The organism is Allopseudospirillum japonicum, assembly GCF_900108915.1.
Classification (GTDB): domain Bacteria; phylum Pseudomonadota; class Gammaproteobacteria; order Pseudomonadales; family Halomonadaceae; genus Pseudospirillum; species Pseudospirillum japonicum.
Genome location: NZ_FNYH01000003.1, coordinates 115,343 through 173,013 on the forward strand (window position 1 = coordinate 115,343; position 57,671 = coordinate 173,013).

Genomic DNA, 57,671 nt, shown 5'->3' on the forward strand with positions numbered 1-57,671 from the left:
GGGAAACTAACCCCAGCAAAAAAATAGGATGGGTAGCGAGGTTGATAGATGTCACCGCGCTTTACCCATCCTATATGACTTATCCCCTACAACTGAAACTTATTAATCCCTTGATATAAGCGATCTGCCAACTGATGCAACTCTTGGGTACGTTGGCGTCCTTGGCTTGCATCTTGTGCTAATTGATCGGCAAGCTGGCGAATATGGGTGCTGGTCATACTCATTTGTGTGTTGACCTTTTGCTGCTGTTCAGCCGCGACCGAAGTACGATCTGCACCCGCACCGATTTTATCTGTTGTTTGTGCTAGCTCGAGCAAAAGTTGATACGCTTGCTCCACACTTTGCACACTGTGCTCCGCCTCACACTGGCTTTTTTGCATCCGTTGTACTGCTTCTTGTGAGGACACTTGTAACTGGCTTAACATACGCTGAATTTCTTCAGTGGCCGCTTGCGTACGCTGTGATAAGACACGCACCTCATCGGCAACGACAGCAAACCCCCGACCTTGTTCACCAGCGCGCGCGGCTTCAATGGCGGCGTTAAGTGCCAGTAGATTCGTTTGCTCAGCAATATCTTGGATTTTCGTTAAAATCCCTGTAATCCCTTGCGTATCCAAACTTAATCTATCAATCACTTGAGCTGCGGCTTGAATTTCTTGGGTTAAGGTGTGCATTGCCTGACGATTATGCGTAACCTGTGCCTGCCCTTCCTGATTGGCTTGTGTACCTGCATTGGCCGCTGCTGAGGTTTCTTGCGCACATAAAGCAATATCTTGGGTGGCCAGTTCAAGCTCTGACATCGCATGCGCTACCGCAGCGACTTCATGCAGTTGCTGTTGTACTTGCACATCAGTGCGCTCTGTAGCGGCTAAACCTGAGTCTGCAAGCTCACGTAAGTTGCCACTTAGACGCTGCACATCTTGTAAGGTCACTTGCAAGCTACCGACAAAGGTATTGAAGTTACGTGCCAAGTTCCCCACTTCATCTTGCGTTTTGACTTGCAAACGCTGCGTCAAATTCGCATTCCCTTGGGCGATTTCATGCATGGCTTGTGCGATTTGAGTAAGAGGTGCCAGCAAACGCTGTAAAATCCATAACAGGATAGGAAAGGCAACGAGGATCAGCGCCGCTGCAGTTAAAACATGTTCAAGTAATAAAGATTGTAAAGGCGCTTGCACCACAGCATCTGGCATGATCAGTAGCAGATAAAACCTGTGTCCTGCCACTTCCTGTACCTGTACCCAAGCAGGAGCTTGACCCTGTAAAATCTGCAAGCTTAGATCGCTATCACTGGCCAGTTGTTGCAATGCTTGTTCGTTGTCCACAGCTAACCCAAGGCGACTTAAGGGCGCCATACTTAAACTTGGATCAGGGTGCGCCAAAATCACCCCGCTAGCATCTGTGAGCACTAAAGTCCCTTGCCCTTGCAAAGTAGCATTCATTTTTTGAATGCTGGCGATCAGATGGCTTAAGCTCAAATCAGCTGCGGTGACTGCATACATGCTGCCATTGACATAAGCACTATGAGCAATCGAAAGCACCAAAAGCCCTGAAGTTGCATCAATATAGGGCGCAGTGACTATTGGTGTGCGCGCCTTTTTAGCTTCTTGATACCAGGGGCGTACCCTAGGATCATAGTTGCCTTTATCTTGCAAAATTTGGGTAATTTTGGGATTGGTAAACACATAGCTGCCATCGGCCTCATAAGCAATATAAGTCAGATCAAACTGGCCGCTGGTGTTGGTATGGTGCATCACATCGAGAGGATCTTGTTGCGGGTACTTTTGAATATAAGTGGTCAAGCCTTCTAGGGTATCTAGCTTACCTTGCACCCACTGGCCCACCATAAGTTCGGCACTAGTGAGCAAACTATCGGCTTGTATTTCTAGATGGCTTAATCCTTGTGCTTTCAGTTCACGATAGCTGCTATAAGTTAAGAGTGCGCTAATTAGCAACAAAGCCAAGAGTAAATTTAGGAAGATTTTGTGTTTCAAGCTCATCAGAAAAGATCCCGCAATCAAAGGCTTGGGCATCCTAGCAGGTTAAACTTCTCCTTAATCCATTATCTATTAGCAAAAACAGTTCCATAATGAATAAAATTAACACAGGTTAAAATTTTGTCTGCACTTTTTACAAAAAAATTTCATTAAAATACATGTTTATATATTTAACCGCTTTAAATGACATTTTTATGACTCTTGCCACCTTTCATCTCAATAAAAAAAATGCCAGTGATTTCACTGGCATTTTCATATTTAACTGTACAAAGATGGTTTATACAGAGTAGTACATATCAAACTCAACAGGGTGTGTTGTTTGCTCGACACGCTCAACTTCTTCCATCTTCAAGGCAATAAAGCCATCGATCATATCGTTAGTAAATACATTACCCGCAGTGAGGAACTCACGGTCTTTATCCAGAGCTTCCAAAGCTTCACGCAAAGTACCACACACTTGCGGCACTTGGCTGGCTTCTTCTGCAGGTAGGTCATACAAGTTCTTATCCATCGCATCGCCAGGATGGATCTTATTGATGATACCGTCTAAACCAGCCATCAAGAGTGCAGAGAAGCACAAGTAAGGGTTAGCCGATGGATCAGGGAAACGGGTTTCAATACGCTTAGCTTTCGCGCTAGACACGTAAGGAATACGAATCGACGCAGAGCGGTTACGCGCAGAGTAAGCCAGCATTACAGGCGCTTCAAAGCCAGGAACCAAACGCTTATAAGCATTCGTTGAGCTGTTACAGAACGCATTTAAGGCTTTTGCGTGCTTGATGATACCGCCGATGTAGTACAGTGCCATTTCAGACAGGCCACCATAGGAATCACCAGCAAATAAGTTGACGCCATCTTTGCTAATAGACTGGTGGACGTGCATCCCAGAACCATTATCGCCAACCAAAGGCTTAGGCATAAAGGTTGCTGTTTTGCCGTAAGCATGCGCCACGTTGTGGACACAATACTTCAGGATTTGCACTTCGTCAGCTTTCTTCACTAGGGTGTTAGGACCCACACCGATTTCACACTGGTTCGCCGTAGCCACTTCATGGTGGTGTACTTCGATATCCAGACCCATAGCTTCCATAGCATTACACATGGCCGCACGTAGATCGTGAGAAGAATCTACAGGAGGAACAGGGAAGTAACCGCCTTTTACACGTGGACGGTGACCCAAGTTGCCGCCTTCAATCGTGGCATCAGAAGACCATGCCGCTTCTTCTGAATCGATTTGGTACATACAACCTGAAATGTCTTGCTTCCATTTCACGTCGTCAAAAATGAAAAATTCTGGCTCAGGACCAAAGAGTGCACGATCCCCAATGCCAGTTGACTGGAGGTAAGCTTCCGCACGACGTGCCACAGAACGCGGGTCACGCTCATAACCTTGCATAGTAGAAGGTTCGATAATGTCGCAACGTAGATTGATGGTCGCTTCTTCTGTAAAAGGATCTAATACCGCGCTTTCGTCGTCTGGCATCATGATCATGTCGGATTCATTGATACCTTTCCAACCGCCGATGGATGAACCATCAAACATCTGACCTGACTCGAAAAACTCTTCGTCAACTGTACGCGCAGGAATGGTGACGTGCTGCTCTTTACCACGGGTATCCGTGAAACGCAAGTCGATCCATTTTGCATTATGTTCTTTGATCAGGCCCAGAGTTTTCTCAGACATATCATCCTCCAATGGAGCTTTTTAGGTGCGTACACTTGCAAGTGGCGCTTATTGCTATCTTAGGGACCAACACTAAATAGTGCGGCCCTTTTTCTTGCCCTAATCTAAAGCAAGGGGTATGCCAATAGTGCAAATCAACCAAAAAAAATGCACATTTTGCTGCTTAAGGTGAACAAGACGTGCTCACTATAGCGGAAATCCAAAGTTTTAGGCAGAGACTTCCTTGTGCAAGCGCACAAAAAAGCGCCCTTTTATCTCTTTGTATTCAGTTCACCGCAATACACAAGACAAAAAGTGCGCTATTTTGGTGATGCATACAAAAAAACGCACCACATTAGAACATTAAAATCAAAAATCTTAATAATTCAGGCAATTAAGGAAGCACTTGACGAAAGGGTTTCACCGTAACCTTGGCATAAACTTTGGCTTGCTGATAAGGATCGGCTGCGGCCCAAGCTTTTGCTTCTTCCCAAGTGGGAAACTCAGCAACCACCAAGCTCCCACTGAAACCGGCCTCGCCTGGATCTTCACTAGCAATCGCTGGATGCGGGCCTGCTAATACCAAGCGCCCTTGCGCTTGCAAAGCTTGTAAGCGCTCTAGGTGGGCTGGGCGTGCTGCTAAACGCGCTTGCAAGGTATTGGGGGCATCTTCACTGATAATGGCAAATAGCATCTTCTTTGTTCCTTTTATTTGGCTGGATCAGGCAGGCTCAAGGTTTCATCTTGGCGCAAGGTCAGCACTTCACACCCCGTCGAGGTCACCAACAAAGTATGTTCCCATTGGGCAGATAAACTATGATCCTTGGTGACCACAGTCCAACCATCTTTTAACAACTTACAATGACGATTTCCTGTATTAATCATGGGCTCAATGGTGAAGGTCATGCCTTCTTGCAAAACGCAATCCGTGTGCTTGGTATAGCCACGATAGTGCAGCACTTGCGGATCTTCATGGAAGCCTGCGCCTATCCCATGTCCGCAGTATTCACGCACTACACTAAAGCGTTCTTTTTCTGCGATATCCTGGATTAAAGCACCGATCTCAGATAAGCGTGTTCCAGGTTTCACCAGAGCAATCGCGGCATATAAGCTTTGTTGAGTCACTTCCACTAAACGTTTTGCCAAGATGGAAGGCTCGCCCACGCAAAACATGGCGCTAGTATCTCCATGATACCCATCCTTAATTACAGTGATATCAATATTAATAATATCGCCTTTTTTCAAACGCTTACTTTCACTGGGGATCCCGTGACAAATCACATGATTGACTGAAGTACAAATCGACTTTGGAAAGCCATGATAATTTAAGGGTGCAGGAATAGCTTGCTGCTGATTGACAATATAGTCATGGCACTTTTGATTAAGCGCTTCTGTGCTGACCCCAACTTGTACATCAGGTGCGATCATCTCCAGCACTTCCGCGGCTAAGCGACCTGCGGTGCGCATTTTCTCGATTTCTTCTGGGGTTTTAATCAGTATATTCATTGAAAAATTTCCATAAATTCAGCTAGCAAGCCTATTTAAATATACTTACTTAGCTTAAGTATTTGGTTCACTTTGAGGTTTGCACAGCAGAGAGAACCCGAAGAAGGGGGTTCCGTTGGTCGGAGCTTTATGATATAAAGGCGCGCGCTTATTAGCTGGGTTGACCAGAGTAAGACAAGTCTCGCGGAAAGGCAACCTAAGTCTATCCATGTTCCTAGCTTATCTTCAATAAGCGTTTTCCCAAAAAGTCACACATATACCGACACATGATTCGGGGTGCCCTCGGGTTGGATCATGGGGTATATGGAGGCCTAACCCAAGATAAATATTGAGGAGTTATCATGTCTCAGATCACCATGCGTGACCTATTGCAAGCAGGCGCACACTTTGGCCACCAAACACGTTACTGGAACCCAAAAATGGGCAAGTACATTTTTGGTGCGCGCAACAAGATCCATATCATCAACTTAGAAAAGACACTGCCAGCTTTGCATGAAGCAGTAGCCTTTACTGAGAAGCTAGCGACCAACAAAAACAAAGTCTTGTTTGTTGGTACTAAGCGCGCTGCCAGCAAGGTGATCAAAGAAGAAGCCAACCGCGTTGGTATGCCTTTTGTTAACCACCGTTGGTTGGGCGGTATGCTCACCAACTATAAAACGATTCGTCAGTCAATCCGTCGTTTGCGTGAGCTTGAGACCATGCAAGAAGATGGTACTTTCGAGAAGCTGACGAAAAAAGAAGTGCTTATGGCGCATCGTGAAATGGCGAAGCTTGAGCGTTCTATCGGTGGTATCAAGGATATGGGCGGTTTGCCAGACGCTATTTTCGTGATCGACGTAGATCATGAGCGTCTTGCTGTGAATGAAGCCAACAAACTAGGTATCCCTGTGATTGGGGTTGTTGATACTAACAGCAATCCAGATGGTGTTGATTTCATCATCCCAGGTAACGATGACGCCATCCGTTCCGTTCACCTGTATGTGAAAGCCATTGCTGATGCTTGTAACCAAGCGAAAGATGCCACACCTAGCGAGTTTGTCGAAGTTGCTGCAGACGAAGCCAGCGAATCTGCTGCAGAGTAAGCAGGTTTCAAGACTGTCAATCCCTTGTCATGCGGGCAAGGCAAGCTATAGTATGGCGATTGTGAACATACGATTGGCAGCCGCCTAAGGTCAGCTTACACGCGGATCTTAAGACGACACGAACATGAGCTCTAACGAGCTTTAGGGGGCTTAGGCCCCCTTTTTTAAACTGGATTTTACTCCTTTTTGATTCAATTCACTCCTTGCAAAGAGGTAGACAGAGCATGTCAGCAATTAGCGCAAAGCTGGTGAAAGAACTGCGTGAGCGTACAGGCTTGGGCATGATGGAATGTAAAAAAGCCCTTGTGGAAGCCGAAGGCGATATCGAGTTAGCGATTGAAAACCTGCGTAAATCTTCAGGAATGAAAGCGGCTAAAAAAGCCTCTCGCGTTGCTGCTGAAGGTGCCATCCTCACTCGCGTAGCTGAAGATGCTAGCTATGGTGTGGTGCTAGAAATCAACTCAGAAACAGATTTCGTTGCCCGCGATGATAACTTCAAAGCCTTCTGTAACACGGTTTTAGATAAAGTATTTACCGACAAGCAAACTGATATCAGCGCTTTGATGGCTGAAGGTCTTGAAGAAACACGCCAAGCCTTAGTACAAAAAATCGGTGAAAATATCAGTGTGCGTCGTGCAACCCTAGTGGAAGCTGGTGAAGGCCAATTGGTTGGTGAATATGTTCACGGTGGCCGTATTGGTGTGTTGACCTTGCTCGCTGGTGGCAATTCTGAAGTGGCAAAAGACGTGGCCATGCACGTTGCTGCGGTGAATCCACAAGTGGCTAAGCCAAGCGATATGCCTCAAGAAGTGCTGGATAAAGAGAAAGAAATTATCCTTGCACAACCTGATATGGCGGGCAAACCTGCCGAAATCGCTGAAAAAATGGTTGGCGGCCGTCTGAAAAAATTCTTGGCAGAAAACAGCTTGACCGAACAAGCCTTTATCAAAAACCCAGATCAAACTGTAGGGGCTTTTGTTAAAGCAGCCGGCGGCGAAGTCGTTGCTTTCGTACGCTTTGAAGTAGGCGAAGGTATCGAGAAGCAAGAAGTTGATTTTGCTGAAGAAGTACGTCAGCAAGCCGCACAAGCGAACAAATAAGCCTTGCGTGTTCCCATTTGGGATCAAGCCAACTTGTCTCTAGCCTAGAGGCTTTCTCTAGGCTAATTTGTATCTCGATAATGATCATCGCCCCTCTCAGGTTAAGCTAAAAGCATCTAGCAAGCCTAACTGAGCCTTACCTAGTTAGTGGAGAATCCTATGCCTACATCAGAAAATAACGCTAAGTACAAACGTATTTTACTGAAGCTCAGCGGGGAAGCCCTTATGGGTGATCAAGATTTTGGCATTGATCCCAAAGTGCTTGATCGTATGGCATTGGAAATCGGCCAATTAGTGGGGATCGGCGTGCAAGTTGGCTTGGTGATCGGTGGAGGTAACCTCTTTCGAGGTGCTGCTTTAAGCGCTGCCGGTATGGAACGTGTGACAGGTGATCATATGGGCATGTTAGCCACTGTGATGAATGGTCTGGCGATGCGTGATGCACTTGAGCGTACCAATATTCGTACCCGAGTGATGTCAGCTATTCCTATGAGTGGTGTTGTCGAACATTATGACCGCCGTACTGCGATTCGTTATCTTACTTCCGGAGATGTGGTAATCTTTACTGCAGGGACGGGTAATCCGTTTTTCACTACAGATTCAGCTGCTTGCTTACGAGGCATTGAAATTGATGCAGATGTTGTCGTCAAAGCAACCAAGGTGGATGGTGTCTATGATAAAGACCCAGTGAAATATCCGGATGCCGTAAAGTATTCTCGTCTCACCTATGACGATGCCCTAGACAAAAAGTTAGAAGTTATGGATCTTACCGCCATCTGCCTAGTACGGGATCATGCTATGCCAGTGCGTGTTTTTAATATGAATAAGTCAGGGGCTTTGCTGAACGTCGTGGTAGGTGGTAGAGAAGGTACCTTGATCGATAGAGGCGAATAAGCATGATCAATCAAATCAAACAAGACGCTGACGCTCGCATGAGCAAAAGTATTGAGGCACTGCATACGGCCTTAAATAAAATTCGTACAGGGCGTGCGCACCCGAGCATTTTAGACGCGGTGAAAGTCAGCTACTATGGTAGTGATGTCCCTTTAAATCAAGTAGCCAATATCAATGTGGAAGATGCGCGCACCTTGTCTGTATCTCCTTGGGAAAAAAATCTGGTACCCACGATTGAAAAAGCCATTCTCACCTCAGATTTAGGCTTAAACCCAAGCACTTCGGGTGGCTTAATTCGCGTGCCCATGCCAGCACTTACGGAAGAAACCCGTAAAAATTATATCAAGCAAGCCAAAGCAGAAGCCGAACATGGCCGTGTCGCCATTCGTAACATTCGTCGCGATGCTAACAATGACTTGAAAGCCTTATTAAAAGATAAGGAAATTACTGAAGACGAAGAGCGCCGTGCGCAAGACGACATCCAAAAACTGACGGATAAATATATCGCGGAAGTGGAGAAAGTCCTTCAGCTTAAAGAAGAAGACCTGATGCAAATTTAAGCCTTCAGGCTGTAAATTGGCCTCCTGTTGAGGAGGCTTACTTAGGATCTTAGATTGCGGCTGCTTTTCCATGTCGGATTCACGCGCTTTATCTTCCGCCAGTTTCTCCTCTACAGACACTGGATCTTACAACCTCCTTGTGCCTAAACACGTTGCCATCATTATGGACGGCAATAATCGTTGGGCCAAAGCACGCAAAAGCCCAGGTATCGCCGGCCATCAAGCCGGTGTAAAGTCTGTGCGTGCTGTGGTTGAGGCCGCCTTGCAACAAGGGGTGCAAGTGCTCACCTTGTTTGCCTTCTCAAGCGAGAATTGGCAACGTCCCAAAAAAGAAGTCTCCGCATTAATGGAGTTGTTTTTGCTGGCATTACGGCGTGAAGTCAAACGCTTGCATAAACATCACATCCGTTTACATGTCATCGGTGAGCGCAGTGCCTTTTCCTCGGAAATCCAACAAGCGATTCAAGAGGCGGAACACCTCACCGCGACCAATCAAGATTTGCATCTGGTGATTGCAGCTAACTATGGCGGGCGCTGGGATATTGCGCAAGCTGCGCGCCAACTCGCGCAAGCTGCCGTTGATGGCCAGATTCAAGCACAGCATATTCAAGCACAAGATTTCGCACCTTACTTAAGCCTGAGCCAGTTTCCTGAGCCAGATTTGTGTATCCGTACCGGCGGCGAACAACGCATCAGTAACTTTTTACTCTGGCAATTTGCCTATACAGAGTTTTACTTTTCGCCTTTATTCTGGCCTGATTTTGACCAAGCCGCCTTTCATGCCGCCATTGCAGATTATCAACAACGCCAGCGGCGATTTGGGCGCACTTGTGAACAAGTTGTCAGCCCAGATGAGCAAACGCATGGATCTTAAGCTCAAGTTAGGCTAATTTGGCGGCTTTGTGCTTTTACTTTTCCTTAGGATCTTAACCCGTGCTCAGCCAACGTATTCTTACTTCTATATTTCTCGTACCCCTTGCTTTATGGGGGTTATTGCTCTTGGATGGCACTCCTTTTGCCTTATTTTGTGGCCTGATTGCGACCTTGGCTGCTTGGGAATGGGCTGATCTATCCGGTATTTCCTCACAAGGGCGCCTTGTTTATGCTGCCAGCTTTGCCATAGGTGCAGGGCTTTGGTGGAGCAGCCATTGGTCATTAGAAAGCCTGCTTTGGCTGGCGGGTTTCTTCTGGCCGGTGGCCCTATTTTGGGTGATGACCTATCCCCAACTCAGTCGACACTGGTACGGGCGTAAGCGACGTTTATTGATGGGGTATGCGGTTTTATTACCCTGTTGGGCAGGTTTGATTTTATTGCATCATCAAGCCGGTTTAGCTTGGTTGCTGTATTTATTATTACTGGTCTGGATTGCAGATATTGCAGCCTATTTTAGCGGTAGACGTTATGGCAAAGCCAAACTTGCTCCCTATGTCAGTCCGGGGAAATCTTGGGCAGGTGTGTGGGGAGCTTTGGTGGCAACGTCTCTTTTAGCTTGGCTTGCCGTCCCTGCGATGGATTTAAATGCACATCAAGGCATGGCTTTATGGTTAATCACAGCCTTAACGACAGCGGCTTCCGTTTTAGGCGATTTACTAGAAAGTATGCTCAAACGCTATCGCGGCTTAAAAGACAGCAGCCGTTTATTACCTGGTCATGGCGGTATTTTAGATCGTATTGACAGCCTCACTGCTGCAGCTCCTATTTTTATGTTGCTTTACACCCTCAGCAGTTTGTAAGTGAGATTTGCCTTATGCCACAAAATATCACCCTGCTCGGAGCGACAGGTTCCATAGGTCACAGCACCTTACAGGTCATCGCCAAGCATCCGCAAAATTACCGTATTTTTGCCCTGAGTGCATACCGTCAAGCCGATAAGCTCATTGCGCTATGCCAACAATACCGTCCCCAATATGCAGTCTTGGTTGCCGCCGATGCCAGTCAACGGCAAGCGTTACAAGCGCAAATCCCAGAAACTCAGCTTTTAATCGGCGAGCAAGCCCTGGTTGAGATTGCGCAAGCGCCCGAAGTGGATACTGTGATGGCAGCGATTGTCGGTGCTGCAGGTTTAGTGCCCACACTTGCAGCAGCACAAGCCGGCAAGCGCGTATTATTGGCCAATAAAGAAGCCTTAGTGATGGCAGGCGAGCTTTTTATGCACACCTGCCAACAACACCAAGCGCAACTTTTGCCGATAGATTCCGAGCATAATGCGATTTTTCAATGCTTACCGCCAAATTATCAAGCCCATACCTTACAGGATTTGGGTATAGAGAAAATTCTCCTCACAGCATCAGGCGGTCCTTTCCGTACTTATAGTGCACAAGCGTTATTAGAAGTCACCCCAGAACAAGCTCTCGCGCACCCGAATTGGTCGATGGGACCAAAAATTTCTATTGATTCAGCGACCCTTATGAATAAGGGCTTAGAGCTGATCGAGGCCTGTTGGTTATTTACAACCACCCCAGAATACATTCAGGTGGTGATTCACCCACAAAGTGTGATCCATTCAATGGTGGCTTATCGAGATGGTTCTGTACTAGCCCAGCTGGGGCAAGCGGATATGCGTACCCCTATCGCCCATGCACTGGCTTGGCCAAAGCGTATTGATGCGGGTGTAAAAGCGCTTGATTGGTGGCAGATGGGCGCTTTGGAATTTGCTGCGCCTGATACAGAACGTTTTCCTTGTTTAGCCCTCGCGCAGGCTGCTTTTCAAGCTGGTGGCTGCCATCCTGCACACCTCAATGCAGCCAATGAGGAAGCAGTCAGTGCCTTTTTACAAGGCCAAATCGGTTTTACCCAGATTGCGCAAACGGTGGATGCTGTCTTGCAGCAAATACCCAATACAGGTGCGCACACCTTAGAAACTATTTTGGCACAAGATCAACAAGCACGTCGCTACGCTCGACAAGTGATAGCCAAATGGTAATTTTTGCTGACAAGCATCCATACGCGATTGATTAAGAGGGCTGGTGTATATGCAAACACAACCCAGTTTCACCTTGGGCGCTATTGCAAAGATGTTAGGCGCCACCTTGTATGGGGATCCGGAGATCCTCATTCATGGATTAGGGACCTTAGAAGCTGCGACAGCGGATGAAGTCGCTTTTCTTGCCAACCCCCATTACCAGCACCAACTGGCTAGCACACAAGCGGCCGCTGTGATTGTACGCGAATCTGCACGTACAGCTTGTCCAAGCGCAGCCTTAGTGGTAGACAATCCTTATTTAAGTTACGCACGCTTATCCCAGGCTTTTGCACCTCAGCCACAAACACAAGGCGCAATTCATCCAAGTGCCGTGATTGATCCCAGTGCGCAGATCCACCCTAGCGCTCGAATTGAAGCTGGGGTGGTGATTGAAGCCGATGCCATCATAGAAGAACACGTCTATATAGGCGCACACTCTGTGATCGGTGCACACGTTGTGATCGGTGCGCAATCACGCTTATATCCGCATGTGACCTTATATCATCAAGTCCGTGTGGGGCCGCGCTGCATTATCCATAGTGGTGCGGTCATTGGTGCAGATGGGTTTGGTTTTGCCCATGATGGTCAAAAGTGGCACAAGATCGCTCAACTTGGCGCTGTAGTTTTAGAGGCGGAGGTTGAAGTGGGTGCTTGTACCAGTATTGATCGCGGTGCTTTAGAAGATACTTACATAGGTACAGGGGTCAAGATCGACAGCCAAGTGCAAATTGCCCATAACGTCCATATAGGGGCACATTCTATGCTCGCTGGCTGTGTCGGCATTGCAGGTTCGACCCAAGTGGGTTCCCATTGTTTGCTTGGAGGCGGCGTTGGTTTAGCAGGTCATTTACGTTTAGCCGATGGCGTACAAGTAACAGGCATGTCTTTGGTGACCAACCACATTGAACAAGCGGGTGTTTACTCTTCGGGAACCTCCGCCATGCCCAATGCTTTGTGGCGTAAAAACGCGGTACGTTTTAAACAATTAGATACTCTAGCGCGACGGGTACAGACCTTAGAACGTTTATTGACGCAGACACAAGATGCACACAAGAAGTAAAGCCTTCAAAAGGCTTCTATGGTACAGTTGCGGCCCTTAAGGTCTGTAAATATTGATTTGACTGTCGGCTTTCTCACAGGCAAAAGCATAAAGAGAGCTGCTTGATGATGCAGAGGTTTCCTGAAACAATGGTCATGGACATTAATGAGATTCGTGAATATCTACCTCACCGCTATCCTTTCCTACTCGTTGACCGTGTGGTAGAACTGAGTCTCGGTGAGTCGATTGTGGCATATAAAAATGTGACGATTAATGAGCCTTTTTTTAATGGCCATTTTCCGCATCATCCGATTATGCCCGGCGTGCTGGTTTTGGAAGCTATGGCACAAGCTGCAGGGATCTTAGGATTCAAAACCGTCAATAAGTTGCCGCGTGATGGCCATATCTACTATTTCGTAGGCAGTGACCAAGTCCGCTTTAAACGTCCGGTATTACCTGGAGATCAATTGCGCCTTGAAGCGCGCGTATTACGCGAGAAGCGCGGTATCTGGAAATTTGCCTGTCGTGCGCTTGTCGATGGTGAAGTGGCTTGTGAAGCCGAAATTTTATGTGCGGAGCGTAAAGTTTGAGTTTAATTCATCCGACAGCCTTAATTGACCCAAGCGCTCAATTAGGCGAAGGCGTCCACATCGGCCCCTACACTTGTATTGGACCTGAGGTCGTTATTGGGGATCACACCCATATTGCCTCCCATGTGGTCATTCAAAAAAATACCCGTTTAGGTAAGGATAACCGTATTTTCCAATTCGCAAGTATTGGAGAAGACCCGCAGGATAAAAAATATGCGGGAGAAGCCACCTACCTAGAAATTGGCGATGCCAATGTGATCCGTGAAGGGGTCACCCTCAACCGAGGTACTTTGCAAGATGCAGGCACCACACGAATTGGCCATCGTAATTTATTTATGGCTTATGCGCATGTCGGCCATGATTGCCAAATTGGTAATGACTGTATTTTGGCCAATCAAGCCACTTTAGGTGGTCATGTACACTTAGATGATTTCGCTATTCTTGGTGGTTTGTCTGCGGTACACCAGTTTTGCCGGATTGGCGCGCATTCTATGTGTGGCGGTGGTTCGATTATCACCAAGGATATCCCAGCTTATGTGTTGGTCAGTGGCCACCCAGCAGAACCTCACGGCATTAATTTAGTGGGCTTAAAACGCCGAGGTTTTAGCCGTGAAGCCATTCATTTGCTCAGTCAAGCCTATAAAATCGTCTATCGCCAAGGCTTTACCGTGCAACAAGCATTAGAACAATTGATGGCGATTCAAGCAGAAGAAACCAGCCCTGAATTGGCCTGTTTTATTCGCTCTTTGCAAGATTCCACCCGAGGCGTGGTGCGTTAGCCAGTATTTGGGAGTAGGTGTGAAAATCTTTGTCGTTGCTGGTGAGCTTTCAGGTGATTTGTTAGGTGCAAGCCTCTTACGTGCATTAAAACAGGTCTACCCACAAGCAGAATTTCAAGGGATTGGCGGCAGCCAAATGCAAGCGGCGGGGCTGCAATCTCTATTCCCGCTAGAAAGCTTATCAGTAATGGGATTAGTTGAGGTTCTAAAGCACTTACCGCGTTTGATGCATATACGCCGCCACCTGATTCGTGCTGCTTTAACTTGGCGTGCGGATTTGGTCATTGGCATTGATGCGCCAGATTTTAATCTTGGTCTAGAAAAGCGCCTTAAAGCCGCCGGCATCCCCAGTGTGCATTATGTCAGCCCATCTGTATGGGCTTGGCGACAAGGGCGTATTCACACGATTAAACAAAGTGTGGATTTAATGCTGACGCTCTTGCCTTTCGAAGCGGATTTTTACCGCCAACATCAGCAAGCTGTATGCTTTGTTGGCCACCCACAGGCGGATGCTTTACCCCTATATCCAGACCAAGCACAAGCACGCCGAGATTTAAATCAACTAGCTCCCTTTGCACAGCGTCCTTTACCTGAGCCTGCGCCTTTAGATCAAGTATTTCAGCTACAAGACCGCCCGGTGATTGCACTTTTGCCTGGATCGCGTCAAGGTGAAATAGCCCGCTTGGGCAGTTTATTTTTACGCACCGCACAACGCTTAAGCCATCTTTATCCCCATGCACACTTTGTTTTAGTCGCAGCATCACCAGAAAGGGCACAAGAGTTAGCCATCTTATGTCGCTTATTTTATTTGCCGCGTTTACATGTAATTGAAGGCCATGCAACGCAAGTGCTCACCGCAGCGGATGTCGCTTTATTGGCATCAGGCACAGTGACTTTGGAAGCTAGTTTATGTCATACCCCTTCTGTGGTCGCGTATCAGCTTGCCCCTTTAACTTGGCAACTGGCAAAACGTTTAGTCAAAATCCCTTATGTCAGTTTACCTAATTTACTTGCACAAGCCCCTTTAATCCCAGAACGTTTGCAAGATGCCGCAACGCCCAAACATTTAGCTCAAGATTTATTACAGTGGCTCGTCCATCCTGAGCAGCGTGCCCACTGGCGTGAACAGTGCGCACAGATTCAACAAAGACTCCGACAAGATGCCAGTGCTACCGCGGCCGCTGCGATTGCAGAATTGATGGATTAAAGAACATGCCCTATGCACATTTCCCTGCAGTCAATTTAAGTTTCCCCGGTCAATACCTTGCAGGTGTTGATGAGGTGGGGCGTGGCCCTTTGGTAGGATCTGTGGTTGCAGCCGCAGTGATTTTGGACCCACAACGCCCGATTGCAGGGCTTAAAGACTCAAAAAAACTCAGTGAAAAAAAACGCGATGCGTTATTTACTGTGATTCGGCAACAAGCATTGGCCTATGGTATTGCAGAAGCTAGTGCAACTGAGATTGATCAAATCAATATTTTGCAGGCTAGCTTTTTAGCGATGCGGCGCGCGTTACTACAGCTGAAGCCAGCGGCAGATTTTGCGTTGATTGATGGTAATCGTGTTCCCCCGCAATGTCCTTGTGCGGCTCAAGCCTTGGTGAAAGGGGATAGCCAACATCCGGCGATTGCTGCCGCTTCGATTTTGGCGAAGGTCACTCGAGATCAAGCCATGTATGCCTTAGCCAAGCAGCACCCTGAATATGGCTTCGAACGCCATAAGGGATATCCAACTAAAGAACATTTAGCAGCCTTACAAACTTATGGTGCTTTGGCACAACATAGACGCTCTTTTGCACCTGTTGCCCGTGTGTTAACAGGCTCTGTGGGATAAACGTCTCACTCAGCCAACAGTGAGGAAATTTACAGTGGTGAGGACATCAAGGCTAACAACTTCCAAACTTTGGCTTTGCGCAGCAGTGATCACCAGTACTTTGGTGAGTGGTTGTGCACAACAAGCATATAATTATGCGCCTGTCGCCGATCTCAGTGACCCTTACGGTTATGTGGACAAGTCTGTGCATATCGTGCAAAAAGGCGATACCTTGTATTCGATTGCTTGGGGATACGGACGTGATTATCGTGATATCGCCGCTTATAATGGGATTAGCGCACCTTACACGATTTATCCTGGACAAGCCTTACGTTTGAATCCGCGTGCTTTATCAGCGAATACATCTCACCAAACAGCATCACCTCAACCTGTAGCACCGCCATCGACAAGCATACAGCAACCCGAAGTGGCACCGGCAAGCTCCCCCACACAAACGTATCCACTCACAGAGACCAATACGCCTACTTATCCTTTATCTGAACCCGAAACTCTGCCACCAAGTCCGCAACCAGCAACAAAAGCACCCGCTCCCCTGCCGCCAACACCTGAGGTAAACACACCGCCTCAACCACAAGTGACACCGCCCCCAACCAAGGTGGAAGTCAGCCCTCCTAAGCCCACTGCAACAGAGACAAGCAGCAAAACTCAGACACCGGCTGCCGAGCCAGCAAGCCCGCCTGTGGTGAAAGGTTTACAAGAAAATTTTGCTTGGGCATGGCCAACACAAGGTAAGGTGATTAGTGGTTTTGATTTAAAAAATAGCCTCAACCGAGGGATTGATATTAGCGGGAAGCTAGGGCAAGCTGTCAAAGCAGCAGGGCCGGGGATCGTGGTATATGCAGGTAGTGGCGTACGTGGATATGGTAATCTTGTCATTCTCAAACATAATGACCGCTACTTTAGCGCCTATGGACATAATAGCGAACTTTTAGTGCAGGAAGGTCAAGAAGTCGCTAAGGGAGAAGTCATTGCGCGCATGGGGGCAACGAGTGCGGATCAAATCAAGCTCCATTTTGAAATCCGTGAAAATGGTAACCCCATAGATCCGTTGAAACTTCTGCCAAAATCCTAGTCTATCACTTAACGCCTAGGGCACTCCTAGGCGGGACTACCTGGGCTTTTTAATAATAACAACAAAAATTTATCGAAACGTATCAACAGGGTACGGAATAGAGTTTCATTTCTAGGTACAAAGGGGATTAGACATGAGTTCGCGGCAAGCCAAACATGCAAGCATTTCCTCTCATCCAGATCATACGCCACCTCATCCAGCCAAGGATGCTTATGTTGATGAGGAAGCGTTTAATCTAGAAGATGATTTAATTGATCTTGAACAGGAAGAAGCCAGCAGCCAAGACAGTGACGAATTTGAGCAAGCCCTGAGCCGAGAAAACGAATGGCAAAAAGGCTTTGATGCAACCCAAATGTATTTGAACGAAATTGGCTTTTCGCCTTTGTTAAGTGCAGAGGAAGAAGTCTATTACGGACGTTTAGCGCGTCAAGGGGATGCAGATAGCCGGCGACGTATGATTGAAAGTAACTTGCGTCTGGTCGTAAAAATTGCAAGGCGCTACAACAACCGCGGGCTGTCTTTGCTGGATTTGATTGAAGAAGGGAACTTAGGACTAATTCGCGCGGTAGAAAAATTTGATCCTGAACGTGGCTTTCGTTTTTCCACTTATGCCACTTGGTGGATACGCCAGACCATTGAACGCGCTTTGATGAACCAAACCCGTACCATTCGCTTACCTATCCATGTAGTGAAAGAGCTCAATCAGTATTTGCGCATTGCTCGCGAATTAAGCCAAGCGTTAGACCATGAGGCCACCGCAGAGGAAATTGCCGAATACTTAGATAAACCCGTCGCTACAGTAAAAAAGATGTTGGTTTATAATGAGCGGGTCAGCTCAGTTGATACCCCTGTCAGTAATGGGCAAGATAAACCTCTGATCAGCACCTTAAGTGATTCTGAAGAACATGATCCGGAAAATTCGCTTCAAGAAGAATACGTTAAAGGTTATGTCCACTTATGGCTAAGCGAACTACCTGCCAAACAAAGGGAAGTGGTCGTGCGCCGTTTTGGCTTACAAGGCCATGAACCTGCAACCTTGGAAGAAGTTGGCGCAGAAATTGGTTTAACTCGTGAACGTGTGCGTCAAATTCAAGTGGAAGCTTTGCGACGCTTACGACGCCTTGTGGAAAAACACGGCTTATCTGAGGATGCTGTCCTATCTTAATCTGACATCTTCCCCGCCCTAAAGGACGGGGATTTTTAGTTGTCGCCTTCCAAGTTCCTGCTTTATAGCCGACAGAGGCTAACCTAAACGCCACAGACTTCACTTCCCGCGTGCCCCGCGTGGCTTTCTCGTGCTCTCGCAGCTTGAGTGACACCACACACACTACAGGTCCACACTCTTCTTCCAAGCCCTGCGATACTTCTTGGCCTCGAATCCGGCAAAGCGCTGCAACTCGAACAGGTTGGGGAGTGATTGATCAAAACTCCCAACCACTGGCTGGAAGTTTTTTTATCTGTCGTGTACGAAAAATATTATATTTTAGGTACTCGACATTGAGGTTTTAACCCTTGCAGCTGCGCTTGCTGATACAGGGCTTGTGCTTGCGTTTGCGCTTTTGTCAGCTTGTGAATCCGAGTGTCATGGCTTGGGTGTGTTGACATAAATTCTAAGGGCGCGCCTTCGGCAGCCGCTGCCATATTATGCCAAAGCTGGATCGCCGCTTGTGGTTGAAAACCTGCACTAGCCATCAAATCTAAACCCATGGCATCGGCTTCGCTTTCATGGGTGCGACTGTAAGGCAAGACTAGGCCAAATTGTAAACCTAACCCCAAAGCGCCCAAGATTAACTGACGATCCGTGCTCGATTGGTTAGCACCGATGGCTAAAGTGACCCCAGCCATAGCAGCTTGCCCAGCAACTTGCATAGACATACGCTCATTGCTGTGCTCTGCAAGGACATGCGCCACCTCATGACCAATCACAGCAGCTAACTGATCTTGATTTTTAGCCACTTTCAGCAAACCCGTATACACGCCAATTTTGCCGCCTGGGACTGCAAACGCATTAATATCCTCACTCTCAAACACGACCACTTCCCAAGTTTGCTCTTGGTATTGTGCTGGCAACTGAGCCGTGATCGCATTAGCAACACAAGCCACATAAGCATTCACTTTTTTATCTGTGTTCACAGGGGTTTGTGTTTTCAACTGTGCAAAAGAATCTGCACCCAGAGTCGCCATTTGATCACTAGGAAAAAACTTAAGTTGTGAGCGCCCCGTCGGGGAAGTCGCACACCCACCCAGCAAGGTGAGACTTGCGATCAAAGCCAGCATTTTTACTGTTGGATTGCGCATCGGCTTAGGCCTCTTCTAACCAATAATCCAAATCAAGTGCAGGTGGAAGCGGCCATGTTTGCCAACTGGTTAAAATCCAGCGTTGGCGCTGCTCGCTGGTGGCAATTTGTGCCAGCTGTTGCGGCAGTTGATCTAAGTAAGCCTCGACTTCTGTTTGGCTAAACATCCTGCATACCCATTGCCAATAAGTATGTTGTCTTAAATGGTGCGGCTGATGTACTAACATGGGCAACAACCAATGCAACAAGCTGATCAACCAGTGCCATTCAACTTCCGTCAATTATTGCGGATTGTCTGGAAGATCAATACCTACACTGGCCTGTGTTGACTGATATAAACCGCTTTCTAAACGATCTGTGACTTTATCGTCTTCTGCATCTATGAAAGGTTCGGGAGCAGCTAAGCCAAGCACTTCATCTAATTGGTTGAGGACTTCTTCCAATTGATGATACAGCTGGGTACATTGATGTCGATCTGCTTGGCCTTCACGACGCAGCTGGGTTTCAATTTCTGCCGCTAATGTACGCACCTGTTCTGCACCAATAGTGGCTGCAGTCCCTTTGAGTGTATGCACCAAGCGCGTTGCTAACTCAGTTTGTTCTGCATCAAGGGCAATACTCATTTGCTGAGGAAAGTCATAACTTGCATTGACAAAATCTTCCAGCAACAACTTATATAAATCTTGATTTTCGCCTAGACGTCGCAAAGCACCCTGTGTATCCAGCAGCTGCAAGGCTTCAACCCAGGTTTTGGCAGCAGCTTGCAAGTCACTTGCTTGGTGACGTGTATGGGTGCGGATGCGAATATCATTCCCTATTTGGATTTCTTCTTCAGCTTCCTGTGTTTGATGCACTTGCGGCACTTGCACCTGCTCCCACACCATTTCTGCTTCTTCTAGATGCTGTGCATCTAATGCCGGCGTATCAATAGCGATTTCCTGTAAGGCTGCATCTAAGTTAGGGAGTTCATGTTCTGCAGGTGCTGCCACAATATCCGCTTTCGCCACGGACACATCAGTTAATAAGAAGGAGGCATCCATATCCGGTACATTAAACCAAGTTTGCTCGGCACTAGAGGCACTTTTTTCAGGTTTTTCAACTGGCATATAGACTCCTTGCGATCAAAATTAGGCTTCCTAGTAGGTCCCCCGATAAAGTGTGCACTCTTGCTAGGTCATAAAATAGGGGGCTAAATGCTGTAACACTTGTTCGGCCTGTTCAAATTCAAATTGACGCAATTTGCGTTCCACATGCTGTAAAGTGTCCATTACTTCAAGCGGTAAATAACCACGACATGCCACTTGTAAGGCTTGCAAGCTTTCTTCTGCCTGCATATCACCTTCTTGAATATGAGTATAGAGCGCCTGATACAGAGGTGCTAATTCAGGCGCTTGTGGGGTATTTGCTTCTGGTGAAGCTTGTTCTGCAGACAAGTTTTTAGTTGGAACCTGCTGCGCTTTTGCCGTGGGTGTATCCACTGTATGCATCCAAGCTTTCGCTTCCTCTAATAAAGATAAACGTCTTGCTAAGCTCGGTGTTACCGCCTGATGACTGGCTTGCAAAGGTGCAAAGGCTTTTTCTAACGCTTGATAAGTTTCCTGAATTTGCGCATCTTGCACAGGCGCTTTAATTGGATGCGCCTCAATTTTATGGCGCAAGCTCACATGCTGCTTTGGCACATTTTCTTTCGTCGTAAGCTGGGTGCTACTAGCGTCTTGTACGTCTGCAACAGGGGTTTTCACAGACAAATACTTATGCAAAATTAGGTTGAGCGATTGCACATCAATTGGTTTGGCTAAGTAGTCATTCATCCCAGCATCAAGACAGCGTTCCCGATCACCCTGTAATGAGTTAGCCGTCAACGCAATAATGGGGAGCTCAGTTAAAGCTAATTGGGTACGAATACGTCGAGTTGCTGTAATACCATCCATCACCGGCATTTGCATATCCATAAAGACCAGATCAAAGTCTTGGCTTTGGTGTAAGCGTCCTAAGGCTTCTTGGCCGTTATTACTGACTTCGACGGTCACACCTTTCAGCTCAAGTAGCTCACGAATCACCCTTTGATTGACTTGATTATCTTCAACTAGTAACACATGACCGTCTAACTTCATCTCTGCTGTCGCAGGTGCTGCTGGTGCCTTCGGCGTATCGCCCGCTTTAAGTACCTTATAACAAAGCACATTCACTAAAGTATCGTATAAGGTGGAAGGCGTCACCGGCTTGGTGAGGGTTGCAGCAAGCTGCAAATCTTGAGTAAATTCATGCAGTTGGTCGCGGCCAAACGCTGTCATCATCACCACTTTAGGCGCATGAGGCAATTGCAAGATAGCACGCGCGGTGGCAATACCATCCATCCCTAGCAAACGCCAATCCAATAGGACCAACTCATAATCATGGCCACTTTGTAGGCGCGCGATTGCATCTTCACCACTCACTAAAGCATCCGCACGCAACTGCCATGCATGCAATTGATGCATCAATACTTCACGCGCAGTGGCATTATCATCCACGATTAGCACACGTCTATCATATAAACGGCCATCGATTTCTCTTTGCTGAGGCGCACCCGTTGCCAAGGCTAAAGGGAGCTCCAATATAAAACTAGACCCTTCTCCCTCAGCACTGCGCACACTAATATCACCGTGCATTAAGCGTGCAAGTTGTCGGCTAATTGCTAACCCTAAACCTGTGCCGCCAAAACGTCGCGTCGTGGATGAGTCTGCTTGACTAAAAGATTGGAATAAACGCTGTATTTGCGCTTCTGTCATCCCAATGCCGGTATCTTGAACTTCACAACGTAAATGTACTTGCTGATCATGATACCCAGGCAAGTGCGTAATCCTTAAGGTGACTTCCCCTTCAGTAGTAAATTTAATGGCATTACTAATTAAATTTGTCAGAATTTGCCCTAAACGTAAAGGATCGCCACGAAAACGCCGAGGTAAAGCATCTTCGGTCACTACATTAAATTCGAGATTTTTTTCCTCTGCACGCAATGCATTGACGGCTAAAATCTGCTCGATCACATCATCTAAACGAAATTCAATTTCCTCTATTGCCATTTGTCCTGCTTCGATTTTAGAGAAATCGAGAATATCATTAATAATACTGAGCAGAGCGCGTGAGGAACTTTGTATTTTTTCTAAATAATCCTGGACTCGAGTTTCCGTCGCATATTCTTGCGCTAAATGCGTTAAACCAATAATTGCATTCATAGGGGTACGAATTTCATGGCTCATATTAGCAAGAAAACGGCTTTTCGCTTGATTCGCCGACTCAGCCATATTTTTAGCCACTTCTAATTCTTCTCGGGTGGCTAAACGCTCTGTAATATCCTCAAAAACAGCCACAGAGCCAATAATTTGGTTGTGTTTATATAGAGGCACAGCAATTAAAGAAACAGGAAAACTTGTTTGATCTTTGCGTTCAAAAATTTCTTGCTCTGAGCGGTAACTTGCCCCTTGAGTCAAGGATAAATAGACAGGGCAATTTTGTAAGGTATTGTTTTCACCCTCACTCGTATGAGGATGGCGATGAATCAGTGAATGCAATTCACGCCCTAATAATTCAGACCGCGTCCAACCAAGTAAACGCTCCGCTTCTCGATTTAAAAAAGTACAAATCCCTTGTGAGTTAAGTGCATACACTCCTTGCCCCATAGAATCCGTGATACTACTAAGGAAATGGCTATTTCTTGCTAATTCATCTTCCATCTGTTTGCGATAGGTGATATCTGTGCGAATCGCAATTAACTGGTATTTATTTTCATCCTTACTATCAGGTAAAGGCACAAAAGTTGCGTATTCCCAATAAATATCTTGGTTAATTTTACGATTTTTAATTACACCATGCCAAACCTTACCTTCGCGCAAGTGTTTATGAACCTCTTGATACCTTTCTTTAGATTCATCACACACTAAACTATAAGGCTGGCCCAATAAATCTTCTTGTTTATAGCCACTGATGGCACAGAATAATTCATTTGCATAAGTAATTTTCCCTTCACTATCACTCATACTCACAATCGCATGCTGGTCTAAAGCAAACTGGCGATAGTGTAACTCTTGCACTGCTTGGCGCAAGCGTGCAGAAACACGGCTTAAATGTAAAACAACAAAAATAACGATCACTAATAACGCAGCTGCCACGGCAAATAAACTTGTACGCGCAAACTCGACTTTCTTTTCTTGTTGCTGGTAATAATGTAAATATTGACGCGCCATATCATTTAACGCATCTTTTAAAGGGGTTTTATACGCCTGTAATAAACGTTCATCTATGATCAGAATATTTGCTAGACGCTGCTTTGCTGCCTGTTCGATTTCTTGTACTTGAGATTGTAAATTTTGCGGTGCTTGTTCACGCAAAGTCCGCCAAGCGGCTAGATTTAAACTTGCTTCTAATTGTGCTTTTGTTAAGTGTTGATCGGCTGGCAAAATAACGGCACTTTGGATTTCACCTAAGGCTGCTAATAATGGCGGGTTTTGCTGTGCAAGGCTCAAACGTAAACGATATAATAAATGTTGAAAGGTTTGACTGGACTCACGCTGTCTTAAAGTGCGTACAATTAAATCTTCTAACAAAGCATCTTTTTGGGCCAGCAGCATCTTATAATGCTGCCATTGGGTTTCAATGGCCTTTTGCGTCGCAGGCGTTAACGCAGAGACAAAAGCCTCACCGGCTTGGCGCAGCTCGTCTCTTACGTCATTAAATTCTGCTTCTTTAATTAACATCCCAAAGCGAAATTCTATTGCTTCTTCATTGACTTCAGTAATTAGCTCACTAATCAAAGAGATTTGCTTTAAGGTAAAAATATGCTCTTGTGCATTAGATTGGCGACTCATCCATAACAAGCCTGCAAGAATGGCTAAAATCAGCAGAGCAACCAAAATAAGACTGGAGGTTTTAAGGCGTTGCCACCCTCCATTATGGATTGTATTAGGCATGGTCTGCATTTTACTTGTCGTTGCCACATCTATACCTCATCAAGCCAGCTTTGTGGATACACAATATCACAATTCAAGGGCATTAAAGCATAACCGCAAACAAATTAAGCACAACTTCCCCAGGAGTCTCCTTGATAAAACCAACACACGCAAAAAAGCCCCACGCATTTGCATGGGGCTTTTTTATCAAACTTGGCGCGCTCGGGAGGATTCGAACCTCCGACCGCCTGGTTCGTAGCCAGGTACTCTATCCAGCTGAGCTACGAGCGCGTACCGGGTGTTGCTTAATTGTCAATCAAAGATGCAGAGTAGGCATCTTCTGCTTAAGTGGCGCGCTCGGGAGGATTCGAACCTCCGACCGCCTGGTTCGTAGCCAGGTACTCTATCCAGCTGAGCTACGAGCGCACACTCAAGGGTGTGGCGGAGAGAGAGGGATTCGAACCCTCGATAGGGGTATAAGCCCTATACTCCCTTAGCAGGGGAGCGCCTTCAGCCACTCGGCCACCTCTCCTCGACACGGCGCATACTATAGCATAAAAAATTCTAATGTCCACAGGGGGAACTAGATTTTTTTACAAGAAGCTCGCTTAATAATCTGATTTAGCTTCTTGTGCCGCGAGATTAGCCTCTTTCTCCCTTTGAATACGCTGATAAATTTCTTCCCTATGCACGGCAACTTCCTTCGGGGCGTTCACACCAATACGTACTTGGTTACCTTTTACACCAAGGACAGTGACGGTTACATCATCACCGACCATCAAGGTTTCGCCCACGCGGCGCGTCAAAATTAGCATGCTTTGTGCTCCTTTTTGTCTAACACACTACTGCAGATCACAGTAGCAGAGGTACAGATTTATATCCATGATAAGGTTATCGACATCCAGAGGATTCGCTTCACTTATATCTTGTTTTCCATGCTTTTAATTTGCGTTAGCGCAATAAAAACCGGATGTTACTGAAAATCCTAGCACAAGGCTTAAGTATAAATACAGACATTTAACACAAGATAGTGCAGCTTAAACGCAACAAAGTCTAGGATCTGCCTAGACTTTGTTTAAGCAATAAGGCAAGGGTTAGCACCTTATTATCGGCTTTAGCAACCCAGATAGAGGTAGGCTAAAGGAATCAAGCGATTGTGTCTCAAGATGCTTAGCCGTAAACCTCTTCAATCGAGGTAAGCGGATAATGCTGTGGATAAGGTAAACGCGCAACACCTGAATCCACCGCAGCTTGAGCGACTGCTGCAGAGATAGCGCCAAGCAAACGCGGATCTGTTGGCTTAGGAATAATATACTCACGGCCGAACTCGAGCGCTTCTAACTCATACGCGGTGAGTACTTCTGCAGGGACAGGCTGTTTTGCCAAATCTTTTAATGCATTTACCGCAGCAACCTTCATTTCTTCGTTAATACGCTTAGCACGTACGTCTAAGGCACCACGGAAAATAAAGGGGAAGCCAAGCACGTTATTGACTTGATTTGGATAATCCGAACGACCTGTCGCCATAATCACATCGGAACGGGTTTCGCGTGCCAAAGCAGGGGAAATTTCGGGATCAGGGTTAGAGCAAGCAAATACGACCGGATTCGCCGCCATTTTCTTTAATTGCTCAGCACTGAGAAGATTTGGCCCAGACAAACCAATAAAGACATCCGCACCTTCAACCGCATCATCCAAAGTACGCTTGTTAGTCTCATTAGCGAACATGGCTTTGTATTGGTTGAGGTCCTCGCGACCTGTATGGATCACGCCTTTACGATCTAGCATATAGATGTTTTCGGTTTTCGCACCACAAGCAACCAAAAGCTTCATACAAGCAATCGCCGCAGCACCTGCACCTAGACAAACGATTTTTGCGTCCTGAATTTGCTTCTGTGCTAATTCAAGCGCATTAATCAGGCCCGCTGCAGTCACAATCGCAGTGCCGTGTTGATCATCATGGAAAATTGGAATATCGCACTGTTCAATTAAGATGCGCTCGATTTCAAAACATTCAGGCGCTTTAATATCTTCCAGATTGATGCCACCAAAGGTGTCTGCGATACGTGCTACTGTATCAATAAAGGCTTGTGGGCTTTCTGCATTCACTTCTAAATCGACCGAGTTAATTCCAGCAAAACGCTTGAATAACAAGCTTTTACCTTCCATAACAGGCTTAGAAGCCAAGGGGCCTAAGTTACCTAGACCTAGGATGGCAGACCCATCAGAAATCACCGCAACCAGATTGCCCTTTCCTGTGTATTTGTAGGCATTTTCTGGGTCTTTAGCGATTTCACGTACAGGTTCAGCAACCCCTGGGCTATAAGCTAAGGCAAGATGCTTGGCCGTTTCCGCAGGTTTAGAAATTTCAATGCTCAATTTACCTGGAATTGGCAGGGCGTGATAATCCAAAGCAGCCTGTTTCATATCATTTGACATTATTTATATTCCACTAAAAATGAGTGACTCGGTCCACACAGAATAACCTTTAGACTATTCTGGCTCTACCTCTAAATTTGCCCGTATTCAATGCGGTTAACCTATCAGGCATAACGCGCTCCGATAGCTGACTCAATGCATAATACCCGGCCCAAAGCGTCTCTTGGCCACAAAAAATTAACCTTTTTAAGGTGTTTTTTACAAGATAGTGACGGGCCGATAAAGGCTTTGCGCTTTTAGATCATATCACGTCTACCGATGAAGGTCTTATACTTAAGGCGAATGCCAAGTCACAAAACATAAGAAAAAATCCCTTATATCTACCGTCAAGGCGGATATTTTCTATGTAAAAAAGCAACAGACACAAAAAAACCGCAGTGATTAAACTGCGGTTTCTGCCAAGCCAACAAAGAGACTTATTTGTTGATACGGCTGCCAAAGCGCTTAGTGAAGCGCTCAATACGGCCACCTGTGGTCGCTTGCTTTTGCTTACCTGTATAGAAAGGGTGGCAGCTTGAACAGACGTCAACAGTGAATTCTTTGTTCAAAGTCGAACCAATAGTGAATTCTGCGCCACAGCTGCAAGTGACTTTAACGCGGCTGTAATCTGGGTGGATACCTTGTTTCATGAGCTAAGCCTCTTTGCATAAGATGCCGCCACTTAAGCCGACCTGGACTCTAAATCTTTTCAGAATCACAGCGTTAAGCACCGCACCTATGACATGGATGAATTAGGGGGAGCAAACTAGCTTATAATGAAGCTAATTAATAGGGTTGCAGATCATACCAGAGCTTGTTATAGACGCAAGCATTCACAGAAGATTTCACGTAACTTTCAAGCTGCGGGCGCAGGAAATTTGTTTATGCCATTGATTTTAGAGGTTGCGTTGCCAGTCCCTCTTGATGCAATTTTTGATTACTTGCCACATCCGCATACAGCGCATTTTCGGCAGGCGCTTGGCTGTCGTGTGCAAGTGAGTTTTGGTCAACGCAAGCTCATCGGGGTCATTGTTGGCCATAAGCAAGCTTCTGATATCTCTCCTGCAAAGATCAAACCTATTGAACACCTCTTAGATCTAGATCCCATCCTAGACCCAGGATGGTTGGCGAAAATCCGTTGGTGTGCACGTTATTACCATCACCCGCTAGGTGACACCCTCTTTAGTTGCTTGCCTACTTTATTAAAAAAGGGCGAGCCGGCGGATGCTTTACAAGATCAAATTTGGTTTACCACCTATCTAGGGCAGCAAATAGAAGCCATGCCTAAAACACCGGCGCAATGGCGTTTATTACAAATGTTACGCCAACATCCGCACGGCTTAGAGGTGAGCGCTATTAGTGCGCAAGGCTTTCAATCGACACAATTACACAAATTGCGCGATAAAGGCTTAATTGATTACAGACAAGAACCCAAATTAACTGCCCAAGTTTCCGGCCCTTTACTAGCAGAAGCAGAACTGGTCTTAACACCAGAGCAGACCTCAGCGGTGCAACACATCCAGCAAGCGCAAGGCTTCCACGTCTTTTTACTCGAAGGGGTGACCGGCAGTGGTAAAACAGAAGTCTATTTACAAGCTCTGCGGCCTGTCCTTGCACGCGGTCAGCAAGTGTTAGTGTTAGTCCCAGAAATTAGTTTAACGCCACAAACTTTACACAGATTTCGTCGTCGTTTTGCTTGTTCTCTTGTCGCTTTGCATTCTGGCTTATCTGAGCGTGAGCGTTTAGAGGCTTGGTTAGCGGCTAAGCGAGGGGCTGCTGCCATTGTCATAGGCACACGTTCAGCAGTTTTTACCCCTTTCGCTAATTTGGGGATGGTGATTATTGATGAAGAACAAGATGCGTCTTTTAAACAAATGGAAGGGCTGCGCTACCATGCCCGTGATCTCGCCTTAAAATATGCACAAGAAGCGCAAGTCCCCGTAATTTTAGGCTCAGCTACGCCTTCTTTAGAAAGCTTGCGCCATGCTTTAGCACAGCATTATCAGCATTTACAACTCACCCAAAGGCCACAAACAAACAAGCCAACGCCGCCCCCACTACAATTATTAGATATTCGCAGCCTCAAACTCCAAGAAGGCTTTTCTTTGCCTCTACTCAAGCGTTTAGATACGCACTTGCAAGCAGGCAATCAAGTGTTGATCTTTATTAATCGGCGCGGCTTTGCCCCAGCGCTGACTTGTTATACTTGTGGTTGGCTGGCGGAATGCCCGCAATGTGATGCGCGCATGACATGGCATAAAGAACCACCACGTTTACATTGCCATCATTGTGATACACAACAAGCGGTAATGCTGACCTGTCCTCATTGCCAAAGCGAGGACTTACATCCTTTAGGCTGGGGAACCCAACGTAGTGAAGCCTTTCTACAGCAAAGGTATCCAGAGATTCCTTTGGTACGTTTAGATAGAGATGCTGTTTCCACTCATAAACGTTTACAGACCAGCTTGCAGCAAATCCAGCAGATGCAAGCAGGTATTTTGCTCGGAACCCAAATGCTTGCTAAAGGCCATCATTTTCCTAGAGTGACGTTAGTCGCCGTACTCGATGCAGATACAGGTCTTTACAGTAGTGATTTTCGCGCGCTTGAACATAGTGGGCAATTGTTAACCCAGGTGGCAGGAAGAGCAGGACGTGCACATCAGGCAGGGGAAGTCATTTTACAAACACGACATCCTGATGATACCAATTTGTTGGAGTTGTGCCAGCACGGTTACAGCTACTTTGCACGGCGCTTATTAGAAGAGCGGGAACAACTTAGCCTACCACCGTATGAATATTTGGCTATTTTGCATGCTTCCGGCAAAACACGCGAACAAGTACACCAAGTACTCACTGAGATGGCTGCACATCTACATCCATATATACAAGCAACCAGAGGTGTTGAAGAGGCCGATTCACTTATCCAAGCGCAAGGGCTCAATGCCATAGGGCCTTTTCCTGCCCCGATGGAAAGGCGAAAAAACCGTTATCATATGCAGTTTTGGTTACAAGCAGCTCAGCGTGCACCTTTACATGAGACCATCGCTGCAAGCTTGCGTTATTTACGCCAACATAAGCAGGCACGCACGATACGCTATGCTTGGGATATAGATCCTTGGGATACTTTAGGTTAGCCGACTGAGAGGGCGCAAAGACGCCCCTTAATTCTCTAGCGCAAACGCGCGATAATCTGTTGAAACGCACTATGCTGTTCTGGTGGAATCTCATGAAACTGCAAACGCAAAAGTGCACGATTGCAATCAATATTTTTTTCCATCAACTGCAACATGTTGACAAAAGCACCCACCTGCGCTTGGATAGGATGGTTTTGGCTATCTGTTGCCACTAAGATCACACGAACATCTTCAGATAATCCAGGCAAGCCGCCTTCTGTTGAGCTAATCACTAAACATTCTGTGGTATTAATTTCACGAATCAGCACCTCTAGTTTACGACCAATATTTAAAGCCACTAAAGCCTTGCCTTTAATCCGACTTTGCGGATGCGCACGACGATTTGAGTTCACTACATTCGCTGTCGGTGAGACTTTATTGGCCGTTAATAAAGAAGCACTATCGAAACCACCACTTTGAATCCGTTCTTTAGGCGCCATACGCTGTAAATCTTCCTTAGTGACACTGCCATGTTTAATCAGTTGACGTGAGATTTTGGTCACCAACTGATCGCTAGAAAAAGGTTTGCTGATATAGTCGTTCACGCCTGCTTGCACAGCTTGGATGACATTGTCTTTCTCACCCAAACTGGTCACCATAATGAAAGGTAGCTCATGGTAACTTTCTTGCTCACGTAACCAAGTGAGCAATTCCAAGCCATTCATTTCTGGCATTTCCCAATCACACAACACAAGGTCATAGGTATTTTTGGCAAGCATTGCTTGTGCCTTACGACCGTCGGCAGCCTCCTCCACCAGCATTTCTGGGTAACTGGTGCGTATGGTTTTGATCACTAAGTCCCGCATAAACTTAGCATCATCAATGACTAACAATCGAAGCGTTTTCATCTCTTATGATCTTGCGCGAGAAACCTTGCCCGTTGTGCTTGATGGGGCAAGGAGGGATAGCCTGTCAGCCTTAGCTGACCCTGTTCCCGCGACCTCCTAGTCAGTTTGCTATCTTTGGTTGTTTATGATTAAGCGCACTCGGCCACGCAAGCCTAGATAATCTTTACTTTTATAACCCTGTTTGCTCTGGTGATTTTTCATACTCATCCTAGCTAGCAGCCGATGTAAAGACCTGATCAGATCAAGGTGTTTGCTGCGGTCGTCAGCAGATGTAAAAATGCTTAGCTTGGATTAGCTGATGAGGAAAACTCCTGTACCCACATTTGCGTTGCACCTGCTACCGCTGCCGGCATCAGCACAAGATTGATCAAAGGTAAAGGCGTTAACACAGAAACACAGGCACCAAATGAGAGGGATTGTACACGCTTTTGCGCTAGCTGAGTGCGCATTGCGTCAAAGCTAATACGGTGATTATCCATAGGGTAATCAAGATATTGAATCGCAAGCATCCATGCATTGAACATGAACCAGAGTAAAGGTGCGATAAGATTGACCACAGGAATAAAGCTCAGTATCACAAGTCCCAAAAGACGCGGTAACATATAAGCTATTTTGGTCCATTCTCGTGCAAAAGTGCGCTGTATCATAGGCCATAAGGGCTCGTCTGTCATAGGGCGAACCCCTGTCAGGTGTTCTTCGACTTTCTCCGCAAGTAATCCCATAAAAGGGGCTGAAATCAAGTGTACAATTAAGGTAAAGCCAAATACTAGCCCCAGTAAAATCCCTAAAATAAACACAGGCCATAACAACCACTCAAGCCAAGCGAGCCAATCCGGAATTTGTTGGCTCATCCATAAGCTCCAGTCGCTAAAGGCTTGCCACGCCCAATAAAATAAACCTGCAAACACCCCGATATTGATCAATACGGGAAGATAGACGAAGCGGCGTAACTTAGGCTTTAAAATTAACAAAAAGCCCGCGCCAAGATGGGCTGCAGCACGTTGAGAGCCGAATAACATACAGATGCAAACTCCTTTAATTGCCATAAAGAATAAAAACTGGATCAAACCATTTATTTTGCCCATAAGGGCTAAAATAACCCACTAGATAGCATTTTTACTTGGTGAGTAAGCCTAATGACATCTCGACATCAAACCGCTCCTGACTTGTTTTCCTATCCTTTATATTGGGCTGAGTGTTACGGCATTGCCCCTTTTCTACCCACAACACGCGCAGAAATGGATGCCTTAGGTTGGGATTCTTGCGACATTATTATCGTGACAGGCGATGCCTATGTAGACCACCCAAGCTTTGGCATGGCCGTTTTGGGCCGCTTGCTAGAGGCCCAAGGCTTTCGTGTGGGTATTTTAGACCAGCCTGATTGGAATAATGCGCAAGATTTCCAGCGTTTAGGTGCACCCAACTTATACTTTGGTGTCACTGCCGGTAATATGGATTCTTTGATCAATCGGTACACAGCAGATTTAAAAGTCCGTAATGACGACGCTTATACACCAGGTGGCTTGGCAGGTAAACGCCCTGACCGTGCCGTCATTGTGTACACGCAAATGTGTAAACGCCTTTATAAGGATATTCCTGTTCTCATCGGCGGTATTGAAGCCAGTTTAAGACGCATTGCCCAATATGACTATTGGAGCGATCAGATACGGCGTTCTGTACTGTTAGATTCAGGTGCAGATATTTTGTTGTATGGCAATGCTGAGCGTGCACTCATTGAGCTTACCCATGCTTTAGCACGCGGACAAAACCTAACCGATCTACAGCAGATACGTGGTACCGCCTTTGTCCGTAAAACGCCGCCAGCTGGTTACACTGAGATAGATTCCACGCGCGTTGATTGGCCAAGCAAAATTGATGCAATTCCCAGCCCTTACGAATACCTTCCCGAAACTGGATGTACTAACACCTCTGAGACTGAGCAAGATGTCATGCCCATTCGGGTGATTCCTGCACCGTTAAAAGGCAAGCAAAGATTACAAGCAGACCAGACTTATATTCGTTTACCTTCATTTGAAAAAGTCAGCAAGGATGCTGTCTTATATGCACATGCTTCTCGGGTATTGCATCTGGAATCGAATCCACATAATGCGCGTGCACTAATTCAAAAGCATGGTACCCAAGAGGTTTGGGTCAATCCGCCACCGATTCCGCTGGAAACCCATGAGATGGATCAGGTCTTTGCTTTGCCTTATCAAAGGGTGCCACACCCTAAATATGAAGGCGCAAAAATCCCTGCCTATGAAATGATACGTTTTTCAATCAATATTATGCGTGGTTGCTTTGGCGGCTGTACTTTTTGCTCTATTACCGAGCATGAAGGACGCATTATTCAAAGCCGCTCGCATGAATCCATCATCAATGAAATTGAGGATATTAAAGCGAAACTACCCAGCTTTACTGGACATATTTCTGATCTGGGTGGGCCGACATCGAATATGTACCACCTCAATTGTAAAGATCCAGAAATCCAAGCGTCTTGCCGTAAACTCTCTTGTGTCTATCCGAGTATTTGCAGTAATTTAACGACAGATCACAGCCCAACAACCCAACTTTACCGCAAAGCACGTGCGGTAGAAGGAGTACATACTGTCTCGATTGCTTCTGGGTTACGTTACGATTTGGCCGTGGAAGATCCAGAATATGTCCGTGAATTAGTGACCCATCATGTCGGGGGCTATTTAAAAATTGCCCCAGAACATTCAGAGCCAGAAACCTTAAATAAAATGATGAAACCTGGCATGGGCACCTATGATCAGTTCAAACGTATGTTTGATAAATATTCCAAGGAAGCAGGCAAGAAACAATATTTGATTCCCTACTTCATCGCAGCGCATCCAGGGAGTAGTGATGAAGACATGTTGAATCTAGCCCTGTGGTTAAAAACCCATGATTTTCGGCCAGATCAAGTACAAACTTTTTATCCCTCGCCAATGTCTTTAGCCACAGCTATGTATCACTCGAATAAAAACCCGCTCAAGCAGGTCACCTATAAAAGTGAAACCTTGTTCACTGCTAAAGATCATGCCCAAAGACGTCTACAAAAAAGCTTTCTCCGTTATCATGATCCGAACAACTGGCCTAAACTGCGCGCGACTTTAACCGCGATGGGACGTGCTGATTTGATTGGTTCAGGTAAACAGCATCTGATTCCTGCAGAGGATATCGATGCAAGAGGTAAAAAAATTAAAACACCTGCGGCTAAAAAAGGGCAAGCGATCGGCGCGGCCCATACTTCTAACCGACCACGCTTAACCAATAAAAAACGGCCTCGCCGTTAGGCATTTCAACCATCAAACCAAGGCGCTGATTCTCCTTTCCAGCGCCTTTTCAACCCTATCCGTTAAATAATTTGTCCGTAATCGGCTTCTAACTGGCTAAAGTTTAAATTACCAATAAAACGGCTAAAACTGAGCCAAGTTGCCAAGCCTTTACAATCTTTTAAGTAAGGTGGAATAAAAGTAGGTGCCACCACAGTCCCTTCTTCAACTAGATCGGCCAAAACACGCATATCTTCCAACACAGTTTTACCTAAAAAGAGTAACGGCAGGCGATCTAATTTGCCTTGGGCAACCGCAATGCGTAAGTAGTTATATGTCAGAATAAAACCCTTGATATAGGTAATATCCTTGGTAAAAGGCGCCCCTGTAGGTGTGCTACCACGAAAAACACGACTGGCCACAATATAGCTTTGCTCTGCATCTAAGTCATGTTCACGTAAATAGTGAAAGACATCACAAAAATTCGCGCCTTGTTCAGCTAAAGTCACCGCACGCACACGGCTAATTAACTTGTGTAAGCGTCGTGGGCCGGATCTTAAGGTGAGAATTTCGGTCAGAACTGCTAAACCTTCTTGGGTAATGGTGGCAGAAGGTGGCCCTTTAGACAAAAAAGTACAATAGGGTTGGGACATGCCATTTAAGGTGGTCCCTAAATGCACCCAGCCTTCATGGACTTCTAGAATTTCTAAATCACGCAGATTAAAAGTCGCACCCTTGCGGATTTTAATATAATCATTGCCCGCCGCAGCATCTGAAGCAATCCCATCATCCAATATAACGCGCACACCCGCATTAGGAAACGCATCTTGCGCACGCGCATTGAGCCAAGCCACAGCATCTGCTGCTTCTATGGTACGAGCGTCTTCCTGCATCGATTGATGTTCTAGCAGGTTACTAAGGGTTTCTTCGACCATTTCCCCAAGTTGTGCAATCGTTGGATCTCCAGCATGGAACACATCGGAAGAGGAACCGTATAACTCTTGCGCATAATCGGCAAAATCTTCCGTACCCCGCTTTTCCAGCATGCGAATCACAGTCTGATATTCACGACACATACGGCGCATAATATTGGCCAGCGGATTAAGCTGCCCAAGGGTGCGAGTAATTTCGCGTTCAATATCATGAAACTCGCGTTTGAGCGGGCTAGGTTCGAAACGTAAGGGGCGTTTTTGATAATAAGCTTGATCAACTGGTGGTAGTTGTTGGCACTGATGGGCAAAAAAGTGCTCTTTAATACTATCATCCCAGTTAATTGCATCCAGAATACGAATGGGCTGCTGCGCTTTTACAATACGATCCGATAAGAGTTTCACCTGATCTAAATAGGCTTGGCGCGCGCTGTCGATAACAGGGAGGGATTCTTCTAATTTTGGCAAGTTGGAGACAGAAGGCGAGGACATAGGTGCATTAGCTCTCCAAAGCAGATAGGGAAGGCAAACAAGGCTATAAAATTTTTATTGCATGATATAGAAGTCGATAAAAATAGATGATGATGGATAGAGTTGAACAACAAGATCAATGTATTTTTATATGTTAAAAATAATTTTTAAATAGGCTGGATATAAGCATTAGAAAATATAAGGATTTTTCTTGTAAGCAATATCCAACCTAAGTACCGGAAAAATCACATGGCTTTCGGTGCCGCCTTAGGTAAAAAGCGTGCAATGATAATTCCAGCCTCAAAAAGTAACCACATAGGAATCGCTAACATACTTTGCGAAAACACATCCGGTGGCGTTAATAACATGCCTACGACAAAGCAAAAAATCACTACATAAGGGCGTTTTTTCGCTAAGTTTTCGACATCTGTCACCCCTAAAAGCACTAAAAGTACAGTGGCCACTGGGATTTCAAATGCCAGCCCAAAAGCAAATAAGAGTTTGAGCACAAAGTTAAGGTAGTGGTTAATGTCTGTCATGACGGCGACATCACCCGGCCCCACACTGGTAAAGAAAGCAAAGATTAACGGGAATACGACATAATAAGCAAAGGACATTCCCAAATAAAAAAGTGCAACTGCAGCCCCTAATAAAGGCAAAGCATAACGTTTTTCATGCTCATATAAACCTGGCGCAATAAACGCCCAAATTTGATACAAAACGACAGGTACCGCAAGAAAAAAAGCGGTCATCATGGCCAGTTTAAAAGGCGCTAGAAAAGGCGAGGCCACTTCAGTGGCAATCATTTGTGAGCCTTCTGGTAATAAGGCGCGTAAGGGTTCCGATAGGGTTTGATATAACTCATTGGCAAAAGGATACAAGCCAATAAAAAGCACTAAAACCGCTAACACTGAATATAATAAGCGAGTGCGTAATTCAATGAGGTGCTCAATGAAGGGAGCATGTCTAGGTTCGGCTTTATCTTGGGTCTCAATCTTGGTTTGGGCATCAGGATCAAGCATCGGAAGCTCCTTTAGGTGTTGGCTTGCCTGAGTCTTGCGCTGCGGAAGGGCTGATATCACTCGCTTGAGTGGTTTCAGCCTCCGGGGTATTCGCTATTTGAGTCGGTGGCGCTTGTACTTGGGCTGCGGCTTGTTCTGCTTTTGCTAAGGTCGCCGCCACCCGAGCTTCCTGCTCTGCCAACCTTTGATGCAAAGCTTCTATCTCTAACTGTTGGTTAATCTCTTGCTGCACACCAGAGAAAGCTTGACGCATCCGCCCAACCCAAAGCCCTGCGGTTCTTGCCGCATGGGGAAGGCGTTCTGGGCCAAGCACTAATAAGCTTACCAACCCAAGGAGCAAAAGTTCAAAAAAGCCAATATCAAACATGGGCGTTAGCTACGTTCTTTTTCTGTATGTACGGTTTTTTGTGCGCTGGCATCAATAATTTTTTCGTCTTCTTGTTTGATTTGCGCAGGCGTGGCTTTGGCTTGATCTGCTGATTCATTTTCCTCAGCTGATTTTTCTTTATTCATTGCTTCTTTAAAACCGCGAACTGCACCGCCTAAATCTGAGCCGACATTACGTAGCTTTTTGGTACCAAAGATTAAAATAATAATCCCGAGGACAATTAATAACTGCCAAATACTAATGCCACCTAACATGGGAAATCTCCAATCAATCAATTGAGAAAATAAAAAACTTTAAACCTATGCCTTAGGCAGGAGTCTAGGAGGTGCGCTGGGCTTTTTCGACTAAGCCAGAAGTGCCTAAACGTCTTTGTAACTCTTGCAAGACCTGTGTGTGATCTGCCCCTAGGTGAGATAACATGACCAAGGAGTGAAACCATAAATCTGCCGTTTCATACACAAGCGCATCAAGCTGTCCTGAGTGTTGCGCGTCTTTAGCTGCTAATAGGGTTTCCGTCGCTTCTTCGCCAACTTTTTCAAGAATTTTATTTAAGCCTTTATGATGCAAACTGGCGACGTAAGATGTATTGGCATCCGCATGGCGGCGTTCCTGTAAAAGGGCATTTAATTGCTCAAGCACATCACACATAATCAAAAAACCTAAGGACAAACATGGGTGAGGTGCAAGGATAGCGCAAGCCACTAGGTTATCGCTACGCTGAAGACAGTTTTTTTCTTATATAAGGATGCAAACCAGAGGAGAGGCCCTCAATGATAAGAATCCATTTACGCTCAGCAGTATTGGCTCTCGGCATGTTTTTGCTCACTTTGGTGTTGAGCGCACCAGCACACGCAGAACGCATGGTGAAACATGGCCAATATCAGATTCATTACAATACAGTCACCACAAGTTTTCTGACACCCGAGGTGGCGCAAGCTTATGGCATTGTACGCAGTGCTTATCAGGCTTTATTAAATATTGCAGTCCTACGTGAAAATCCGGATGGCACGACGACACCAGTACAAGCTTTGGTCACTGGAGAAGTGGGCAACCTTGTTGAGCAAGCGCGTCCTTTAAGTTTCCAGATTGTACGTGAGCAAAACGCGATTTATCAGTTGGCTACTTTTCGTTTTACCCAAGATGACGCCACACGCTTTCGTTTACAAATTCGCGTCGATCCAAATCAACCCCCTTATGAACTGAGTTTTATTGACCGTTTTTATGTAGATCCACCCAAAGGAGGCGCGCAAGTCTCGCCCCTGATTCAATAAGCTTGCTGAGATCAAGCTTGAAATTTGCCTTGATCATAGCCATATCTGCAAAAACTTGTTTTGCCTTTGGTACTGCTCAAGGCATTTTTACTCTAACGACAAAGAACAACCACCAAGAGGCTTATCTAATATGACCACCATAGTATGCGTGCGCCGTGATCAACAAGTGGTACTCGGCGGGGATGGCCAAGTCTCCCTTGGGCAAAGTGTGATGAAAGGCAATGCACGCAAAGTACGGCGCTTGTATCGTGATCAGGTCTTGGCAGGATTTGCCGGTGGTACTGCAGACGCGTTTACCTTGTTTGAACGCTTTGAAACCCAGTTAGAAAAACACCAAGGCCAACTGGTCCGCTCGGCAGTCGAAATGGCTAAAGATTGGCGTACAGATCGTGCTTTGCGTCGTTTAGAAGCTATGCTCGTTGTGGCAGACGCGGATACCACCTTATGCATTTCTGGCAATGGTGATGTCATTGAACCGGAACATGGGGTGCTTGCCATTGGTTCTGGTGGTAATTTTGCTTTGGCTGCGGCCCGTGCTTTACTAGAAAATACTGAGCTGGATGCTTACCAAATTACTGAAAAAAGCTTACAGCTTGCTGCAGATATTTGTGTCTACACTAACCATCAATTGACGTTAGAAGCCTTGCCCAAAAACAGTCACTAGATGCCGCTAGCCTGATTGATTTTCCGATTTCACCTATAGAGATGCCCTATGTCACAGATGACACCTCGCGAAATTGTTCATGAGCTTGATAAATATATTGTTGGTCAACAAGAGGCCAAACGAGCAGTGGCCATTGCCTTGCGCAACCGCTGGCGGCGTATGCAGTTAGAACCTGAGTTACGTGCTGAAGTCACGCCAAAAAATATTTTGATGATAGGCCCTACCGGCGTGGGTAAAACAGAGATAGCACGTCGTTTAGCCCGTTTAGCCAATGCGCCTTTTATTAAAGTCGAAGCGACTAAATTTACCGAAGTTGGTTATGTTGGGCGCGATGTTGAAACCATCATCCGCGATCTGGTGGATATGGCCATTAAGATGTTGCGGGAACAAGCGATGAAGCAGGCACGCCCACGAGCAGAAGATGCCGCGGAAGATCGCATCCTAGATGCCCTGTTGCCGCCTGCCCGTGATGCCTATGACCAACCTTTGGCACGTTCAGATTCTGAATCTGCGACCCGCCAAAGCTTCCGTAAAAAGTTACGCGAAGGTCAATTAGACGATAAAGAGATTGATATTGAAGTTGCCGAACCTCAAGTGGGTATTGAGGTAATGAGCCCACCGGGCATGGAAGAGATGACCGAGCAACTCAAAGGCTTGTTTAGTCGTTTGGGACAAGAACGCAAACGCTCCCGGAAGCTTAAAATTAAAGAAGCTTACCGCCTCTTGTGTGATGAAGAAGCCGAACGCCTTGTTAATGAAGAAGAAATCAAAAGCCGTGCGCTTGAGCTAGTGGAGCAAAACGGGATTGTTTTTATTGATGAAATCGACAAAGTTGCCAAACGCAGTGATCATTCCAGCGCGGATGTGTCTCGTGAAGGGGTACAAAGGGATCTACTGCCTTTAATCGAAGGCTGCACGGTTTCCACTAAATACGGCATGATCAAAACTGATCATATTTTATTTATTGCTTCAGGTGCCTTCCATCTCAGTAAGCCTTCGGATTTGATTCCTGAGTTACAAGGGCGTTTGCCAATCCGTGTTGAACTTAGCGCCTTGACACCGGAAGATTTCCAACGGATTCTCACCGAACCTAGCGCCTCTTTAACACATCAATATCAAGCCTTATTGGCCACAGAAGGCTTAGAATTGAGCTTCACTGCTGAAGGGATTAAGCGTATCGCGCAAATTGCTTTCCAAGTGAACGAGGGTACGGAAAATATTGGCGCACGCCGTTTACATACAGTGATGGAACGCTTACTGGAAGCGGCTTCTTTCGATGCAGGCGAGACAGAGCAAAAACAACTCTGTGTCGACCCTGAATATGTTGACTCGCGTTTAAGCGATTTGGCACGCGACGAAGATTTATCGCGTTATATTCTGTAATCTTGTGCAATTTAGCACCCAAGCCCCTAGCCAACAAGCTAGGGGTTGTTTGATTTTATAACCCAGCAAACCAAGTATTAATATGTGCTTGGGTCGCTGCTTGATATTCTTGTGATTCACTAAAACCTAGTAGCATGTCTTCAGCTTCTAACCCTTGGGCTAGCTGATTTTGCCAATAACTTTGCCCACCTTGATCTGGGGCGCGTCCAAGGACATTTTCGTAGACCAACTCGACAAAACTAGCTGCTTGCAAGTTTACGCCATAAGTTTGGATAAACTCTTGCGATTGCATAAAGGATTCTGCGATATCCTCAAGTTCCATTCCTTGACGCGCGGCTCCTTGCCAAAAATGAAATCCATCCTCATCAGGTAAACGCTGAAAAACGGCTAAATAAAGCCGTGCTAAAGCCGCATCCTCTGCGCTAAGCTGGCTTTCTGGCACATTTGCATAAAGACGCCCATCGGTTGCTGTAGCCTTGGTGCCATTCTCGGCTTGAGAGCCGCTACTTGTGGACGTACCTAGGTATGTATCGTCTTCCACTTCTGCCCAACGGCCATCATTAAGTTGTACGTATTCGTCTCTGTCGTTGTCGTTATCATCGCCAACTTCAACCCAACGACCATCAGTTAATTGCACGTATTCATCGTCACGGTCGTCTTCCACTTCTGCCCAACGGCCATCATTAAGTTGTACGTATTCGTCTCTGTCGTTGTCGTTATCATCGCCAACTTCAACCCAACGACCATCAGTTAATTGCACGTATTCATCGTCACGGTCGTCTTCCACTTCCGCCCAGCGGCCATCATCAAGTTGTACGTATTCGTCTCTGTCGTTGTCGTTATCATCGTCAACTTCAACCCAGCGGCCATCAGTTAATTGCACGTATTCATCGTCGCGGTCGTCTTCCACTTCCGCCCAGCGGCCATCGTCAAGTTGTACGTATTCGTCTCTGTCGTTGTCGTTATCATCGCCAACTTCAACCCAGCGGCCATCAGTTAATTGCACGTATTCATCATCACGGTCGTCTTCCACTTCCGCCCAACGGCCATCATCAAGTTGTACGTATTCGTCTCTGTCATCATCATCGACCTTAACCCAACGGCCATCAATCAGCTGGATAGATTCTTGGTATTTTTTAGACATTTTGCATTCCTCAGTCAGTCGCAATTAAAAATAAGTGAAGCTCAGTTATTGAGGTAGCACTTGCAGGAAGTCCACTTCAATTTCTGGAGACTGTAAAAAGTCTTTTTCTACTTCGCCAATCATCTTAAGATGGGTTTTTTCATCAATTTGCAGACCACGAAAATCTTCTTGATCAATTTCCACCTGAATTTCTTGTTGACCATCCGAAAATAAGTACTTTTCCGCACTGACTTGTTTGATTAAATAACCATGTAAAATAACTTTTTGATCATCCTTCGCTTTTTTTAGAACATCCGCAATAGACTCTAATGTTGGCTGTGCTGAAGGGCCGGTATATTGCGCTTGAGAAACGCCTACATCCGTAAGGGCAAGACTCGCCGCTAAAATCAATAATGCCGATTTCATTGCTAACATGGCTTAACTCCTTGTTAATTTTGGTGATCTTAAAATCCATCAGAATAAGGCATATTTTAATCTGCTTAACTTAAATGAAGCTTAAACTGGCCGTTTAGGTATCCATGCGGGAAAAGTGTTACCTTAAGCCGCATCCTTCGTTGTCAAAATGGATCAAATTATGTCTAGCGTGATCAGCAAATTTGCGGCTGTCCTTGGTGCCAGCGTTTTATTAGGAGGCTGTATGCTGCAAGAAGAAGTGACGTATCCCGCCCTGTCTGTATTTGATGTGGAAGCAGTCAGCGTGAGTGGTATTTCCTCGGGCGGTTATATGGCCAGCCAATTGCATTTCGCGTATCCAGAGATTTATACCGGGGTGGCTATTTTTGCTGCCGGTCCTTATGGATGCGCCGCCCAAGGTGGCGTTTCGCAAGCTTTAACCCAATGTATGCAGGTCCGTGATGGTGCGCCTAAGGTAGAGACCTTAGTGCAACAAGTACGTACTTGGGCTGAGGCAGAAGTGATTGGTGATCCTGAGTTGATGCGTACACAAGCACATAAAGTGTGGATTTATCGTGCGGGCCAAGATGGTGTGTTAGATGAACGTGTCACCCAAACCACGACAGATTTGTATCGTCATTGGGTGGCAGATCAGCATTTAAAAGTCGTGACCTTACCTGAAGCTGCCCATGCGTTACCAACGGCAGATTATGGTGCCGCCTGTGATGTACAAGCACCGCCTTATATCAATCAGTGTGATTATGATGGGGTAGGTGCTGCACTAAAACACTTATACCCTGATTTAAAAGAACCTTTAGATGCCCCAGGTATGCTGATGACTTTTGATCAAAGACCCTTTTTTAAAGCGCAAGGGGCCAAAATCAAAGGGTTATTAGATTATGGTTATCTTTTTGTGCCAAAAACCTGTGAAGAAGGCGCACCTTGTAAGCTACATGTGGCTTTACATGGATGTGAACAAAGTGCGCAAGTGCTCGATGAAACCTTTGTGCGCCATTCTGGGTATCTGCAATGGGCGGCAGCCAATCGCATGTTAGTTCTTTTCCCACAAGCGAAGAAAAATCTTGCTAACCCGATGGGATGTTGGGATTGGTGGGGCTATGAAAGTACCAACTTTTATAGTCGTCAAGGTTCCCAAGTGGCGGCTATTACCCGTATGGTCCAGCATATCAGTGGGCAAATCCCTCCGATTCGCCCTGAATAAACCTAGTTAAAAAACTGGTGTTTAAAATACGCGATGGTCTCTTTAAGGCCGTCGCGTAAACTCACTTGTGGCTGCCAATCCAAAGCCTGCTGCGCTTGACTAATATCCGGTTGGCGTTGTTGTGGATCATCTGCAGGTAAATCACGATAGACCAATTTAGAAGGGCCACCCACAAGGCTTAACACCTCTTCGGCAAGTTCAGCAATGGTAAATTCGTTTGGATTACCCAAATTAATCGGGCCAGCATGGGTGTCTTGCTGCATCAAGCGAATTAAAGCCTCGACTAAATCGTCTACATAGCAAAAAGAGCGGGTTTGTTGACCATCGCCATATAAGGTAATGGGCTCACCTGCTAAAGCTTGCATAATAAAGTTAGACACCACACGCCCATCGTGAGGGTGCATTCTCGGACCATAAGTATTAAAGATACGCGCCACCCGAATATCGACCCCATATTGACGCTGATAATCAAAAAATAGGGTTTCCGCACAGCGCTTACCTTCGTCATAACAAGCACGAATCCCTATGGGGTTGACGTGGCCCCAATAGGTTTCTTTTTGTGGGTGGACGTGCGGATCCCCGTACACTTCACTGGTAGAGGCTTGTAAAATACGTGCTTGCGTGCGTTTCGCTAAGCCCAGCAGGTTCAAAGCGCCCAAGACACTCGTTTTGGTGGTTTGTACCGGGTATTTTTGGTAATGCACAGGAGAAGCTGGACAGGCAAGATTATAAATTTGTTCTACTTCAACCCGTAAAGGCTCAACCACATCATGACGCAAAGCTTCAAAATTGGCTTTATCCAGTAGGTGGCGAATATTTTCACGGCTACCTGTGTAATAATTATCTACAGAAACCACCTGATGTCCGCGTGCTACCAAGGCTTCACATAAATGCGAGCCAATGAAACCTGCACCGCCAGTGACGAGAATACTGGGGGCTAACACAGGGTGAATTTGCGCCTTGGGTGCAGGAAACTGCTTCATAAAATCTCCAGAGAAAATGTATGTTATTACATCCCCATGCCCAAAGAGGCGCCACTGCGGTCTTGTGTTTTTCACCTCATCAGGGGGGCATGGAGCTTGATGCCTGCCATACTGCAGAGCGTTTAAACCAGCACCTCACAACCACTTGGTTAGTGGTACGTGCAGGGACTTTTTTAGAAACTTATGCAAAAGCGCGCCAAGTCCCAGTGATTGCGCTTGATTTTAAATATCACTTTAGCCTACGTGCCATCGCACAAATGCGCCGTTTATGGCAACGCCTTGGGATTTGTAACCTTATTTTTTTTGGTGCTTCTGAGTTAAGGTCGATTCATTTCAGCCTAGATCAACAAACGCCAGTACAACGCTTAATTGTGCGTCATAGTACGACAAAAAGTTCTTCAAAGCGCGATTTATGGCATCGCTGGTTGTACTCAAAAGTCACTGCCCATTGGTGCATTAGCCAACATTTAGCGAATAATGTGCGCCAAATTTTCCCTATCCCAGCCAAGATCCCAGTTTTTATCGCACCGAGTGCCTTGGCAGCGCAGTTGAGCAAAATTCCTACTGCCTTACCTTTACAAGATGCACGAGTCTTTAAAGTCTTGTTTATTGGGCGTTTAATTGAAGGAAAGGGGATTTTTGATGCTTTAGCCGCCGCAGGCTTACTCAAAGCACACGGGGTACCCATTGAATTAACTTACATTGGTACCGGCCCTGATGAGGCGGCCTTACAACAGCAGATTGCCATTTCAGGCGTTAAAGTGCATTTGCTTGGTTATCAACAAGAAGCCCACTTAGCTTTTGCACAACATCACGCCTTTGTCTTTCCAAGTTATGGTGAGGGTTTTGGTAATAGCTTTGTGGAAGCCTTAAGCTCAGGAATGCCTTGTGTCTGTTATCAAAATACCGTATTCCCTGAACTAGCCACTTATGGCTTACATTTTCGTATGGCAGCAGATCGTAATATAGAACAACTGGCACAAAATCTTGCCTATTTTTGGCACATACGCCCAGCAATCAATCAGAAAAATCAACGCCTTAGCCGGGAGCTTTTCAGTTTGCAGCAAGAGCTAGATGCACTCAAGCAGCATCTTGCATAATTCCCCCTTAGGGGGGAAATCTAACGCTATGTCTATCTATTTATTTGCATCTACACAATACGAATTTGTTCTCTTGCCAAGCGTAAAGCATAGCATGCTGGGCGACGACTGACCGTCTGAATCATGACGCTTGTCCCTAAACTCGGGCCAAAGGCTTGATATAAACACCGTCGCAAACTCGCCAAGCGATGATCAAAATAAGCACGATCCATCCCTGATATCAGTGCCTTATGCGGGCGTTTATCCTTACCACCATACAAGGCTTGCACTTGCTCATACTCTTGTAAAAAAGCTTGTGCATAAAACCTATTAGGATATTCCGGTGGGGAGATTCCCTCTGATTTTGCTAAAGCCAAGCGCACAAACCATAAGTAAAAGGCGAAATCCGCACTCGATAAGCGTACGTGAATATGGCCATAAACCAGCCGGCGCTGATTTAAATCCAGTAGCAACTGAGGCTGACTATAAGTTTCTTCCACCAAACGCATCATTTCTGTGAAAGATGCAAGCTTATCTAAAGCTTGCGCAGGCAAGGTGGCACGTAAACGTAAAAAAGGGAGTTGATGTAGGTGTGCCCAAGGATACCAAGGGCAAGGTATTTGCATATCATAAATACAAGCCCCTTGGACTAAATAATTTGGTGATAATAAATAAGAAAGCCTATCTTGCACACGCCCCAAGGCTGAAAGTATATAACTGACATAAATATCGAGTGTTTGTATTTCAGAAGCCAGATGTATATGTAACGCAGTCTGTACTTCTTGCGTCCAAGGCTGAATTAACTTCAAGATTTGATTAGCAATTTCAGGGGCTGCCTTGGCAAGCGCTTGATGATTCAAAGCCCGGCCTTGGGCATCGCGCAATAAATCAATTTGCACTTGGTGGAAGGCTTCCCCTGCCAGACATTGATGTAAACACTGTGCTTCTGGCTGCTGGCTAAAGACGCTTTTTGCCTGGCGCGCGCCCTCTACCGTTGTTAAGACATAAATTTCTGTAGGAATAAAAGCCGCTTCTTGTTGTGCTAGCGTATACAAACTTGCCGCAAGATGTTGAGGATTTTCGGTACTAATTGCCAGTAAAATACGGCGTGCAAATTCCTGAGGCTGAATAGATTCCATGAGTTCCCGTCAAAGCAAAGGGTGAAAACCATCGCCCTAATGTAATGCTGGCTACTTGTTTGCGTATCTATCACTAGTTTATTGCGATATTTCACAAGTTTTCATCTAGCATCTGCTTACATTAAAGCACCGAACCCTTACTTTAACCCCTAGGCTTGACAGGGGGTGTCAACTTAAACCTCAGCGCCCCTAGAGTATGTCTTGATAATGCACCACACAGTTACGACCTTGTGCTTTCGCTTGATATAAGGCTTGATCTGCCGCTTGTAATAAATCCTGTGCTTGCATTTGTGTTTGCCAAGTACCGACACCCAGACTGATGGTTACCGGACGCCTTAATCCTTTAATGTGGCTTACCGCCTCTCTTAGACGCTGTGCACTCGCTATTGCCGCTGGTGCTGAGGTTTCAGCCAGTATCAGGACAAATTCCTCGCCACCATAGCGCGCAAAAAAATCACAGGATCTTTTAGTTTTTTCCAGCGTTTCTGCCACTTTACGTAAGGCAATATCACCGGCAGGATGTCCATAAGTGTCATTATATTGTTTAAAATGGTCTATATCTAAAATCACTAAAGACAAAGATTCCATTTCTTGTTGTTGCATGGCATCTATTTCTTGTCGCAATCGTTTATTAAAGGCTCTGCGATTATAAGCTTTAGTGAGTTCATCCGTTTCCACATCCAGTTTCAAATCAATATTTTCTTTTTCTAGTTGTTGACGAATCTGCACGAGTTGGTGGTTTTCCTGATGTGCTAGATCTAACAGAGTTTGCACTTGCGCTTGTGCTTTTTTGAGTTCAGAAACGTCAATGATCTGGGAAACAAAATATAATACTTTTCCTTGAATATCCCGTACGACAGAGACAACAAGTAAAATATAAACTAAATGACCTTGTTTATGTACATAACGTTTTTCTAGCTGATAATTTTCTAACTCCCCATCAATGACTTGATTTAAAAAATGTAAATCTGCATCTAAGTCATAAGGATAGGTAATATCTTGGAAGGTTAAGGCTAATAACTCCTCTTGTGTATAACCGACAATTTCACATAATTTCGCATTGACTTCCAACCACTGGCCTTGAGGGCTAACAATCGCCATCCCCACTCCAGCATATTTAAAATTATTGTGAAAGGCTTCTTCACTTTGTCTTAGTTGTTCTTGTGCTTGCTTGCGTGCATTAATATTTTGTCGTATTCCATAAATCACCAAAGGATTTCCTTGCAGGTCATATTGAGCAATATAAGCTTTTTCCGCTATCCAAACCCAATGGCCATTTTTATGCTGTACGCGAAATTCGCATTCACAATTGTCTTGTTGGCCAGAAATACAGGCCTGCATTTTAGGCAAAATCGTTTTTAAATCACCTGGATGAATAAAGGCTTGCCAAGTTTCAGTATCCAAGTGCGCAAGGTGTGCCTCCTGCAACCCGAGAATACTTGCCCAATGCTGATTGACACTAAAAGTATCTGATTTTATATCCCATTCCCAAACTCCCAGTTGTGTCCCTTCAATCAAGGAATGGTAACGTGTATTTAAATCTAAGGTTTCTTGGATCGGTAAGCCTTCTGCGAGTAAGAAGATAATATCGTTATTATCATTATAAATCGGTCGCAAGCTCAATAAGATGGTAGTTGTGTTTTTTTCTTGCACACGAATTAAAGATTCATAAGAAACTTCTCCGCCTTTTGCTGCCGTTAAAATGCTGGCTTTTAACTTATTTTGTACTTCTTTAGAAATAGACCACCAGGGGGTATCCCAAAAATACTTTCCTATCACCTGCCATTCATGCAAATCACCCAAAGAAAGTGCTGTCTCATTTGCTTCTAACAGGAGTCCACTTGTAGTTAAAATACCAATAGCACCAAAACTAGAATTAAAAACACTACGGTACTTTTTTTCTTGGTCAATAAGTTTTTGTTGGTAACCTCTTACTTGACTAATATCTTGACAGGTGCCATAAATAATTTCTTTATTAGCTTGATCTTTTGCAATAATCAACTTAACCCACTGGGCTTCACCGGCATTTTTTTTATTGAGTTTTACTTCATGAATTAGATTTTCTTTTATATCGGCAGTTTCAAGCAACGTAAATAAATTACTGCCACCCTCAAAAAAATAAAAGAAATCTTCTTTTTCTAATAAAGTAGATTTAACATCAAGCATTTTCTTTAGCACTGGACTAATAAATACATGGCCTGATACTAAATCCATTTCCCAAAAACCTATATTCGCTGCCTGATTGCAACGCTCTAATAATTCTTCTTTTTGTTTTAGTGCAGTCACATCCTGATGTGCCCCCAGCATACGGATTGCTTTGCCAGTGTGATCACGAATTGCCAACCCACGACAGCGAATCCATACCGTATGACCTTGCGCATGTTGATAACGCACGGTTTGATCATAAGGATATTGAGGATCTTGACAGTGTTGATGAAAATTATGCACAGCAATCGCCAAATCTTCTTCAAAGATCATTGACTGCCAAGCGGCTGCTTTATGGGGCTTGGTTTCTGGATCATACCCTAGGGTTTGCCAGAACTTGGCACTCATCCACTCGTTTTCTGGCTGCTGTAAATCCCAATACCAAATCCCATCTAAGGAAGATTCTTGGATAAAGTCAAAGATCTTAGAATCTTGCTGAATCAGCTGATAAAGCTCTTTTTTTAGATAATGCATAAGCTAAATTCTTTTAATAAAACAAAAATTTAGATTAATAGATAGGTTTATTAAGGTCAAGGGTGAATCTTATGGCATAAACATAAAATTTACCCTTACATAGAAAAATTAACAAACAGAGACAAGTTAAAAGGCAGGATCCGAAATCCCTAAAGAGGCATTCTTTCTAAACCAGCCGGTGATACTTAAGCGTTCACGATAAGTTATACTTACTTCATGGGGCATCATTTCACTGAGAAAACACACAAAAGTACCAGATTCAGGTAAAACCTGTGCGATTTGTTGGTGTTGATCTTGGGGGTTATATAAACACATGGCGCCGCCTTGGTGTGCTTGCCAGTTTTCATTAAGATATAAAATACTGGTTACTACACGATTAGAGCGCCCACGAAAAGCATCTAAATGCGTTGCATAAAAACTCTGTGGGGGGAAGCAAGCATAATGGCTTTCATATTCAAATAAGCCTAAAAATAATTCACGGTTAATTGTATTTTGCAATTGCTGCATTAAATCTAAATAGGCCTTTTGTGTTGGCGTGGTATTTTTTAGCCAATAAGTCAGATCACTGCGAATATTAGGCGCTTGGATATAATCTTGACCACGTCCTATTCCGGCCGGTTGCATAGTTTCTTGCTGATATAATTGCTGGGCTTCTGTGCGCAATGCTTGACATAAGGTGGTGGGGATAAAGTGTTCTGCAATAAAGTAGCCTTGCGCTACCAAGGCATCAATCACAGGATAAAAATCAACCTCTGTAGTCAACGCCGCCTGATTGACAGACGGCGCTAGATCTTGGGTCGTGGCAACTCGCTCTAATATCGCTGCGGATGACTCCATAAGGTACTCCTTTAATTATTTGGCTAATTTGCTTAAGACACGAGATACAGCAACAAAGGCAAAACTGGCGGTGACAAAACTGGCCGCACCAAAACCACTACGACAGTCCAAACGCATTGGCTCATGGGCAGAGGCAGCCGGCCTTTGCTGACAGATCCCACCCTCTGCAGTTGGATATACGGGCGCTTGATCAGAAAACACACATTCCAAATCAAAGCGGCGTTTAGGGTTGCGGCTAAAATGGTATTCGCGTCTGAGGCGGTTACGCACTTTTGCCAACAGAGGGTCTTGATGGACTCGGGTTAAATCCGCGGTTTGAATCCGTGTGGGATCGGTTTGTCCACCAGCACCGCCAATGCAAATCACTTTTTGCTTACGGCGTCGACACCACGCCAACAAAGCCGTTTTTGCGGGCACACTATCAATGGCATCAATCACATAATCAAAGCCATTTCCCAAAAGATCTTGTAAATTTTCTGCGCGAATAAAAGTGTGTTGGCAGTGGACTTGGCAGTCTGGGTTGATTTCTGCAATCCGTTCCGCCATCACTTGGATTTTCGATCGACCGACAGTTGAGCTCAATGCATGGATTTGTCGATTGATATTCGAGGTACATACATCATCCAAATCGATTAGGGTTAAATGTCCAATCCCTGAGCGTGCCAAAGCTTCCGCAGCCCAAGCCCCCACACCGCCAATGCCAATAATGGCAATATGCGCTTGTGCAAATCGCTGCAAACCTGCCTCACCATACAAGCGCCCGATACCACCAAAACGAAATAAATAATCATCATTAAGGGGAGTTACCATATCAATCTCTTTAAAATCAATGAATTAAATCTAAAAGCTACGCCTAAGATCCAAACGCCTTGCTGTAGGCACCTGTGTTAAGATGCCTGCTAGTTTTTTCCATTTTTTGGGCCGCATTTTGCTTGAGGCAACTATACACAAGTTATGCATTTTCCACCTACACAAAGACCGCATCCCCAAAGGCTGACGCCACCTATTTGGCTGCCTCAGGATGCGGTGCCTGTACACCAACAACGCTTGGCCGCTTGGCCTAACTTGCCTTGGGCTCCTTTGGCCACGAAAGGCGCTCTTCCTGCTTTATGGCGGCCTTGGTTAAGTGAACGTGGCTCGCTCACGCTGGCTTTGTCTAGATACCAAGGCACGCAAGTACAAGTGCAAGTGCTGCAAGAAGCTTATACGCGTGCCAGTGCGCACGAGGCGCATGTATTGCGTATCAGACAAGAGACACCCGTATGGGCACGGCATGTCCTGCTGCGTTTGCAGGGGCATGCTTGGGTCTTTGCACGCACGCTCGTCCCCAAACATGCACAAAATTTAATTCAACGTCTGCAACCTTTAGGAAATCAAGCCTTAGGTTCTTGGTTATTCCAACAAAAACACATCCGTCGCCAAGCCTTATGGGTCACCCAAGCGCCTCATCTGCGCCAACAATTGGGTATACATTGGGGACGGGGATCTTGTTTTCTATGGCAGCAACAAGGCATTTGGGTCAGCGAATTTTTTCTTGCACCCATGTATCAGGCTTTGATCCAGCAAGCGGCTTTGAGGAATCAAATATGAGTAATGCAAACGGGTATCTTCCACAACAAAGTTGGCCTTCTTTTTCCGCACTGATCCGTCTAATGCGTTTAGATCGCCCGATTGGCACCTGGCTCTTAATGTGGCCCACGTTATGGGCTCTTTGGTTGGCAGCTCAGGGGATGCCGCAAGTCTCTGTACTGATCATTTTTACTTTAGGGGTGATTTTGATGCGTGCTGCTGGCTGTGTCATCAATGATTATGCAGATCGCCACTTTGACGGGCACGTCAAACGCACCGCGCAACGGCCTTTGGCTCAGGGGGAAGTCAGCGAACAACAAGCCTTAGGCTTATTTGCTGTTTTATGTGTCAGTGCTTTTGGCTTAGTACTTTTTACCAACAGCTTAACCATAGAACTTTCCGTTGGTGGTGTCGCTTTAGCAGCGATTTATCCCTTTATGAAGCGTTACACCCATTGGCCACAAATGGTTTTAGGGGCGGCTTTTTCGTGGGCTATTCCCATGGCTTTTGCTGCCCAAAGTGAGCAAGTCCCCTTGTTGGCTTGGTGTTTATTTTTAGCCAATCTGCTCTGGACTGTTGCCTATGATACCGCGTATGCCATGGTCGATAGAGATGATGATTTAAAAATCGGGATTAAATCCACTGCCGTACTCTTCGGGCGTTATGATGTTAGCATCATTGTGGGTCTACAAATCAGCACCTTAACCATTTTATACCTGATTGGGCATATGGCGGCATTAGGTTGGGCTTATCATCTTGGTTTAGTGGGTGCAGCTGGCTTATTTATTTATCAGTTTACGCTGATTCGTACCCGAGAAAGAGACGCTTGTTTTCGCGCTTTTTTAAATAATCATTATGTCGGTATGCTGATTTTTATTGGTTTACTACTTGATTTGGGAGTTTAACCATGGCTCAAGGAAGATTCCAACAGGACTTTGCCGTCGATTTACCCCTTATCCAAGCTCCTATGGCAGGGGTACAAGATGCAGCGTTAGCCCTCGCGGTCAACCAAGCAGGAGGCTTAGGCTCGCTACCCTGTGCTATGTTGGATCTTGAGACCTTGGTAAGCGAGCTCACCCATCTTAAGGCCCATACCTGTCGGCCGGTTAATTTAAACTTTTTTTGCCATCAAGTCCCTGCGTACGATCCACACCAACAAACACAATGGCGTCAACGATTACAGCCTTACTTTGATGAATTGGGTATCACGTCCAATACCTTGCCTACAGGGGCAAGCCGTATTCCTTTTGATCATCAAGTGGCCAATGCGATCGAACCCTTTCAACCTGCAATCATCAGTTTTCACTTCGGCTTACCTGAACCTAGCTTATTGCAACGGGTAAAAACCTGGGGTACCAAAATCCTAGCTTCTGCCACCACGGTTGCAGAAGCACTTTGGTTAGAATCTCAAGGCGTGGATGCCATTATTGCGCAGGGATTAGAAGCCGGTGGGCACAGAGGCATGTTTCTTTCGACAGATCTCAACACCCAAATGGGACTCTTTGCCCTTTTGCCGCAAATTGTGGCACAAGTGCAAGTACCTGTAATTGCTGCAGGGGGTATTAGCGATGCGCAAGGTGTGCAAGCGGCACTGACTTTAGGAGCGGATGCGGTCCAGGTTGGCAGTGCTTATTTATTGTGTACAGAGGCGAAAACCTCTGCGCTACATAAGGCCGCGATTCAAAGTCCAAGGGCACACAAGACCGCTATTACTTGTATTTTTTCCGGTAAACCTGCGCGCGGTATTGTCAATCGTGCCATGCAGGAAATCGGTACCATGCCGAACCAAGTTCCCGCGTTTCCTTATGCGTCTATTGAAATGGGGGCTTTGCGCAGCCAAGCTGAGACCTTAGGCCTTGATGATTTCACGCCACTTTGGTGCGGACAAAATACTTCAGGTTGTGCGCCAATTTCTGCAACAGAACTCACTTTAAGGCTGGCAGGTTTAGCATAGCGTGAGTGCTCCCCGCTCGATCGGGCGAGGCCTGACACAGGTTTTGCTAATCCAAGCGTACCGCTTTAATCAAGCTGGCTTGTCTGCTAGCGCCTGCTGCTTCTAAGGCTTGCAAATATTTTTGCCAAAGTGCGCTTTGATTTTGCCCCAAATCAAGCAAATAATCCCAAGTGTACAAGCCAGTATCATGACCATCATCAAACACAATTTTTAACGCATAATGTCCTGTTGGCACTAAGGCACTAATTTCTACTTCATTTTTTCCATACTGTAATACCGGTTTGCCGTGACCACGCACTTCTGCAGAAGGCGAATGTACCCGTAAAAATTCTGCAGATAGCCGATAAGTTTGTCCATCAGCATAGGTCAGTTCTAATTCGCGTGTGCGTCTGTGGTAATGAATCCCTGTCGGGATAACCGCTTCTGTAGACATTAGGCTGCACCTCTTGCAGAAAAAGCAAAATTTTTTGACAAAAAAAGCAGGGAATCGCTCCCTGCTTATTGGTTTTCCGACTTTACTGCGGCGTGATTAACGCGATTGGCGTTTACGCTCGTTTTCATTCAGCAGTTTTTTACGCATCCGAATAAAGTTCGGCGTCACTTCCACTAACTCATCGTCGTCGATAAATTCTAACGCTTGCTCCAAAGTGAATTTCACCGGCGGCGTTAAAATAATATTTTCATCTGAACCGGAAGCGCGCATATTATCGAGTTTTTTGGCCTTCGTGGGGTTGACCACCAAATCATTAGCACGCGCATGGATCCCGACAATCATGCCTTCGTAGACTTCAATCCCAGGACTAATACATAAGCGGCCACGGTCTTGCAGGTTAAACAAGGCATACCCCAAGACTTTACCCGCACACATGGAGATTAACACCCCATTAATACGGTGTTCCACACTGCCATCACGGATAGGACCGTAATGATCAAAAATACTGGTTAAGATGCCCGTACCTGAGGTGAGGGTCATAAATTGGTTACGAAAACCAATCAAGCCACGTGAAGGAATGATGTAATCTAAACGAATGCGCCCTTTGCCATCCGGCAGCATATTGCGCAAGTCTCCTTTACGCTTACCCAGCTCTTCCATAATAGAGCCTTGGTGCTGTTCTTCGATATCAACGATCAGCTCCTCGTAAGGTTCCATTTTCTCGCCATCAATTTCTTTGATGATCACTTCAGGACGAGAAACGCCAAGCTCGTATCCTTCACGACGCATGGTTTCAATCAAGACCGATAAGTGCAGTTCACCACGACCAGAAACACGGAATTTATCTGGGCTCTCGGTTTCTTCCACACGCAAGGCTACGTTGTGAATGAGCTCACGTTCTAAACGTTCTTTGATATTACGGCTAGTAATATACTTGCCGTCTTTGCCTGCAAAAGGTGAATCATTGACTTGGAAGGTCATAGTCACCGTCGGCTCATCTACGGTCAACGCAGGCAAGGCTTCTGGCTGGCTTGGATCACACAAGGTATCTGAGATATTGAGTGGATCAACCCCAGTGATACAAATAATATCACCTGCAGTCGCCAATAAGGCATCTTGGCGTTGCAGACCGAGATAAGTCATGACTTGACCGATTTTACCTTTGCGCTCACGCCCTTGGCTATCGACCACAATAATTTGTTGGTTCGTTTTGACTGTACCTCGGGTCACACGTCCAACGCCGATAACCCCAACATAACTGGAGTAATCCAAAGCAGAAATCTGCATTTGGAACGGGCCTTCCGCATCGACTTGCGGTGGAGGTACCAGCTTCACAATCGCTTCAAATAACGGCGTCATATCTTCCGCCATATTTTCAGGATCATTCCCTGCTAAACCATTGAGAGCAGAAGCATAAATCACAGGAAAATCAAGCTGCTCTTCTGTCGCACCTAGATTATCAAACAGATCAAAGACTTGATCCATAACCCAATCAGGGCGAGCGCCTGGGCGATCAATTTTATTAATGACAACAATCGGTTTAAGACCACGCGCAAAGGCTTTTTGGGTCACAAAACGCGTTTGTGGCATAGGGCCATCAACGGCATCAACCAACAAAAGTACAGAATCAACCATAGAAAGCACACGTTCGACTTCGCCACCGAAGTCCGCGTGTCCTGGTGTATCAACGATATTAATGTGGTATTCGTTCCAGTTGATCGCAGTATTTTTCGCCAAAATCGTAATACCGCGTTCGCGTTCTTGGTCGTTGGAATCCATGATGCGCTCAGCATCCGCTTCTTTACGATCTAGAGTACCGGATTGCTTCAACAATTTATCAACCAAGGTGGTTTTACCGTGGTCAACGTGCGCGATGATCGCAATATTACGTAAATTATTGATTTCAGAAGACATAAAAGGTGCTTTACCTGTTTTGATATAGAGGTTTGTACATCAAAATTTGTACGCACCTCAACATGTATTCCCAGCGGAATGGCTAGGAATGAAAAATAAAAGGTGAAAGATTGTACATGGTTTCATCTTGCAGAGATATGAATTTCTTGACAGAAACTTTTCAATTTCTGTCTTCTGCTTGTTCTTATGCTGTCACGACTCAAGGTTAGGCTTGGTAAACATCACAAAAAAGATGTTACTTTTTTTCACATATATAGATATGCTAAGTATTCCCTTGTCTTACCCTTGAGTGCGATCTACCCGCTAAACCCGACGTCAACGTCAAGGAGCTTTTCAGCATGCAATGGATCCTCAATAGCGCCATCGCAACCCGCATTTGGGGCCTGGTGTTACTTTTTGCACTTGGTTTATTAGCAAATGCTTTAGTCGCTTTATACACCTCTAAACACAGTATTACCGAAGGTTATCAACAAGCTGCTTCCAGCATGGTCGAAAGTGCTTGGTCTATTCCGCAGCATTTCTACCAGCAAGTACAAGCAGGCAAACTGAGCGAACAAACAGCTAAAGATTTGGCTTTGGCTGTGATTACGGCACTGCGTTTTGATGGCAATAATTATGTTTTTGTCCACAGCCATGATGGTCATGCGATTTCTATTGCTGGGGCACCTCATTTAAACGGCAAAGATATTAATAACTTACAAGACCCCCAAGGCATTTACATTGTGCGAGAGATTCGCAATAACGCCATGCAAGGCGGCGGTTTTACTCGTTATTTGTGGCCACGCCCTGACAATAAAGAAGTGTTGATGGTCAAAAGCACCTATTCACGCTTTTTCGAACCTTGGCAATGGGTGATAGGTTCAGGCATCAATACCCAAGCGTTAGAAACCAGTATCGCCGCCGCACGCAATCAAATGTTAGTGGCCGTTGGTGCTTGTTTGATCTTGGTGATGATTGCAGCTGTCGGGTTAATTCGTAGTATTTTGCGTCCTTTAGAAGCCACGGTACAGGCCATGCGTGAGCTTGCGCAAGGTGATGGGGATCTCACACGGCGTTTGCCTGAACCACGTCCCAAAGAGTTAAAAGCGCTCACGCATTATTTTAATCTCTTTGCCCATCATATTCATGAAATGGTGCAGTCGATTAGCCAAGCTGGGCAGTCTTTATCCAGTGCGGCACAACAATTAACTTCCAGCGTCAACACCACACACGAAGCTCTGGATCAGCAACATACTGGCGTTTCTCACCTGATGACCAGTGTGCAAGCAGTCGAAACTAATTCGCAGCACATGGCTAGCGCCATTACCCAAATGACTCAAGCGGTGCAAAGCTCCAACCAAGATGCCCAAGAAGGACACCAGCAAGTCAAACACAACCTAGAGGCTATGCAAAAAATTGCCGAAGATGTCCAGCAAATCAGCGGTAGCATTCGCAACCTTGCGCAAGAAGCGGCCAATATAGATACCGTCTTAGAAGTGATTCAAGGTGTAGCAGAGCAAACCAATTTACTCGCTTTAAATGCTGCCATTGAAGCCGCACGGGCGGGCGAACAGGGCCGTGGTTTTGCCGTTGTCGCTGATGAAGTGCGCACCCTGGCACAACGCACCCAAGAATCCACCACGCAAATTCAGCGCATTATTGAAAGTTTGCAAGTCGGTGCAGATCAGGCGGTGGCACATATCGAAACCGGTAGCCAAGAAGTCAATCAAGTCGCCCAACGCGCGCAACAAGCCGGCAACTTATTCGCGCATATTCAACACGCCTTCGCAGAGATGTTAACGGCTAACCGTGCGATTGAAAGTGCTAGCCACAACCAGAACCAAGCCGTATCTGCCTTGCATACTTCGACGCAGTCGATTCGTGATCTTTCAGATCAGGTAGCAGAAGATGCACGTCAATCGCAAGCGGTCGCCGCCAGCATTCAGGCTTTATCCTTACAAATGAATCAGTTGGTTGCACAGTTTAAGCTATAAGCCATCCAATAAGGCCTGCATCTGTGTTTGCAATACTTGTAGGCTACGTATTCTTTGCGCCAAGGCAGCTTGTGTGCTGGCTTGCGTACTGATTTGCTGCGCAAGTTGTAAATGTTTAAATGCTTGTTGCCAACGGCCATGTAATTGAAAGTATTCTGCACGCGCTTGATGCACGCCTAGGGTATCACCGGCTAAACCAGCCGC

At 45.8% G+C, this 57,671-nt stretch carries 53 protein-coding genes and 3 tRNA genes (1 of these 56 cut by a window edge); 25 read left to right on the plus strand and 31 right to left on the minus strand.

Features of this window, described 5'->3' with window-relative positions:
• Nucleotides 1–86: 86 nt before the first annotated feature.
• The 4 genes from BMX05_RS04380 to map all read right to left on the minus strand — a co-directional run bounded on the left by BMX05_RS04380 (nucleotide 87) and on the right by map (nucleotide 5,166).
• The gene (locus BMX05_RS04380) at nucleotides 87–2,000 is read right to left on the minus strand and encodes a methyl-accepting chemotaxis protein (protein ID WP_177166794.1); all 1,914 of its coding nucleotides are present in this window, start codon (nucleotides 1,998–2,000) and stop codon (nucleotides 87–89) included.
• Between the two features lie 274 nt (nucleotides 2,001–2,274).
• Nucleotides 2,275–3,681, minus strand: coding sequence for a glutamate--ammonia ligase (gene glnA / locus BMX05_RS04385; protein WP_093308757.1), 1,407 nt, complete (start codon nucleotides 3,679–3,681; stop codon nucleotides 2,275–2,277).
• Between the two features lie 373 nt (nucleotides 3,682–4,054).
• Nucleotides 4,055–4,354, minus strand: a complete 300-nt coding sequence (locus BMX05_RS04390; protein WP_093308758.1) for a YciI family protein — start codon at nucleotides 4,352–4,354, stop codon at nucleotides 4,055–4,057.
• 14 nt (nucleotides 4,355–4,368) lie between these two features.
• Nucleotides 4,369–5,166 carry a type I methionyl aminopeptidase gene (gene map / locus BMX05_RS04395; RefSeq protein ID WP_093308759.1) on the minus strand — a complete coding sequence of 266 codons (798 nt, stop codon included), beginning with the start codon at nucleotides 5,164–5,166 and terminating at the stop codon, nucleotides 4,369–4,371.
• A 341-nt stretch (nucleotides 5,167–5,507) separates the two neighbouring features.
• Here map and rpsB point away from each other — a divergent pair, with 341 nt between their 5' ends.
• From rpsB to rpoS, 14 genes are all read left to right on the plus strand, one after another.
• Nucleotides 5,508–6,248 (plus strand): 30S ribosomal protein S2, encoded by a 741-nt coding sequence (rpsB, locus tag BMX05_RS04400; RefSeq protein WP_093308760.1) that lies wholly within the window; start codon nucleotides 5,508–5,510, stop codon nucleotides 6,246–6,248.
• A gap of 224 nt (nucleotides 6,249–6,472) precedes the next feature.
• Nucleotides 6,473–7,348 carry a translation elongation factor Ts gene (tsf, locus tag BMX05_RS04405; protein ID WP_093308761.1) on the plus strand — a complete coding sequence of 292 codons (876 nt, stop codon included), beginning with the start codon at nucleotides 6,473–6,475 and terminating at the stop codon, nucleotides 7,346–7,348.
• 159 nt (nucleotides 7,349–7,507) lie between these two features.
• Entirely contained in the window at nucleotides 7,508–8,242 is a 735-nt protein-coding gene (pyrH, locus tag BMX05_RS04410; RefSeq protein WP_093308762.1) for a UMP kinase, read from the plus strand.
• A gap of 2 nt (nucleotides 8,243–8,244) precedes the next feature.
• Nucleotides 8,245–8,802 (plus strand): ribosome recycling factor, encoded by a 558-nt coding sequence (frr, locus tag BMX05_RS04415; protein ID WP_093308763.1) that lies wholly within the window; start codon nucleotides 8,245–8,247, stop codon nucleotides 8,800–8,802.
• Nucleotides 8,803–8,965: 163 nt separating this feature from the next.
• Nucleotides 8,966–9,676, plus strand: a complete 711-nt coding sequence (gene uppS / locus BMX05_RS04420) for a polyprenyl diphosphate synthase (RefSeq protein WP_395855005.1) — start codon at nucleotides 8,966–8,968, stop codon at nucleotides 9,674–9,676.
• A gap of 59 nt (nucleotides 9,677–9,735) precedes the next feature.
• Nucleotides 9,736–10,536 (plus strand): phosphatidate cytidylyltransferase, encoded by an 801-nt coding sequence (locus tag BMX05_RS04425; protein ID WP_093308765.1) that lies wholly within the window; start codon nucleotides 9,736–9,738, stop codon nucleotides 10,534–10,536.
• A gap of 14 nt (nucleotides 10,537–10,550) precedes the next feature.
• Entirely contained in the window at nucleotides 10,551–11,726 is a 1,176-nt protein-coding gene (gene ispC / locus BMX05_RS04430) for a 1-deoxy-D-xylulose-5-phosphate reductoisomerase (protein ID WP_093308766.1), read from the plus strand.
• 49 nt (nucleotides 11,727–11,775) lie between these two features.
• Entirely contained in the window at nucleotides 11,776–12,825 is a 1,050-nt protein-coding gene (gene lpxD, locus BMX05_RS04435) for a UDP-3-O-(3-hydroxymyristoyl)glucosamine N-acyltransferase (protein WP_093308767.1), read from the plus strand.
• A gap of 128 nt (nucleotides 12,826–12,953) precedes the next feature.
• A complete protein-coding gene (gene fabZ, locus BMX05_RS04440) occupies nucleotides 12,954–13,394 on the plus strand; it encodes a 3-hydroxyacyl-ACP dehydratase FabZ (RefSeq protein ID WP_093308881.1) in 441 nt (146 codons plus the stop codon).
• Nucleotides 13,391–14,173: an acyl-ACP--UDP-N-acetylglucosamine O-acyltransferase gene (gene lpxA, locus BMX05_RS04445; RefSeq protein ID WP_093308768.1), complete on the plus strand. Its 783-nt coding sequence runs from the start codon at nucleotides 13,391–13,393 to the stop codon at nucleotides 14,171–14,173. Before fabZ ends, lpxA begins: the two co-directional genes overlap by 4 nt.
• 19 nt (nucleotides 14,174–14,192) lie before the next feature.
• Complete coding sequence (gene lpxB / locus BMX05_RS04450; protein WP_218138980.1) at nucleotides 14,193–15,380, plus strand: lipid-A-disaccharide synthase; 1,188 nt, start codon at nucleotides 14,193–14,195, stop codon at nucleotides 15,378–15,380.
• Nucleotides 15,381–15,385: 5 nt separating this feature from the next.
• A complete protein-coding gene (gene rnhB / locus BMX05_RS04455) occupies nucleotides 15,386–16,006 on the plus strand; it encodes a ribonuclease HII (RefSeq protein ID WP_093308770.1) in 621 nt (206 codons plus the stop codon).
• An 85-nt stretch (nucleotides 16,007–16,091) separates the two neighbouring features.
• On the plus strand, nucleotides 16,092–17,078 hold the full coding sequence (locus tag BMX05_RS12560) for a peptidoglycan DD-metalloendopeptidase family protein (RefSeq protein ID WP_143051941.1): 987 nt from the start codon (nucleotides 16,092–16,094) through the stop codon (nucleotides 17,076–17,078).
• A 133-nt stretch (nucleotides 17,079–17,211) separates the two neighbouring features.
• Nucleotides 17,212–18,243 (plus strand): RNA polymerase sigma factor RpoS, encoded by a 1,032-nt coding sequence (rpoS, locus tag BMX05_RS04465; RefSeq protein ID WP_093308772.1) that lies wholly within the window; start codon nucleotides 17,212–17,214, stop codon nucleotides 18,241–18,243.
• A gap of 311 nt (nucleotides 18,244–18,554) precedes the next feature.
• On the opposite strand, the gene BMX05_RS04475 is transcribed toward rpoS, so the two are convergent.
• The 10 genes from BMX05_RS04475 to rpmE all read right to left on the minus strand — a co-directional run bounded on the left by BMX05_RS04475 (nucleotide 18,555) and on the right by rpmE (nucleotide 27,371).
• Nucleotides 18,555–19,376: a M48 family metallopeptidase gene (locus BMX05_RS04475; protein ID WP_093308773.1), complete on the minus strand. Its 822-nt coding sequence runs from the start codon at nucleotides 19,374–19,376 to the stop codon at nucleotides 18,555–18,557.
• A 4-nt stretch (nucleotides 19,377–19,380) separates the two neighbouring features.
• Nucleotides 19,381–19,602 carry a hypothetical protein gene (locus BMX05_RS04480; protein WP_143051942.1) on the minus strand — a complete coding sequence of 74 codons (222 nt, stop codon included), beginning with the start codon at nucleotides 19,600–19,602 and terminating at the stop codon, nucleotides 19,381–19,383.
• Between the two features lie 54 nt (nucleotides 19,603–19,656).
• Nucleotides 19,657–20,481 (minus strand): Hpt domain-containing protein, encoded by an 825-nt coding sequence (locus tag BMX05_RS04485; RefSeq protein WP_093308775.1) that lies wholly within the window; start codon nucleotides 20,479–20,481, stop codon nucleotides 19,657–19,659.
• A 63-nt stretch (nucleotides 20,482–20,544) separates the two neighbouring features.
• The gene (locus tag BMX05_RS04490; protein WP_093308776.1) at nucleotides 20,545–24,351 is read right to left on the minus strand and encodes a response regulator; all 3,807 of its coding nucleotides are present in this window, start codon (nucleotides 24,349–24,351) and stop codon (nucleotides 20,545–20,547) included.
• Between the two features lie 166 nt (nucleotides 24,352–24,517).
• Nucleotides 24,518–24,594, minus strand: a tRNA-Arg gene (locus BMX05_RS04495).
• A gap of 58 nt (nucleotides 24,595–24,652) precedes the next feature.
• A tRNA-Arg gene (locus BMX05_RS04500) sits at nucleotides 24,653–24,729 on the minus strand.
• 13 nt (nucleotides 24,730–24,742) lie between these two features.
• Nucleotides 24,743–24,835, minus strand: a tRNA-Ser gene (locus BMX05_RS04505).
• A gap of 76 nt (nucleotides 24,836–24,911) precedes the next feature.
• Complete coding sequence (csrA, locus tag BMX05_RS04510) at nucleotides 24,912–25,118, minus strand: carbon storage regulator CsrA (protein WP_093308777.1); 207 nt, start codon at nucleotides 25,116–25,118, stop codon at nucleotides 24,912–24,914.
• Between the two features lie 355 nt (nucleotides 25,119–25,473).
• Nucleotides 25,474–26,742 (minus strand): malic enzyme-like NAD(P)-binding protein, encoded by a 1,269-nt coding sequence (locus BMX05_RS04515; RefSeq protein ID WP_093308778.1) that lies wholly within the window; start codon nucleotides 26,740–26,742, stop codon nucleotides 25,474–25,476.
• Nucleotides 26,743–27,158: 416 nt separating this feature from the next.
• Nucleotides 27,159–27,371 (minus strand): 50S ribosomal protein L31, encoded by a 213-nt coding sequence (rpmE, locus tag BMX05_RS04520; RefSeq protein WP_093308779.1) that lies wholly within the window; start codon nucleotides 27,369–27,371, stop codon nucleotides 27,159–27,161.
• Between the two features lie 234 nt (nucleotides 27,372–27,605).
• Here rpmE and BMX05_RS04525 point away from each other — a divergent pair, with 234 nt between their 5' ends.
• Entirely contained in the window at nucleotides 27,606–29,855 is a 2,250-nt protein-coding gene (locus tag BMX05_RS04525; RefSeq protein WP_093308780.1) for a primosomal protein N', read from the plus strand.
• A 35-nt stretch (nucleotides 29,856–29,890) separates the two neighbouring features.
• On the opposite strand, the gene BMX05_RS04530 is transcribed toward BMX05_RS04525, so the two are convergent.
• Nucleotides 29,891–30,742, minus strand: a complete 852-nt coding sequence (locus tag BMX05_RS04530; RefSeq protein ID WP_093308781.1) for a response regulator — start codon at nucleotides 30,740–30,742, stop codon at nucleotides 29,891–29,893.
• Nucleotides 30,743–31,023: 281 nt separating this feature from the next.
• The gene (gene cysZ, locus BMX05_RS04535; protein ID WP_093308782.1) at nucleotides 31,024–31,761 is read right to left on the minus strand and encodes a sulfate transporter CysZ; all 738 of its coding nucleotides are present in this window, start codon (nucleotides 31,759–31,761) and stop codon (nucleotides 31,024–31,026) included.
• Between the two features lie 117 nt (nucleotides 31,762–31,878).
• Here cysZ and BMX05_RS04540 point away from each other — a divergent pair, with 117 nt between their 5' ends.
• Nucleotides 31,879–34,041 (plus strand): YgiQ family radical SAM protein, encoded by a 2,163-nt coding sequence (locus BMX05_RS04540; protein WP_093308783.1) that lies wholly within the window; start codon nucleotides 31,879–31,881, stop codon nucleotides 34,039–34,041.
• 62 nt (nucleotides 34,042–34,103) lie between these two features.
• Here the strand turns inward: BMX05_RS04540 and BMX05_RS04545 are convergent, their stop codons facing one another.
• The 5 genes from BMX05_RS04545 to BMX05_RS04565 form a co-directional block, all read right to left on the minus strand.
• The gene (locus BMX05_RS04545) at nucleotides 34,104–35,441 is read right to left on the minus strand and encodes a flavohemoglobin expression-modulating QEGLA motif protein (protein ID WP_093308784.1); all 1,338 of its coding nucleotides are present in this window, start codon (nucleotides 35,439–35,441) and stop codon (nucleotides 34,104–34,106) included.
• 224 nt (nucleotides 35,442–35,665) lie between these two features.
• Nucleotides 35,666–36,442: a twin-arginine translocase subunit TatC gene (tatC, locus tag BMX05_RS04550; protein WP_093308785.1), complete on the minus strand. Its 777-nt coding sequence runs from the start codon at nucleotides 36,440–36,442 to the stop codon at nucleotides 35,666–35,668.
• A complete protein-coding gene (tatB, locus tag BMX05_RS04555) occupies nucleotides 36,435–36,809 on the minus strand; it encodes a Sec-independent protein translocase protein TatB (RefSeq protein ID WP_093308786.1) in 375 nt (124 codons plus the stop codon). The genes tatC and tatB overlap by 8 nt, the downstream gene beginning before the upstream one ends.
• A gap of 5 nt (nucleotides 36,810–36,814) precedes the next feature.
• Nucleotides 36,815–37,084 carry a Sec-independent protein translocase subunit TatA gene (gene tatA, locus BMX05_RS04560; protein WP_093308787.1) on the minus strand — a complete coding sequence of 90 codons (270 nt, stop codon included), beginning with the start codon at nucleotides 37,082–37,084 and terminating at the stop codon, nucleotides 36,815–36,817.
• A gap of 64 nt (nucleotides 37,085–37,148) precedes the next feature.
• On the minus strand, nucleotides 37,149–37,478 hold the full coding sequence (locus BMX05_RS04565; protein WP_093308788.1) for a phosphoribosyl-ATP diphosphatase: 330 nt from the start codon (nucleotides 37,476–37,478) through the stop codon (nucleotides 37,149–37,151).
• Nucleotides 37,479–37,600: 122 nt separating this feature from the next.
• Between BMX05_RS04565 and BMX05_RS04570 the strand changes: the two genes are divergently transcribed.
• From BMX05_RS04570 to hslU, 3 genes are all read left to right on the plus strand, one after another.
• Nucleotides 37,601–38,101, plus strand: coding sequence for a DUF4426 domain-containing protein (locus BMX05_RS04570; RefSeq protein ID WP_093308789.1), 501 nt, complete (start codon nucleotides 37,601–37,603; stop codon nucleotides 38,099–38,101).
• Nucleotides 38,102–38,231: 130 nt separating this feature from the next.
• The gene (hslV, locus tag BMX05_RS04575) at nucleotides 38,232–38,765 is read left to right on the plus strand and encodes an ATP-dependent protease subunit HslV (protein ID WP_093308790.1); all 534 of its coding nucleotides are present in this window, start codon (nucleotides 38,232–38,234) and stop codon (nucleotides 38,763–38,765) included.
• A gap of 48 nt (nucleotides 38,766–38,813) precedes the next feature.
• Nucleotides 38,814–40,148 (plus strand): ATP-dependent protease ATPase subunit HslU, encoded by a 1,335-nt coding sequence (hslU, locus tag BMX05_RS04580; protein ID WP_093308791.1) that lies wholly within the window; start codon nucleotides 38,814–38,816, stop codon nucleotides 40,146–40,148.
• Between the two features lie 55 nt (nucleotides 40,149–40,203).
• On the opposite strand, the gene BMX05_RS04585 is transcribed toward hslU, so the two are convergent.
• Both BMX05_RS04585 and BMX05_RS04590 read right to left on the minus strand, forming a co-directional pair.
• Nucleotides 40,204–41,292, minus strand: a complete 1,089-nt coding sequence (locus tag BMX05_RS04585) for a DUF4214 domain-containing protein (RefSeq protein WP_093308792.1) — start codon at nucleotides 41,290–41,292, stop codon at nucleotides 40,204–40,206.
• 45 nt (nucleotides 41,293–41,337) lie between these two features.
• Nucleotides 41,338–41,706, minus strand: coding sequence for a NirD/YgiW/YdeI family stress tolerance protein (locus BMX05_RS04590; RefSeq protein ID WP_218138981.1), 369 nt, complete (start codon nucleotides 41,704–41,706; stop codon nucleotides 41,338–41,340).
• 160 nt (nucleotides 41,707–41,866) lie between these two features.
• Between BMX05_RS04590 and BMX05_RS04595 the strand changes: the two genes are divergently transcribed.
• Nucleotides 41,867–42,907 (plus strand): extracellular catalytic domain type 2 short-chain-length polyhydroxyalkanoate depolymerase, encoded by a 1,041-nt coding sequence (locus tag BMX05_RS04595; protein WP_177166795.1) that lies wholly within the window; start codon nucleotides 41,867–41,869, stop codon nucleotides 42,905–42,907.
• A 2-nt stretch (nucleotides 42,908–42,909) separates the two neighbouring features.
• Here BMX05_RS04595 and BMX05_RS04600 read toward each other — a convergent pair whose 3' ends face one another.
• Nucleotides 42,910–43,890 carry a UDP-glucuronic acid decarboxylase family protein gene (locus BMX05_RS04600; protein WP_093308794.1) on the minus strand — a complete coding sequence of 327 codons (981 nt, stop codon included), beginning with the start codon at nucleotides 43,888–43,890 and terminating at the stop codon, nucleotides 42,910–42,912.
• Between the two features lie 20 nt (nucleotides 43,891–43,910).
• On the opposite strand from BMX05_RS04600, the gene BMX05_RS04605 reads away from it, so the two are divergent.
• The gene (locus tag BMX05_RS04605) at nucleotides 43,911–44,990 is read left to right on the plus strand and encodes a glycosyltransferase family 4 protein (protein ID WP_093308795.1); all 1,080 of its coding nucleotides are present in this window, start codon (nucleotides 43,911–43,913) and stop codon (nucleotides 44,988–44,990) included.
• A gap of 50 nt (nucleotides 44,991–45,040) precedes the next feature.
• On the opposite strand, the gene BMX05_RS04610 is transcribed toward BMX05_RS04605, so the two are convergent.
• The 4 genes from BMX05_RS04610 to tcdA form a co-directional block, all read right to left on the minus strand.
• Nucleotides 45,041–46,108 carry a CRISPR-associated ring nuclease gene (locus tag BMX05_RS04610; protein WP_093308796.1) on the minus strand — a complete coding sequence of 356 codons (1,068 nt, stop codon included), beginning with the start codon at nucleotides 46,106–46,108 and terminating at the stop codon, nucleotides 45,041–45,043.
• 189 nt (nucleotides 46,109–46,297) lie between these two features.
• The gene (locus tag BMX05_RS04615; RefSeq protein WP_093308797.1) at nucleotides 46,298–48,787 is read right to left on the minus strand and encodes a PAS domain S-box protein; all 2,490 of its coding nucleotides are present in this window, start codon (nucleotides 48,785–48,787) and stop codon (nucleotides 46,298–46,300) included.
• Nucleotides 48,788–48,913: 126 nt separating this feature from the next.
• Complete coding sequence (locus BMX05_RS04620) at nucleotides 48,914–49,624, minus strand: 2OG-Fe(II) oxygenase (protein WP_093308798.1); 711 nt, start codon at nucleotides 49,622–49,624, stop codon at nucleotides 48,914–48,916.
• A 15-nt stretch (nucleotides 49,625–49,639) separates the two neighbouring features.
• Nucleotides 49,640–50,434: a tRNA cyclic N6-threonylcarbamoyladenosine(37) synthase TcdA gene (gene tcdA, locus BMX05_RS04625; protein WP_093308799.1), complete on the minus strand. Its 795-nt coding sequence runs from the start codon at nucleotides 50,432–50,434 to the stop codon at nucleotides 49,640–49,642.
• 144 nt (nucleotides 50,435–50,578) lie between these two features.
• Here tcdA and BMX05_RS04630 point away from each other — a divergent pair, with 144 nt between their 5' ends.
• From BMX05_RS04630 to BMX05_RS04640, 3 genes are read left to right on the plus strand one after another with little or no spacing between them, the layout of a single operon-like run.
• On the plus strand, nucleotides 50,579–51,214 hold the full coding sequence (locus BMX05_RS04630) for a chorismate--pyruvate lyase family protein (RefSeq protein WP_093308800.1): 636 nt from the start codon (nucleotides 50,579–50,581) through the stop codon (nucleotides 51,212–51,214).
• Entirely contained in the window at nucleotides 51,211–52,098 is an 888-nt protein-coding gene (gene ubiA / locus BMX05_RS04635) for a 4-hydroxybenzoate octaprenyltransferase (protein ID WP_093308801.1), read from the plus strand. Before BMX05_RS04630 ends, ubiA begins: the two co-directional genes overlap by 4 nt.
• Nucleotides 52,099–52,100: 2 nt before the next feature.
• Complete coding sequence (locus BMX05_RS04640) at nucleotides 52,101–53,147, plus strand: NAD(P)H-dependent flavin oxidoreductase (protein ID WP_093308802.1); 1,047 nt, start codon at nucleotides 52,101–52,103, stop codon at nucleotides 53,145–53,147.
• A 46-nt stretch (nucleotides 53,148–53,193) separates the two neighbouring features.
• Here the strand turns inward: BMX05_RS04640 and BMX05_RS04645 are convergent, their stop codons facing one another.
• The gene (locus BMX05_RS04645) at nucleotides 53,194–53,580 is read right to left on the minus strand and encodes a gamma-butyrobetaine hydroxylase family protein (RefSeq protein ID WP_093308803.1); all 387 of its coding nucleotides are present in this window, start codon (nucleotides 53,578–53,580) and stop codon (nucleotides 53,194–53,196) included.
• Between the two features lie 96 nt (nucleotides 53,581–53,676).
• Complete coding sequence (gene typA, locus BMX05_RS04650; RefSeq protein ID WP_093308804.1) at nucleotides 53,677–55,494, minus strand: translational GTPase TypA; 1,818 nt, start codon at nucleotides 55,492–55,494, stop codon at nucleotides 53,677–53,679.
• A 338-nt stretch (nucleotides 55,495–55,832) separates the two neighbouring features.
• On the opposite strand from typA, the gene BMX05_RS04655 reads away from it, so the two are divergent.
• The gene (locus tag BMX05_RS04655; protein ID WP_093308805.1) at nucleotides 55,833–57,467 is read left to right on the plus strand and encodes a methyl-accepting chemotaxis protein; all 1,635 of its coding nucleotides are present in this window, start codon (nucleotides 55,833–55,835) and stop codon (nucleotides 57,465–57,467) included.
• On the opposite strand, the gene BMX05_RS04660 is transcribed toward BMX05_RS04655, so the two are convergent.
• Nucleotides 57,462–57,671, minus strand: the final stretch of a protein-coding gene (locus BMX05_RS04660) for a M48 family metalloprotease (RefSeq protein WP_093308806.1). The gene runs 1,287 nt beyond the window's last position; 210 of the gene's 1,497 nt are visible here — the last part of the coding sequence; its start codon lies beyond the right edge, outside the window; it ends in the stop codon at nucleotides 57,462–57,464. The two genes, BMX05_RS04655 and BMX05_RS04660, sit on opposite strands and share 6 nt — an antisense overlap.

Bases quoted from the DNA above. Each gene is read 5' to 3' on its own strand.
- csrA (WP_093308777.1), bottom strand. From the start codon at position 25,118: ATGCTAATTTTGACGCGCCGCGTGGGCGAAACCTTGATGGTCGGTGAT.
- BMX05_RS04480 (WP_143051942.1), bottom strand. From the start codon at position 19,602: ATGTTAGTACATCAGCCGCACCATTTAAGACAACATACTTATTGGCAA.
- fabZ (WP_093308881.1), top strand. From the start codon at position 12,954: ATGGTCATGGACATTAATGAGATTCGTGAATATCTACCTCACCGCTAT.
- BMX05_RS04630 (WP_093308800.1), top strand. From the start codon at position 50,579: ATGCATTTTCCACCTACACAAAGACCGCATCCCCAAAGGCTGACGCCA.
- lpxD (WP_093308767.1), top strand. From the start codon at position 11,776: ATGCAAACACAACCCAGTTTCACCTTGGGCGCTATTGCAAAGATGTTA.
- map (WP_093308759.1), bottom strand. From the start codon at position 5,166: ATGAATATACTGATTAAAACCCCAGAAGAAATCGAGAAAATGCGCACC.
- tsf (WP_093308761.1), top strand. From the start codon at position 6,473: ATGTCAGCAATTAGCGCAAAGCTGGTGAAAGAACTGCGTGAGCGTACA.
- tatC (WP_093308785.1), bottom strand. From the start codon at position 36,442: ATGCTTGATCCTGATGCCCAAACCAAGATTGAGACCCAAGATAAAGCC.
- BMX05_RS04390 (WP_093308758.1), bottom strand. From the start codon at position 4,354: ATGCTATTTGCCATTATCAGTGAAGATGCCCCCAATACCTTGCAAGCG.
- BMX05_RS04540 (WP_093308783.1), top strand. From the start codon at position 31,879: ATGACATCTCGACATCAAACCGCTCCTGACTTGTTTTCCTATCCTTTA.
- BMX05_RS04600 (WP_093308794.1), bottom strand. From the start codon at position 43,890: ATGAAGCAGTTTCCTGCACCCAAGGCGCAAATTCACCCTGTGTTAGCC.
- BMX05_RS04545 (WP_093308784.1), bottom strand. From the start codon at position 35,441: ATGTCCTCGCCTTCTGTCTCCAACTTGCCAAAATTAGAAGAATCCCTC.
- glnA (WP_093308757.1), bottom strand. From the start codon at position 3,681: ATGTCTGAGAAAACTCTGGGCCTGATCAAAGAACATAATGCAAAATGG.
- cysZ (WP_093308782.1), bottom strand. From the start codon at position 31,761: ATGTTATTCGGCTCTCAACGTGCTGCAGCCCATCTTGGCGCGGGCTTT.
- ispC (WP_093308766.1), top strand. From the start codon at position 10,551: ATGCCACAAAATATCACCCTGCTCGGAGCGACAGGTTCCATAGGTCAC.
- BMX05_RS04525 (WP_093308780.1), top strand. From the start codon at position 27,606: ATGCCATTGATTTTAGAGGTTGCGTTGCCAGTCCCTCTTGATGCAATT.
- BMX05_RS04620 (WP_093308798.1), bottom strand. From the start codon at position 49,624: ATGGAGTCATCCGCAGCGATATTAGAGCGAGTTGCCACGACCCAAGAT.
- BMX05_RS04380 (WP_177166794.1), bottom strand. From the start codon at position 2,000: ATGAGCTTGAAACACAAAATCTTCCTAAATTTACTCTTGGCTTTGTTG.
- BMX05_RS04515 (WP_093308778.1), bottom strand. From the start codon at position 26,742: ATGTCAAATGATATGAAACAGGCTGCTTTGGATTATCACGCCCTGCCA.
- BMX05_RS04610 (WP_093308796.1), bottom strand. From the start codon at position 46,108: ATGGAATCTATTCAGCCTCAGGAATTTGCACGCCGTATTTTACTGGCA.
- BMX05_RS04475 (WP_093308773.1), bottom strand. From the start codon at position 19,376: ATGCGCAATCCAACAGTAAAAATGCTGGCTTTGATCGCAAGTCTCACC.
- BMX05_RS04595 (WP_177166795.1), top strand. From the start codon at position 41,867: ATGTCTAGCGTGATCAGCAAATTTGCGGCTGTCCTTGGTGCCAGCGTT.
- BMX05_RS04485 (WP_093308775.1), bottom strand. From the start codon at position 20,481: ATGCCAGTTGAAAAACCTGAAAAAAGTGCCTCTAGTGCCGAGCAAACT.
- BMX05_RS04605 (WP_093308795.1), top strand. From the start codon at position 43,911: ATGTTATTACATCCCCATGCCCAAAGAGGCGCCACTGCGGTCTTGTGT.
- tatA (WP_093308787.1), bottom strand. From the start codon at position 37,084: ATGTTAGGTGGCATTAGTATTTGGCAGTTATTAATTGTCCTCGGGATT.
- BMX05_RS04615 (WP_093308797.1), bottom strand. From the start codon at position 48,787: ATGCATTATCTAAAAAAAGAGCTTTATCAGCTGATTCAGCAAGATTCT.
- typA (WP_093308804.1), bottom strand. From the start codon at position 55,494: ATGTCTTCTGAAATCAATAATTTACGTAATATTGCGATCATCGCGCAC.
- hslV (WP_093308790.1), top strand. From the start codon at position 38,232: ATGACCACCATAGTATGCGTGCGCCGTGATCAACAAGTGGTACTCGGC.
- pyrH (WP_093308762.1), top strand. From the start codon at position 7,508: ATGCCTACATCAGAAAATAACGCTAAGTACAAACGTATTTTACTGAAG.
- BMX05_RS04590 (WP_218138981.1), bottom strand. From the start codon at position 41,706: ATGTTAGCAATGAAATCGGCATTATTGATTTTAGCGGCGAGTCTTGCC.
- BMX05_RS04645 (WP_093308803.1), bottom strand. From the start codon at position 53,580: ATGTCTACAGAAGCGGTTATCCCGACAGGGATTCATTACCACAGACGC.
- ubiA (WP_093308801.1), top strand. From the start codon at position 51,211: ATGAGTAATGCAAACGGGTATCTTCCACAACAAAGTTGGCCTTCTTTT.
- BMX05_RS04655 (WP_093308805.1), top strand. From the start codon at position 55,833: ATGCAATGGATCCTCAATAGCGCCATCGCAACCCGCATTTGGGGCCTG.
- frr (WP_093308763.1), top strand. From the start codon at position 8,245: ATGATCAATCAAATCAAACAAGACGCTGACGCTCGCATGAGCAAAAGT.
- BMX05_RS04530 (WP_093308781.1), bottom strand. From the start codon at position 30,742: ATGAAAACGCTTCGATTGTTAGTCATTGATGATGCTAAGTTTATGCGG.
- rnhB (WP_093308770.1), top strand. From the start codon at position 15,386: ATGCCCTATGCACATTTCCCTGCAGTCAATTTAAGTTTCCCCGGTCAA.
- rpoS (WP_093308772.1), top strand. From the start codon at position 17,212: ATGAGTTCGCGGCAAGCCAAACATGCAAGCATTTCCTCTCATCCAGAT.
- hslU (WP_093308791.1), top strand. From the start codon at position 38,814: ATGTCACAGATGACACCTCGCGAAATTGTTCATGAGCTTGATAAATAT.
- uppS (WP_395855005.1), top strand. From the start codon at position 8,966: ATGGACGGCAATAATCGTTGGGCCAAAGCACGCAAAAGCCCAGGTATC.
- rpmE (WP_093308779.1), bottom strand. From the start codon at position 27,371: ATGAAACAAGGTATCCACCCAGATTACAGCCGCGTTAAAGTCACTTGC.
- BMX05_RS04565 (WP_093308788.1), bottom strand. From the start codon at position 37,478: ATGTGTGATGTGCTTGAGCAATTAAATGCCCTTTTACAGGAACGCCGC.
- tcdA (WP_093308799.1), bottom strand. From the start codon at position 50,434: ATGGTAACTCCCCTTAATGATGATTATTTATTTCGTTTTGGTGGTATC.
- BMX05_RS04585 (WP_093308792.1), bottom strand. From the start codon at position 41,292: ATGTCTAAAAAATACCAAGAATCTATCCAGCTGATTGATGGCCGTTGG.
- BMX05_RS04570 (WP_093308789.1), top strand. From the start codon at position 37,601: ATGATAAGAATCCATTTACGCTCAGCAGTATTGGCTCTCGGCATGTTT.
- rpsB (WP_093308760.1), top strand. From the start codon at position 5,508: ATGTCTCAGATCACCATGCGTGACCTATTGCAAGCAGGCGCACACTTT.
- tatB (WP_093308786.1), bottom strand. From the start codon at position 36,809: ATGTTTGATATTGGCTTTTTTGAACTTTTGCTCCTTGGGTTGGTAAGC.
- BMX05_RS04640 (WP_093308802.1), top strand. From the start codon at position 52,101: ATGGCTCAAGGAAGATTCCAACAGGACTTTGCCGTCGATTTACCCCTT.